The 56990-nt window shown below is 45.5% G+C and carries 53 protein-coding genes, 20 tRNA genes, 2 rRNA genes, 1 pseudogene, 1 riboswitch and 1 other annotated feature (1 of these 78 running past the window's edge); of the genes and pseudogenes, 62 read left to right on the forward strand and 14 right to left on the reverse strand.

Features of this window, described 5'->3' with window-relative positions; genetic code table 11:
• The 22 genes from F9802_RS12080 to F9802_RS12185 form a co-directional block, all read left to right on the forward strand.
• Positions 1-124 (forward strand): 23S ribosomal RNA (locus F9802_RS12080); the annotation flags it as partial.
• A 273-nt stretch (positions 125-397) separates the two neighbouring features.
• Positions 398-513 (forward strand): 5S ribosomal RNA (gene rrf, locus F9802_RS12085).
• 10 nt (positions 514-523) lie between these two features.
• A tRNA-Val gene (locus tag F9802_RS12090) sits at positions 524-599 on the forward strand.
• 21 nt (positions 600-620) lie between these two features.
• Positions 621-696 (forward strand) — tRNA-Thr (locus F9802_RS12095).
• Positions 697-734: 38 nt separating this feature from the next.
• Positions 735-810, forward strand: a tRNA-Lys gene (locus F9802_RS12100).
• A gap of 4 nt (positions 811-814) precedes the next feature.
• Positions 815-896: transfer RNA gene (locus tag F9802_RS12105), tRNA-Leu, on the forward strand.
• Between the two features lie 71 nt (positions 897-967).
• Positions 968-1042, forward strand: a tRNA-Gly gene (locus F9802_RS12110).
• A gap of 6 nt (positions 1043-1048) precedes the next feature.
• Positions 1049-1137: transfer RNA gene (locus tag F9802_RS12115), tRNA-Leu, on the forward strand.
• A gap of 6 nt (positions 1138-1143) precedes the next feature.
• Positions 1144-1220, forward strand: a tRNA-Arg gene (locus F9802_RS12120).
• Positions 1221-1239: 19 nt separating this feature from the next.
• Positions 1240-1313 (forward strand) — tRNA-Pro (locus F9802_RS12125).
• A gap of 81 nt (positions 1314-1394) precedes the next feature.
• A tRNA-Ala gene (locus F9802_RS12130) sits at positions 1395-1470 on the forward strand.
• Positions 1471-1491: 21 nt separating this feature from the next.
• Positions 1492-1565 (forward strand) — tRNA-Met (locus tag F9802_RS12135).
• A 7-nt stretch (positions 1566-1572) separates the two neighbouring features.
• A tRNA-Ile gene (locus F9802_RS12140) sits at positions 1573-1649 on the forward strand.
• 16 nt (positions 1650-1665) lie between these two features.
• A tRNA-Ser gene (locus tag F9802_RS12145) sits at positions 1666-1758 on the forward strand.
• Between the two features lie 29 nt (positions 1759-1787).
• Positions 1788-1861 (forward strand) — tRNA-Met (locus F9802_RS12150).
• Between the two features lie 5 nt (positions 1862-1866).
• Positions 1867-1943, forward strand: a tRNA-Asp gene (locus F9802_RS12155).
• 17 nt (positions 1944-1960) lie between these two features.
• Positions 1961-2033 (forward strand) — tRNA-Phe (locus F9802_RS12160).
• A 13-nt stretch (positions 2034-2046) separates the two neighbouring features.
• Positions 2047-2120: transfer RNA gene (locus F9802_RS12165), tRNA-Gly, on the forward strand.
• A gap of 16 nt (positions 2121-2136) precedes the next feature.
• Positions 2137-2210: transfer RNA gene (locus F9802_RS12170), tRNA-Ile, on the forward strand.
• A gap of 6 nt (positions 2211-2216) precedes the next feature.
• Positions 2217-2291 (forward strand) — tRNA-Asn (locus tag F9802_RS12175).
• A gap of 9 nt (positions 2292-2300) precedes the next feature.
• Positions 2301-2391, forward strand: a tRNA-Ser gene (locus F9802_RS12180).
• A 3-nt stretch (positions 2392-2394) separates the two neighbouring features.
• Positions 2395-2466: transfer RNA gene (locus tag F9802_RS12185), tRNA-Glu, on the forward strand.
• 43 nt (positions 2467-2509) lie between these two features.
• On the opposite strand, the gene F9802_RS12190 is transcribed toward F9802_RS12185, so the two are convergent.
• Positions 2510-3256, reverse strand: a complete 747-nt coding sequence (locus F9802_RS12190) for a TraR/DksA C4-type zinc finger protein (protein WP_152152303.1) — start codon at positions 3254-3256, stop codon at positions 2510-2512.
• Positions 3257-3525: 269 nt separating this feature from the next.
• Between F9802_RS12190 and F9802_RS12195 the strand changes: the two genes are divergently transcribed.
• The 5 genes from F9802_RS12195 (at position 3526) to F9802_RS12215 (ending at position 9870) form a co-directional block, all read left to right on the forward strand.
• Positions 3526-4941 (forward strand): isochorismate synthase, encoded by a 1416-nt coding sequence (locus tag F9802_RS12195; protein WP_225435337.1) that lies wholly within the window; start codon positions 3526-3528, stop codon positions 4939-4941.
• On the forward strand, positions 4934-6697 hold the full coding sequence (gene menD, locus F9802_RS12200) for a 2-succinyl-5-enolpyruvyl-6-hydroxy-3-cyclohexene-1-carboxylic-acid synthase (RefSeq protein ID WP_152152305.1): 1764 nt from the start codon (positions 4934-4936) through the stop codon (positions 6695-6697). The genes F9802_RS12195 and menD overlap by 8 nt, the downstream gene beginning before the upstream one ends.
• Positions 6697-7497, forward strand: a complete 801-nt coding sequence (gene menH / locus F9802_RS12205; RefSeq protein WP_152152667.1) for a 2-succinyl-6-hydroxy-2,4-cyclohexadiene-1-carboxylate synthase — start codon at positions 6697-6699, stop codon at positions 7495-7497. The genes menD and menH overlap by 1 nt, the downstream gene beginning before the upstream one ends.
• A gap of 15 nt (positions 7498-7512) precedes the next feature.
• Positions 7513-8331 (forward strand): 1,4-dihydroxy-2-naphthoyl-CoA synthase, encoded by an 819-nt coding sequence (menB, locus tag F9802_RS12210; RefSeq protein ID WP_152152308.1) that lies wholly within the window; start codon positions 7513-7515, stop codon positions 8329-8331.
• Positions 8332-8403: 72 nt separating this feature from the next.
• Complete coding sequence (locus tag F9802_RS12215; RefSeq protein WP_152152311.1) at positions 8404-9870, forward strand: o-succinylbenzoate--CoA ligase; 1467 nt, start codon at positions 8404-8406, stop codon at positions 9868-9870.
• 12 nt (positions 9871-9882) lie between these two features.
• On the opposite strand, the gene yidD is transcribed toward F9802_RS12215, so the two are convergent.
• On the reverse strand, positions 9883-10125 hold the full coding sequence (yidD, locus tag F9802_RS12220) for a membrane protein insertion efficiency factor YidD (RefSeq protein ID WP_152152313.1): 243 nt from the start codon (positions 10123-10125) through the stop codon (positions 9883-9885).
• 13 nt (positions 10126-10138) lie between these two features.
• Positions 10139-10303 (reverse strand): YtzI protein, encoded by a 165-nt coding sequence (gene ytzI / locus F9802_RS12225; RefSeq protein WP_152152315.1) that lies wholly within the window; start codon positions 10301-10303, stop codon positions 10139-10141.
• A gap of 128 nt (positions 10304-10431) precedes the next feature.
• Between ytzI and F9802_RS12230 the strand changes: the two genes are divergently transcribed.
• Positions 10432-10872 carry a Dps family protein gene (locus F9802_RS12230; protein ID WP_152152317.1) on the forward strand — a complete coding sequence of 147 codons (441 nt, stop codon included), beginning with the start codon at positions 10432-10434 and terminating at the stop codon, positions 10870-10872.
• A 44-nt stretch (positions 10873-10916) separates the two neighbouring features.
• On the opposite strand, the gene F9802_RS12235 is transcribed toward F9802_RS12230, so the two are convergent.
• Complete coding sequence (locus tag F9802_RS12235; protein ID WP_152152319.1) at positions 10917-11165, reverse strand: DUF6154 family protein; 249 nt, start codon at positions 11163-11165, stop codon at positions 10917-10919.
• A gap of 170 nt (positions 11166-11335) precedes the next feature.
• Between F9802_RS12235 and F9802_RS12240 the strand changes: the two genes are divergently transcribed.
• The 4 genes from F9802_RS12240 to F9802_RS12255 all read left to right on the forward strand — a co-directional run bounded on the left by F9802_RS12240 (position 11336) and on the right by F9802_RS12255 (position 13326).
• Positions 11336-11650: a hydrolase gene (locus F9802_RS12240; protein ID WP_152152321.1), complete on the forward strand. Its 315-nt coding sequence runs from the start codon at positions 11336-11338 to the stop codon at positions 11648-11650.
• 131 nt (positions 11651-11781) lie between these two features.
• A complete protein-coding gene (gene ytkD, locus F9802_RS12245) occupies positions 11782-12261 on the forward strand; it encodes an RNA deprotection pyrophosphohydrolase (RefSeq protein WP_152152323.1) in 480 nt (159 codons plus the stop codon).
• A gap of 16 nt (positions 12262-12277) precedes the next feature.
• Positions 12278-13057, forward strand: a complete 780-nt coding sequence (locus tag F9802_RS12250) for an alpha/beta hydrolase family protein (RefSeq protein ID WP_152152325.1) — start codon at positions 12278-12280, stop codon at positions 13055-13057.
• 26 nt (positions 13058-13083) lie between these two features.
• The gene (locus F9802_RS12255) at positions 13084-13326 is read left to right on the forward strand and encodes a DUF2584 domain-containing protein (protein ID WP_152152327.1); all 243 of its coding nucleotides are present in this window, start codon (positions 13084-13086) and stop codon (positions 13324-13326) included.
• A 56-nt stretch (positions 13327-13382) separates the two neighbouring features.
• On the opposite strand, the gene pckA is transcribed toward F9802_RS12255, so the two are convergent.
• Positions 13383-14969: a phosphoenolpyruvate carboxykinase (ATP) gene (pckA, locus tag F9802_RS12260; protein ID WP_152152329.1), complete on the reverse strand. Its 1587-nt coding sequence runs from the start codon at positions 14967-14969 to the stop codon at positions 13383-13385.
• Between the two features lie 232 nt (positions 14970-15201).
• Positions 15202-15358, forward strand: a riboswitch (SAM riboswitch).
• A 146-nt stretch (positions 15359-15504) separates the two neighbouring features.
• Here pckA and metK point away from each other — a divergent pair.
• Positions 15505-16704 (forward strand): methionine adenosyltransferase, encoded by a 1200-nt coding sequence (gene metK / locus F9802_RS12265; protein ID WP_152152331.1) that lies wholly within the window; start codon positions 15505-15507, stop codon positions 16702-16704.
• Positions 16705-17036: 332 nt separating this feature from the next.
• Here metK and F9802_RS12270 read toward each other — a convergent pair whose 3' ends face one another.
• Positions 17037-17567: a gamma carbonic anhydrase gene (locus tag F9802_RS12270; protein ID WP_152152333.1), complete on the reverse strand. Its 531-nt coding sequence runs from the start codon at positions 17565-17567 to the stop codon at positions 17037-17039.
• Positions 17568-17699: 132 nt separating this feature from the next.
• Here F9802_RS12270 and F9802_RS12275 point away from each other — a divergent pair, with 132 nt between their 5' ends.
• Together F9802_RS12275 and F9802_RS12280 are read left to right on the forward strand one after the other, a co-directional pair.
• A complete protein-coding gene (locus tag F9802_RS12275) occupies positions 17700-18509 on the forward strand; it encodes an alpha/beta fold hydrolase (RefSeq protein WP_152152669.1) in 810 nt (269 codons plus the stop codon).
• Positions 18510-18518: 9 nt separating this feature from the next.
• Positions 18519-19604 carry a tetraprenyl-beta-curcumene synthase family protein gene (locus F9802_RS12280; protein WP_152152335.1) on the forward strand — a complete coding sequence of 362 codons (1086 nt, stop codon included), beginning with the start codon at positions 18519-18521 and terminating at the stop codon, positions 19602-19604.
• A gap of 160 nt (positions 19605-19764) precedes the next feature.
• Here the strand turns inward: F9802_RS12280 and F9802_RS12285 are convergent, their stop codons facing one another.
• The gene (locus F9802_RS12285) at positions 19765-20337 is read right to left on the reverse strand and encodes a class I SAM-dependent methyltransferase (RefSeq protein WP_152152337.1); all 573 of its coding nucleotides are present in this window, start codon (positions 20335-20337) and stop codon (positions 19765-19767) included.
• 181 nt (positions 20338-20518) lie between these two features.
• On the opposite strand from F9802_RS12285, the gene F9802_RS12290 reads away from it, so the two are divergent.
• The 4 genes from F9802_RS12290 to F9802_RS12305 all read left to right on the forward strand — a co-directional run bounded on the left by F9802_RS12290 (position 20519) and on the right by F9802_RS12305 (position 27028).
• The gene (locus F9802_RS12290; RefSeq protein ID WP_152152339.1) at positions 20519-24469 is read left to right on the forward strand and encodes a tetratricopeptide repeat protein; all 3951 of its coding nucleotides are present in this window, start codon (positions 20519-20521) and stop codon (positions 24467-24469) included.
• Between the two features lie 274 nt (positions 24470-24743).
• Positions 24744-25562, forward strand: coding sequence for a basic amino acid ABC transporter substrate-binding protein (locus F9802_RS12295; protein ID WP_152152341.1), 819 nt, complete (start codon positions 24744-24746; stop codon positions 25560-25562).
• Positions 25563-25696: 134 nt separating this feature from the next.
• Positions 25697-26638: a homocysteine S-methyltransferase gene (mmuM, locus tag F9802_RS12300; RefSeq protein WP_152152343.1), complete on the forward strand. Its 942-nt coding sequence runs from the start codon at positions 25697-25699 to the stop codon at positions 26636-26638.
• Between the two features lie 204 nt (positions 26639-26842).
• The gene (locus F9802_RS12305) at positions 26843-27028 is read left to right on the forward strand and encodes an H-type small acid-soluble spore protein (protein ID WP_152152345.1); all 186 of its coding nucleotides are present in this window, start codon (positions 26843-26845) and stop codon (positions 27026-27028) included.
• A 55-nt stretch (positions 27029-27083) separates the two neighbouring features.
• On the opposite strand, the gene F9802_RS12310 is transcribed toward F9802_RS12305, so the two are convergent.
• On the reverse strand, positions 27084-28049 hold the full coding sequence (locus tag F9802_RS12310; RefSeq protein WP_152152671.1) for a TIGR01212 family radical SAM protein: 966 nt from the start codon (positions 28047-28049) through the stop codon (positions 27084-27086).
• 197 nt (positions 28050-28246) lie between these two features.
• Between F9802_RS12310 and F9802_RS12315 the strand changes: the two genes are divergently transcribed.
• The 4 genes from F9802_RS12315 (at position 28247) to F9802_RS12330 (ending at position 33010) form a co-directional block, all read left to right on the forward strand.
• On the forward strand, positions 28247-29443 hold the full coding sequence (locus tag F9802_RS12315; protein WP_152152347.1) for an MDR family MFS transporter: 1197 nt from the start codon (positions 28247-28249) through the stop codon (positions 29441-29443).
• Between the two features lie 50 nt (positions 29444-29493).
• Positions 29494-29712, forward strand: a binding site (T-box leader).
• 46 nt (positions 29713-29758) lie between these two features.
• Complete coding sequence (gene leuS, locus F9802_RS12320; RefSeq protein WP_152152349.1) at positions 29759-32170, forward strand: leucine--tRNA ligase; 2412 nt, start codon at positions 29759-29761, stop codon at positions 32168-32170.
• A gap of 21 nt (positions 32171-32191) precedes the next feature.
• A complete protein-coding gene (locus tag F9802_RS12325; protein ID WP_152152352.1) occupies positions 32192-32497 on the forward strand; it encodes a rhodanese-like domain-containing protein in 306 nt (101 codons plus the stop codon).
• 360 nt (positions 32498-32857) lie between these two features.
• On the forward strand, positions 32858-33010 hold the full coding sequence (locus F9802_RS12330) for a YpzG family protein (protein WP_152152353.1): 153 nt from the start codon (positions 32858-32860) through the stop codon (positions 33008-33010).
• A gap of 158 nt (positions 33011-33168) precedes the next feature.
• Here F9802_RS12330 and F9802_RS12335 read toward each other — a convergent pair whose 3' ends face one another.
• A complete protein-coding gene (locus tag F9802_RS12335) occupies positions 33169-34422 on the reverse strand; it encodes a BaiN/RdsA family NAD(P)/FAD-dependent oxidoreductase (protein ID WP_152152673.1) in 1254 nt (417 codons plus the stop codon).
• A gap of 204 nt (positions 34423-34626) precedes the next feature.
• On the opposite strand from F9802_RS12335, the gene F9802_RS12340 reads away from it, so the two are divergent.
• The 3 genes from F9802_RS12340 to F9802_RS12350 all read left to right on the forward strand — a co-directional run bounded on the left by F9802_RS12340 (position 34627) and on the right by F9802_RS12350 (position 37963).
• Positions 34627-36246, forward strand: a complete 1620-nt coding sequence (locus F9802_RS12340) for a putative polysaccharide biosynthesis protein (protein ID WP_152152355.1) — start codon at positions 34627-34629, stop codon at positions 36244-36246.
• Positions 36247-36318: 72 nt separating this feature from the next.
• A complete protein-coding gene (locus tag F9802_RS12345) occupies positions 36319-37224 on the forward strand; it encodes a DMT family transporter (RefSeq protein ID WP_152152357.1) in 906 nt (301 codons plus the stop codon).
• Positions 37225-37243: 19 nt separating this feature from the next.
• Positions 37244-37963, forward strand: a complete 720-nt coding sequence (locus tag F9802_RS12350) for a pseudouridine synthase (RefSeq protein WP_152152359.1) — start codon at positions 37244-37246, stop codon at positions 37961-37963.
• Between the two features lie 44 nt (positions 37964-38007).
• Here F9802_RS12350 and F9802_RS12355 read toward each other — a convergent pair whose 3' ends face one another.
• Positions 38008-38229, reverse strand: coding sequence for a DeoR family transcriptional regulator (locus tag F9802_RS12355; protein ID WP_152152361.1), 222 nt, complete (start codon positions 38227-38229; stop codon positions 38008-38010).
• Between the two features lie 364 nt (positions 38230-38593).
• On the opposite strand from F9802_RS12355, the gene pepV reads away from it, so the two are divergent.
• A complete protein-coding gene (pepV, locus tag F9802_RS12360; protein ID WP_152152363.1) occupies positions 38594-40018 on the forward strand; it encodes a dipeptidase PepV in 1425 nt (474 codons plus the stop codon).
• A gap of 175 nt (positions 40019-40193) precedes the next feature.
• Here pepV and cysK read toward each other — a convergent pair whose 3' ends face one another.
• Positions 40194-41123 (reverse strand): cysteine synthase A, encoded by a 930-nt coding sequence (gene cysK, locus F9802_RS12365; RefSeq protein WP_152152365.1) that lies wholly within the window; start codon positions 41121-41123, stop codon positions 40194-40196.
• 158 nt (positions 41124-41281) lie between these two features.
• On the opposite strand from cysK, the gene thpR reads away from it, so the two are divergent.
• From thpR to trmB, 4 genes are all read left to right on the forward strand, one after another.
• Complete coding sequence (gene thpR / locus F9802_RS12370; RefSeq protein WP_152152367.1) at positions 41282-41836, forward strand: RNA 2',3'-cyclic phosphodiesterase; 555 nt, start codon at positions 41282-41284, stop codon at positions 41834-41836.
• A 5-nt stretch (positions 41837-41841) separates the two neighbouring features.
• The gene (locus F9802_RS12375) at positions 41842-42831 is read left to right on the forward strand and encodes a nuclease-related domain-containing protein (RefSeq protein ID WP_152152369.1); all 990 of its coding nucleotides are present in this window, start codon (positions 41842-41844) and stop codon (positions 42829-42831) included.
• 424 nt (positions 42832-43255) lie between these two features.
• On the forward strand, positions 43256-44032 hold the full coding sequence (locus F9802_RS12380; protein WP_152152371.1) for a phosphotransferase family protein: 777 nt from the start codon (positions 43256-43258) through the stop codon (positions 44030-44032).
• A 137-nt stretch (positions 44033-44169) separates the two neighbouring features.
• A complete protein-coding gene (trmB, locus tag F9802_RS12385; protein ID WP_152152373.1) occupies positions 44170-44808 on the forward strand; it encodes a tRNA (guanosine(46)-N7)-methyltransferase TrmB in 639 nt (212 codons plus the stop codon).
• 98 nt (positions 44809-44906) lie between these two features.
• Here the strand turns inward: trmB and F9802_RS12390 are convergent, their stop codons facing one another.
• Positions 44907-45488 (reverse strand): YhcN/YlaJ family sporulation lipoprotein, encoded by a 582-nt coding sequence (locus tag F9802_RS12390; protein WP_404799167.1) that lies wholly within the window; start codon positions 45486-45488, stop codon positions 44907-44909.
• 166 nt (positions 45489-45654) lie between these two features.
• On the opposite strand from F9802_RS12390, the gene F9802_RS12395 reads away from it, so the two are divergent.
• Complete coding sequence (locus tag F9802_RS12395) at positions 45655-46515, forward strand: YtnP family quorum-quenching lactonase (RefSeq protein WP_152152375.1); 861 nt, start codon at positions 45655-45657, stop codon at positions 46513-46515.
• Positions 46516-46759: 244 nt separating this feature from the next.
• Here F9802_RS12395 and F9802_RS12400 read toward each other — a convergent pair whose 3' ends face one another.
• On the reverse strand, positions 46760-47080 hold the full coding sequence (locus F9802_RS12400) for a PepSY domain-containing protein (protein ID WP_318636112.1): 321 nt from the start codon (positions 47078-47080) through the stop codon (positions 46760-46762).
• Between the two features lie 189 nt (positions 47081-47269).
• On the opposite strand from F9802_RS12400, the gene F9802_RS12405 reads away from it, so the two are divergent.
• On the forward strand, positions 47270-48343 hold the full coding sequence (locus F9802_RS12405; RefSeq protein WP_152152377.1) for a M42 family metallopeptidase: 1074 nt from the start codon (positions 47270-47272) through the stop codon (positions 48341-48343).
• A gap of 72 nt (positions 48344-48415) precedes the next feature.
• Here the strand turns inward: F9802_RS12405 and F9802_RS19970 are convergent.
• Positions 48416-48499: pseudogene (locus F9802_RS19970) on the reverse strand (hypothetical protein); the annotation flags it as partial.
• Positions 48500-48562: 63 nt separating this feature from the next.
• Between F9802_RS19970 and F9802_RS12410 the strand changes: the two are divergent.
• From F9802_RS12410 to F9802_RS12445, 9 genes are all read left to right on the forward strand, one after another.
• Positions 48563-49075: a DUF84 family protein gene (locus tag F9802_RS12410; RefSeq protein ID WP_152152379.1), complete on the forward strand. Its 513-nt coding sequence runs from the start codon at positions 48563-48565 to the stop codon at positions 49073-49075.
• A gap of 80 nt (positions 49076-49155) precedes the next feature.
• Positions 49156-50172, forward strand: coding sequence for a PTS transporter subunit IIC (locus tag F9802_RS12415; RefSeq protein WP_152152382.1), 1017 nt, complete (start codon positions 49156-49158; stop codon positions 50170-50172).
• Positions 50173-50174: 2 nt separating this feature from the next.
• Positions 50175-50486 (forward strand): thioredoxin family protein, encoded by a 312-nt coding sequence (locus tag F9802_RS12420; protein WP_152152383.1) that lies wholly within the window; start codon positions 50175-50177, stop codon positions 50484-50486.
• Positions 50487-50594: 108 nt separating this feature from the next.
• Positions 50595-51404: a DUF1444 domain-containing protein gene (locus F9802_RS12425; RefSeq protein ID WP_152152385.1), complete on the forward strand. Its 810-nt coding sequence runs from the start codon at positions 50595-50597 to the stop codon at positions 51402-51404.
• A gap of 70 nt (positions 51405-51474) precedes the next feature.
• On the forward strand, positions 51475-51645 hold the full coding sequence (locus tag F9802_RS19695) for a hypothetical protein (protein ID WP_191991928.1): 171 nt from the start codon (positions 51475-51477) through the stop codon (positions 51643-51645).
• A gap of 38 nt (positions 51646-51683) precedes the next feature.
• Positions 51684-54284 (forward strand): DNA translocase FtsK, encoded by a 2601-nt coding sequence (locus tag F9802_RS12430; protein WP_152152387.1) that lies wholly within the window; start codon positions 51684-51686, stop codon positions 54282-54284.
• A 240-nt stretch (positions 54285-54524) separates the two neighbouring features.
• Positions 54525-55829 (forward strand): UDP-N-acetylmuramate--L-alanine ligase, encoded by a 1305-nt coding sequence (gene murC, locus F9802_RS12435; RefSeq protein ID WP_152152389.1) that lies wholly within the window; start codon positions 54525-54527, stop codon positions 55827-55829.
• Positions 55830-56078: 249 nt separating this feature from the next.
• Positions 56079-56570, forward strand: coding sequence for a DUF948 domain-containing protein (locus tag F9802_RS12440; RefSeq protein ID WP_152152391.1), 492 nt, complete (start codon positions 56079-56081; stop codon positions 56568-56570).
• Between the two features lie 18 nt (positions 56571-56588).
• Positions 56589-56990, forward strand: partial view of a YtxH domain-containing protein gene (locus tag F9802_RS12445; RefSeq protein ID WP_225435340.1) — the 5' portion only. It continues 324 nt past the right edge of the window; 402 of the gene's 726 nt are visible here — the first part of the coding sequence; the start codon lies at positions 56589-56591; the stop codon falls past the right edge of the window.

The raw sequence follows: 56990 nt of genomic DNA on the forward strand, positions 1-56990 counted from the left end.
AGATGAGATTTCCCTTAGCGCAAGCTAGTAAGATCCCTGAAAGATGATCAGGTAGATAGGTTCGGGGTGGAAGCGTGGCGACACGTGGAGCTGACGAATACTAATCGATCGAGGACTTATCCTATAGAAAAGCAGAGGCGACTGTTTAGACACGACAAGCAAATGTTCTGACGCTGAAAAGGCGCTAAGCCTTGTAAGCGGCAGGTTATTTGATCTAGAGTGTCTAGGAGCCGGAGCTGGACAAAACGAAAAGTAGAAGCGCCTAATCGCGTGAAAGCTAAATGAACAATGGCACGGTATTGCCGGTTACTTATACAACATATTATCCAGTTTTGAAAGAACAAAAAAGTCTTGCCAAATAAGAATTTTTTGTTATAATAAGAAATGTCTTCAATAGTCTGGTGGCGATAGCGAAGAGGCCACACCCGTTCCCATCCCGAACACGGAAGTTAAGCTCTTCAGCGCCGATGGTAGTTGGGGGATTCCCCCTGTGAGAGTAGGACGCTGCCAGGCAAATAGTTACGGAGGATTAGCTCAGCTGGGAGAGCATCTGCCTTACAAGCAGAGGGTCGGCGGTTCGATCCCGTCATCCTCCACCATTTCTTCTGTAATAATACGTTGCCGGTGTAGCTCAATTGGTAGAGCAACTGACTTGTAATCAGTAGGTTGGGGGTTCAAGTCCTCTTGCCGGCACCACTTTAATATTATTTATACGATTCGTTCATTTTTAGAACGAGCCATTAGCTCAGTTGGTAGAGCATCTGACTTTTAATCAGAGGGTCGAAGGTTCGAGTCCTTCATGGCTCACCATTTTGCGGGTGTGGCGGAATTGGCAGACGCACCAGACTTAGGATCTGGCGCCGCGAGGCGTGGGGGTTCGACTCCCTTCACCCGCATTTTAATTATCTTCTGTTAAGAACTATCACGACTTGTGATAAACACAGAAGTCAGAACATCTTCTTCAAATGCGGAAGTAGTTCAGTGGTAGAACACCACCTTGCCAAGGTGGGGGTCGCGGGTTCGAATCCCGTCTTCCGCTCCATATAGTGCCGGGGTGGCGGAACTGGCAGACGCACAGGACTTAAAATCCTGCGGTAGGTGACTACCGTACCGGTTCGATTCCGGTTCTCGGCACCATTTTTTGCGCCCGTAGCTCAATTGGATAGAGCGTTTGACTACGGATCAAAAGGTTAGGGGTTCGACTCCTCTCGGGCGCGCCACTACATATATAGGCTTGGCCGGGAAGTAGCTCAGCTTGGTAGAGCACTTGGTTTGGGACCAAGGGGTCGCAGGTTCGAATCCTGTCTTCCCGATTTCTAGAAAAGTATAAGTACCTCGATCAGCTGTTGTAAGCAAATGATTGCTGTTGAGGAGCCAGCCAATTTTCAAAACATGGGGCCTTAGCTCAGCTGGGAGAGCGCCTGCTTTGCACGCAGGAGGTCAGCGGTTCGATCCCGCTAGGCTCCACCAATTTTATTTACTACTATTTATGGCGGTGTAGCTCAGCTGGCTAGAGCGTACGGTTCATACCCGTGAGGTCGGGGGTTCGATCCCCTCCGCCGCTACTTTCATGGACCTTTAGCTCAGTTGGTTAGAGCAGACGGCTCATAACCGTCCGGTCGCAGGTTCGAGTCCTGCAAGGTCCACCATTTGAATAGTTAAACTGGAGGAATACCCAAGTCTGGCTGAAGGGATCGGTCTTGAAAACCGACAGGCGGGTTAAACCGCGCGGGGGTTCGAATCCCTCTTCCTCCGCCATTTTATTTATCTAGTTTATTTAATATCGTCGCGGGGTGGAGCAGTTCGGTAGCTCGTCGGGCTCATAACCCGAAGGTCGCAGGTTCAAATCCTGTCCCCGCAATCTATGGTCCGGTAGTTCAGTTGGTTAGAATGCCTGCCTGTCACGCAGGAGGTCGCGGGTTCGAGTCCCGTCCGGACCGCCATTTATACATACTTATTAGGCTCAGTAGCTCAGTCGGTAGAGCAATGGACTGAAAATCCATGTGTCGGCGGTTCGATTCCGTCCTGAGCCACCTTTTATATCATGCGGGTGTAGTTTAGTGGTAAAACCTCAGCCTTCCAAGCTGATGATGAGGGTTCGATTCCCTTCACCCGCTCCATTTAATTTATTTAAATGGGCCTGTAGCTCAGCTGGTTAGAGCGCACGCCTGATAAGCGTGAGGTCGATGGTTCGAGTCCATTCAGGCCCACTTTGTTCCGCAGTAGCTCAGTGGTAGAGCAATCGGCTGTTAACCGATCGGTCGCAAGTTCGAATCTTGCCTGCGGAGCCATATTTTTGTGGGGAAGTACTCAAGAGGCTGAAGAGGCGCCCCTGCTAAGGGTGTAGGTCGCGTAAGCGGCGCGAGGGTTCAAATCCCTCCTTCTCCGCCATACGGCCCGTTGGTCAAGCGGTTAAGACACCGCCCTTTCACGGCGGTAACACGGGTTCGAATCCCGTACGGGTCATACACATAAAAAATCTGCTTCCAAGTATGTGGAAGCAGATTTTTTATTTATCTTCCAGATAGCTGTCTTTCTTTCTATAAGGAATGTCTCCTAAAGGAGAATTCATCCCTTCTTCATCTAGTTCTTCCACATACAGCTGTTCTTTTGCTGAGCGATAAAACCCTTTGTTTTTTCCTTCTATATCTGTTGCCGTAAAGTTTTCGTAGTCTTCCGTAAATCCTTCCATTACATCCCTATCATCTTTATATAAGTCGTTGTAATCCCGGTGGTCTCCGGTGAAATCAGAAGGAGTTTCAGACGTGCCGTAGCTGGCTGCTTCCTGAAAGCTATCTTCATAATCTTTTATTTCGTTATCTTTATGACGGAAGTGATCGTTTCCGCCTGGCTGCAATACCTCTTCTTCTACAGGGCGGTCACCTGCAGTTGTTTTTTCAGGCGTATGTTCAACGCAATGGAGAGCCGTCGGCACAGCCTTCAACCGTTCGTACGGGATGTCTTCTCCACATTCTTTGCAAGTGCCATAGTTTTTGTTTTCAATGGCATTTAGTGCTTGCTCCACTTTTTCCAATTCGCTTTCATGATGCTCGCTTAGGGCAAGGTTTTTCTCCCGTTCATATAATTCCGTTGCTGCATCTGCAGGGTGATTATCATACATAGATAACTCGCCTGTTGTGTCCCGTTCGCTGCCTGCTTCCGGATCCGCTCCTTCCCTGTCCTTGTGGTGAATAAGTTGTTCTTTTTGTGCGAGTAAATCTTTCTTTAGCGTTTGTATTTGCTCATTCGATAGCATTCATTACACATCCTTATATCTTCTAGAGTGCGGAAGTAGTTTCTTACAGTTGTTATTTCCTTTCCCGCTCTATTTGAAACATAAAAAGTGTGCCCAGTGGGGAAACGTGTTGAACTCGGTGGAAAGGAAACAGCGTTTTATTTCATTTAATAAGGAGAAATAGCGGTAAACGAAGGGAGAACCATTGACAGCAGGAGTTGAGGAGGTGTATCTTTAAATAGGTTTGACAAGGAAAAATTACTGATATAAGTGCAATGGAGGAGAGTTCATTGTCTACTATAAAAATCCATTCGATGAAAGAAGCTTTTATACATTCGATTCAAGAAAAACAAAATAATAAGCAGTCTCTACTATTCAGCTATGTGGAAAAAGTTGATAGGATTGATTCCCTGTCATTTTATAAAAGCGGAAAGGCCCTTTATGCAGGGGAACGTTTTTTCTGGAAAGATCGTGATGGGGCAGTGGAAATTGTCGGATTGGGCAACATATATACAGTTCGCAGTGAAAAAATCGACCGGTCCCGTTATACAGAAACCGAAGAAAAATGGAATGGCATGATTGAATGTTCATCTATTCACAATCCTTATGATGCGTACGGAGTCGGCCCAGTTTTGTTTGGCGGTTTTTCTTTTGATTCCGAACAGGTGCAGGAAGAAGAGTGGGCTAAATTTTCATCTGCCTTTTTTTATTTGCCGGAATATATGCTGACAGTGTATGAAGGAGAATGCTATCTTACAACAAATTTAGTTTGCCCTTCTAATGAGCTGAATGAATTGATTGATAAGTTGGATTCTCAAAAAGACTGGCTGCTGACACAAACCGATTCAGGTGAAGTGAGTGAAAATGCCCAGTTAATTAAAATAGAAGAGAAAAATACAGAGCAGTGGAAGCAGGCGGTCGATAAAGCAGTAAGACACATCAAATCTGATGAAGAATTAAAAAAAGTCGTGCTCGCCAGAAAGATTATTGCCGGCTTTGATAAAGAGATTGCACAAGACCAAGTGTTACAGCGGCTTATTGAGCAGCAGCCTGATAGTTTTATTTTTTCAATGGAAGTAATGAAGTGCTGCTTTCTCGGAGCGTCTCCTGAAAGATTAGTACGCAAGCGAAACGAGGTTGCTTTGTCTACATGCCTGGCCGGCTCCATTAAGAGAGGCCAGACAGACGAAGAAGATAAAGAGCTGGGCAGCGAGCTGCTGAACGATGAAAAAAATCGAATTGAACACGAATATGTCGTTCAAATGATTAAAAAAGAAATGGAAAGTCTATGTAAAATAGTAGATATTCCGTCTGCTCCCGAACTGATGAAAGTGCGTGACATTCAACACTTACATACGCCAGTTACCGGGTTTACAGAAGAAGATCGCTCTATTTTGCAATTTGTTGAAAAACTCCATCCTACCCCTGCGCTAGGCGGACTGCCTAATAACAAGGCGCTGCCTGTTATCCGTCAGCTTGAAGAAATGGACAGAGGGTATTATGCCGCTCCTGTCGGCTGGATGGATTACCGAAAAAACGGTGAGTTCGCCGTTGCCATCCGATCAGGTTTATTAAGGAAGCAACAAGCTTTTTTATACGCCGGCTGCGGCATCGTGGCAGATTCGGAGGCGGAAAGCGAGTTGGCGGAAACATACATTAAATTCCGGCCGATGCTGCGAGCGATAGGGGGAGCCGCTGATGAGTAACAGCCAACGAGATTTAACGTTATATAACGCCCATTTTGTTGATGGGCTTGTGAAAGCAGGAGTAGAAAGCGCCGTGATTAGTCCGGGTTCGCGGTCTACTCCTATGGCGCTTTTATTAGCTGAACATCCAGATATAGACGTATATGTTCAAATCGATGAACGATCAGCGGCCTTTTTTGCCATCGGTCTGGCGAAGGCATCTGGAAAGCCGGCTGCATTGCTATGTACATCAGGTACCGCAGCAGCCAACTATTTGCCCGCTGTCGCTGAAGCGAAAAATGCGCGTATCCCCCTTATCGTTATAACGTCGGACCGTCCACATGAGTTGAGAGAAGTTGGGGCACCGCAATCGATTGACCAAAATCGCCTTTACGGGGCGCATGCAAAATGGTTTTCTGAAATGGCGCTGCCGGATGCAGACGACAGCATGCTGCAATACGTTCGGAAGACTGCGGCAAAAGCAGTCTATATAACTAAGCAGTCTCCAGCGGGACCTGTTCATTTGAATTTTCCTTTTCGTGAACCGCTTCTTCCGGATTATGATGGTGTGTTTGAGCGATTGGAGATGGAACGTTTTTCCTCTATTCATTTAAGCGAAGGCACACGCGTCCTTCCACAAAGCGAAATAGAAGCATTCGCTGCTATTGTGAAGGAAAAGGAAAAAGGTTTGATCGTTTGCGGTGAGCATCAGTCAGAAGGCTTTGGGGAAGCTGTGATTAAGCTGGCTGAAAAGCTTGGCTATCCGATTTTAGCTGATCCTTTGTCGGGTTTGCGGAGCGGTGGCATTCATTCCGATCTTGTTGTGGACAGTTATGATGCGTTTTTAAGAAACCAAAATATAAAACAAGCAGCAGCATTTGATGTTGTGCTTCGTTTCGGAGCGATGCCTGTGTCCAAAGCATTGTCACAGTTTATCCGGAACCATTCTTCAAACGTACATTGTGTGGTGGACGGCGGTGGAGGCTGGAGAGATCCAATCGGTGTTGCCACTCACATGTTTGCCGCTGATGAAAGTACTTTTTGCTGTGCTCTTTCAAGCTTCTTGAATGAGCGCAGAGAAACTTCGTCCTGGCTGAAAAATTGGCTCCAAGTAAATGAAACAGCGAAAATGAAAATGAAAAGCGTAGATGACTATGAAGAGCTGGATGAAGGAAAGTTGTTTTACGAAGTGTTAAAACGACTGCCTGATCGATCTGCTTTGTTTGTCGGAAATAGTATGCCAATTCGTGATCTCGACTCTTTCTTTTTTACGAATAACCGGCACATCCGCCTGTTTGCCAACAGGGGAGCGAACGGCATTGATGGACTAGTTTCGAGTGCTCTTGGGGCAGCGGCTGTTACTTCCCCGATGTATTTAGTAGTCGGAGACTTATCGTTTTTTCATGATTTAAATGGTCTGCTGGCCGCAAAGCAAAATGGCATAAAAATGACTGTGGTTGTGATTAATAACAATGGCGGCGGCATTTTTTCTTATTTGCCGCAGGCGGCTGAGCCGAAACACTTTGAACGGCTTTTTGGGACGCCGGCTGACCTTGACTTTGTCCATGCAGCGAAATTGTATGGAGCAGGCTATCAAAAAGTGATTGATTTAGCCTCCTTAGACCAAGGAATGGCCGAAGCAGAAAAAACAGATGGGTTGTTTATTTTGGAAGTGGTCACTGACAGGGCGAAAAACGTGGCTGCTCACCGGGAACTATGGGAGAAGGTTTCCCAGGAAATGAACAAATTGACGGCTGGTGATGATTTTTGGAATTGATGATTGGGCAATGTCGCTATCATGTGGAAGTGACTGGAAGCGGTGAGCCGATGTTGTTGCTTCACGGCTTTACGGGCAGCTCTAGTACTTGGAGTGAAACCGTTGCTTTTCTAAAAGAAGATTATCAATGTATTGCCGTGGATTTAATCGGTCATGGTAAAAGCAGCTGCCCGTCGGATAAAGAAAGATATAGCATTGAGCTTGCAGCCCGGGATATAAAAGAGTTAATGAGTAAGCTGGGCCATTCCTGCTTTCACATACTCGGCTATTCGATGGGTGGCAGGCTGGCATTGACGCTCGCTGTTCTTTTTCCAGAGGCCGTACAATCTTTAATACTGGAAAGTGCCTCTCCCGGTTTGAAAACGAAGCAAGAACGTTTGCAGCGTCAAGAAGCGGATACATTACTCGCAGCAAAAATAGAACAGGAAGGCATCAATGCTTTTGTCGAATATTGGGAGAAGATCCCGCTGTTCCATACGCAAAAAAAGCTGCCGTTGGAAAAAAGGGAAGCTCTTCGTAAGCAGCGCCTGCAAAATTCAGCTGTCGGCCTCAGCCGTTCATTAAGAGGAATGGGGACCGGCTTCCAGCCGTCCTGGTGGCAGAAGCTTTCAGAGCTTACCATGCCGGTGTTGCTTATTACTGGCACTGAAGATGTAAAATTTACAAATATCGCCTGTGAAATGTCCGGATTGCTTCAATCGTCCGTCTGGAAAAAAGTTAATGGGGCGGGACATGCAATTCACGTGGAAGATTGTGCGAAGTTTGGTACAATAATAAAGGAGTTTTTGTTACATACATAACGAGGAGGAAATCAAATGGCTATTAATTGGGTTCGTGAACGTGAATATGAAGACGTTTTATACGAAACATACAACGGGATTGCAAAAATTACGATCAACCGCCCGGAAGTGCACAATGCCTTTCGTCCAAAAACAGTAATGGAATTGATTGATGCATTTGCTTATGCCCGCGATGATGAAAAAGTGGGTGTGATCGTTTTAACAGGTGCTGGTGAAAAGGCATTTTGCTCGGGCGGCGACCAACGAGTACGCGGCCATGGCGGCTATGTAGGCGACGATCAAATTCCGCGCTTAAATGTACTTGATTTGCAGCGCTTAATCCGTGTGATTCCAAAACCGGTTGTGGCGATGGTAGCAGGGTATGCAATTGGCGGCGGGCACGTTCTGCACGTTGTTTGTGATTTAACAATCGCGGCAGATAACGCCGTATTCGGCCAAACAGGACCAAAAGTCGGCAGCTTTGATGCAGGATATGGTTCCGGCTACTTGGCCCGTATTATCGGCCACAAAAAAGCTCGTGAAATTTGGTTCCTTTGCCGCCAGTACAATGCACAGGAAGCACTTGACATGGGCCTTGTCAATACAGTCGTTCCACTCGACCAGCTGGAAGCAGAAACGGTCCAATGGTGCGAAGAAATGCTTGAAAAGAGCCCGACAGCTCTGCGCTTCATCAAAGCAGCAATGAATGCAGACACAGACGGCTTAGCAGGCCTCCAGCAATTCGCCGGAGACGCTACACTGCTCTACTACACAACGGACGAAGCAAAAGAAGGAAGAGACGCCTTCAAAGAAAAACGCAACCCAGACTTCGACCAATTCCCAAGATTTCCATAAGTGAATATGAAAGCTTGATGGGCAGCCATCAAGCTTTTTTTGACAGTCGGCGGCAAGACAGGAGGAATGAAAATGGTTGAAAGAGTACCGAATTGGTTAAAGCAACGGGCCTTTTTGACCCCCGAGCGGCCGGCTCTTTTTTTTGAGGGGAGCAAATGGACGTTTGCTGAACTTTATGAAAAAGCGCTGCGTCAGGCAGCTGCTCTGGAGAAAGCCGGGTTCAAGGAAGGGGGTCGGATCGGACTGCTCGTACAAAATACAGGGAAAGCGGTTTGGATGATTCATGCGCTGCAACAGCTGGGCGCTTCCGCTGTTCTCTTGAATCATCGACTGACAGAGAGCGAATTGCTGTGGCAGCTTGAAGATGCGGAAGTGGCAGGAGTGGTCTATGACCCCGCCTGCCGGCAGCTTGCTGAAGAAATGAGCGGCCGGTTTCTGTGTATAGATTTATCTAGTTTGCCGCTCTCGGAGCCTTTTCCGAGCCGTGAGGAATTTTCTCTGGATGACACTTGTTCTATTATGTATACGTCCGGCACAACTGGGAAACCGAAAGGAGTGCAGCAAACGTATGGAAACCATTGGTGGAGTGCGGCTGGCTCAGCTTTAAATTTAGGATTGCATGAAAAAGACTGCTGGCTTTGCGCCGTTCCGCTTTTTCATATAAGCGGCTATTCGATTTTAATGAGAAGTGTCATTTATGGCATGCCTGTCCGGTTGTATACGCAATTTGATGAAGTGGAAATCAATGATGCGCTTAAGAGAGGAGAAGGGACGATCATTTCCGTCGTATCAGCGATGCTGAGCCGTCTGCTTCATTCTCTGGAAGGAAGCTATCACCCGGACTTTCGCTGCATGCTTCTCGGCGGCGGGCCGGCTCCGAAACCGCTGCTTGAAGCATGTGCAGAAAAACAAATTCCCGTCTTCCAAACGTATGGAATGACTGAAACGTCTTCGCAGATTGTGACGCTGCCGCCTGAGTACAGTTTGACAAAGCTTGGCTCTGCCGGCAAACCGCTTTTTCCATGCCAGTTAAAGATTGATTCTAAAGGGAAAGGCTCCCCTTTTACAGAAGGCGAAATTCTTGTCAAAGGACCGAACGTGACATCAGGCTATATTAAGCGGGAAGAAGCGAACAGCATTTCTTTTACAGACGGCTGGTTTCATACAGGAGATATCGGTTATGTAGATGAAGAGGGCTTTTTATTCGTATTGGACCGCCGTTCTGATTTAATTATTTCAGGCGGAGAAAATGTGTACCCGGCAGAAATAGAGTCGGTCCTGCTTGATCACCCGGCGCTGATCGATGCCGGCGTAGTCGGCGTGCCCGATGAAAAGTGGGGACAGGTACCCGCTGCTTTCGTTGTGACAAAAGAGCCGGTAAATGAAATGGAATTGCTTGGTTTTTGTAAGAACCGGCTTGCGAAGTATAAATGTCCGGCTTACTTTATCACACTCAACGCATTGCCGCGAAATGCGTCTAGGAAATTGCTGCGGCGCGAATTAAAAGCTGAATTTGAAAAGAGGCAAAAAAAGACTTGAAACAGTGACGTTTCAAGTCTTTTTTTTGCGATCTGTCCAGTTTTCCGGAACAAAATCAAACCCTCCCGGATGAAAAGGGTGACATTTCAATAGGCGGACAACGGTTAAATAACCGCCTTTCCATGCGCCGAACCGCTTCACCGCTTCCAGGCCGTAATGAGAGCACGTCGGATGAAATCGGCAAGTAGGCGGCTTTAACGGAGAAATAATTTTTTGATAAAACCGAATCATGAAAATAAAAAATGGTTTCAGCATGAAAAGTCCGCCTTTACTTTGAGTTTGTTTCTTTTTGGCGGTCTTCCGGCGGCAAATGCGGGTTATTCTCTATCGGATCGATGGTATGCTTAAATTGGTAGCCTTTGTTCACAGTGAATACGGACAGCAAAATGACTACTGCAATAATAATAAAAGAAATCGTCATGATAATAGCCAATTAAATTCCCTCCTGTGTTTATTTTACCACTTTTTTCGCTCATTTGCAGAAAGGAAATCAAATGTTTTAAACGAAGGTGAAAGGGTAATAACTAAAAAGCAGGATAAGTGACAGGAGGAATACGGTTTATGTCTAAACAATTAATTAGCAGTGTCAATCAACAAATCGCCAACTGGACAGTGATGTATACGAAATTACATAATTATCACTGGTTTGTAAAAGGTCCGCAATTTTTTGCACTCCATGAAAAATTTGAAGAGTTTTACACAGAAGCAGGTGTCCATATTGATGAATTAGCTGAACGTCTGCTTGCACTTGAAGGAGAACCGGTTGCTACGCTGAAAGAGTCTTTGGAAATGGCGACGGTAAAAGAAGCAGAAGGAAAAGAAACAGCTGAACAAATGGTGCAATCGACAGTCGAGGACTTTACAACAATGATTAACGAATTGAAAGAAGCGATGGAACTCGCTGCGGAAGTAAATGACGAAACAACGGGCGACATGCTGCTCTCCATTCACCAAGGGCTTGAGAAGCACGTGTGGATGTTAAACTCATTCTTAGGCAAATAAATGAATAAAAAGGATGTTCCCGCGGGAACATCCTTTTTTATGTATTAATGATACATCCGTTTCTCACCGAGGGTGTGGTCTATATCGTGAGTATCGAATTTCTGCTTTAGTGCTTCGAATAAATAGAGGCGGAAAAAGTAAGCCAGTTCTTCCTCGTTTAACTCTTTAATCATTCCTAAAATCTCTTTCTGAGACAATTGCTCAAGGACAGTTAATGTAATCATGTCCAAATCTTCTTCTGTTCCCTGAAGCCTTCCGCGGTAAATTTGAAACAGTTCATCTACCAATTTCAAGTTGATCCTCTCCTTTGCTTTCAAAAGTGTGTGTTTTACCTCCCAGTCCCTTATATCATTTATACCCCAAATCAACTGAATAAACCAGAGAATATGTCAGAGAAGAAAATGCTTAATCGCATTCATTTTTACGATTAAGCAGGGAAAGATAAGGAGAGGAGGTGTCAAAATTGCAGGAAGAGAAAAAAACTTACTACATTTCACTTGCCAATGGAGAGATTATGCGGCAGTCGACGGTGTCTCCTTGGAATTTTAAGATTTATGCGACAGACGATGAAATTACGAACTTGAGGGAACTGTTCGATGCTAACTATTCAACGGAATGGGAAAACTTCTTTCGGGCTCACGTGCCGTACGTTCAATATCATTATGACCGTGAAAATGACCGTTATGACGGCAATATGAAGAAAATTTACGAAACGATTTATGAGCTTGGCGATGAAGAAGCAAAACAGCATGTGAAAGAGATGTGGAGTATAGAATGAATAAGACTTTGCTCGCCTCTGAAGAGAAAAATAAGGTATAATGAATTCAAGCTAGAGAAGATCTACGAGCTGCCGGCAGAAGAAATAGCCGGCTGTTTGTGCACGCTGGATATAGAGGCAGGGGAGAGGGCATGTTTGAATTTATTGATGAGAATGGCTGCCAGGTGACACTTGCCTATGAAAGAGAGGCCTTTTCACTGCCGGCCCGGCACGTCATTGTCTTTTGCCGTTTTGAACGAAAATGGCTGCTGACGCTTCACCCGAAGCGGGGGCTTGAATGCCCTGGCGGTAAAGTGGAGACTGGGGAAACAGTAGAAGAAGCAGCAAAGCGGGAAGTGTTGGAAGAAACGGGTGCGATTGTGACAAAGCTGCATTTCGTCGGTGAATATTTTGTCAGGCGTTCGAAAATGCCTTTTGTAAAGGCGATTTTTTTTGCGGAAATAGGGAAGATAGAAAAAAAGGAAGATTATTTGGAAACAGCAGGTCCGGTTTTGTTCGATCAAGATTTGCTCACTGAAAGAATGGACAGCCGCTTCAGCTTTTTAATGAAAGATGAAGTAGTGGAGAGGACACTGGACTTTTTAACGTATAAACAATGGCTAGAACAATAATGAACGTGGTGATGATATGGAAAGAATCATTGACTGTTTTCGCTTTCCTTCTCCCAACCCACATGTTTTGCTGTCAATGGTTACATATTGGGCGGGAGGATTGAAGGTGAAGGGAATGCTGGCGGAACCGGCAGCGGAGGGAAATTATGACGGCTTTCTTTACTTGCGCGGCGGCATCAAAAATGTCGGAATGGTGCGTCCAGCCCGAATTGCCCAATTTGCTGCAGAAGGTTTTATCGTATTCGCCCCTTTTTACCGCGGCAACCGTGGGGGAGAGGGGAATGAGGATTTTGCCGGGGAAGACAGAGAAGATGCTTTTTCAGGCTTTGAACTGCTGGAATCTCATCCAAGAGTGACCGATCGGGTGCATGTATTCGGATTTTCAAGAGGCGGTGTGATGGCGCTTCTCACTGCACTGGAAAAAGAAAACACGGCTTCCCTTGTCACATGGGGCGGCGTATCCGATATGATTTTAACATATGAAGAGAGAAAAGATCTGCGCCGGATGATGAAACGGGTGATCGGCAGCAGTCCATATAAGCAGGAGGAATTGTATACGTGGCGCACACCGCTCTATGAACTGGAAAGATTAAAGGCGCCTATATTGATTATTCATGGATTAAAAGATGAAAACGTTTCACCCGAGCACGCATACCGTCTGGAAAAACGGCTGAAACAAGTGGAACATCCGGCAGAAACGTGGTATTTTGGTCAATATGATCACTATTTTCCACCAGCTGTCAACAGAAAACTGGTAGCTGACTTGTGCGGCTGGATGAAAAAGCAACGGCTTTAAAAAGAACGATCAAAGGGGGGGATGGCATGGGCATGCCACTGGAGTTGAACACAATCATCGTAACAAAAGGGAAAGAGCAGCGGCAGAAAGAAAACTTGTTTTCGTTGAAAAAAGCAGGTTACCGTCTTTATCCGCTCGACATTCCTATTCACGTTTATAAAACAAAAGACGGAGATATCTGCGGCACAGCTGTGATCGAAAAAGTGGAATGGGAAAAAGATGAGACGAAGATTACATACAGACTAACTTCTTTAAATTCAATCAATTAAATAGATAACACGAAAAAAGAGTGCGCCGCATTGTGGCACACTCTTTTGTCTCTTTATTAGATTTGTGGTCCGCCCACTTCAATGATTTCTTTTGATACGTTAGAGAACTTTTTGAAGTTTTCACGGAATTTGCCGGCAAGTTCTGCGGCTTTTGTCATGAAAGCATCTTCATCCGCCCATGATTTACGCGGAATTAAGACATCATCCGGAACACCAGGAACGTGCAACGGGATTTGCAAGCCGAACGTTTTTGTTGTGTACGTTTCTACGTTGTTCAGTTCGCCTTCGAGAGCTGCCTGCACCATCGCGCGTGTGTACGCAAGCTTCATGCGGGAACCGACGCCGTATTCTCCGCCAGTCCAGCCTGTATTCACTAAGAATACTTGAACGTTATGCTCATCGATTTTCTTACCGAGCATTTCCGCATAGCGTGTCGCTTCAAGCGGAAGGAACGGTGAACCGAAGCAAGTGGAGAACGTCGCTTCCGGAGAAGTAACACCGCGCTCTGTGCCGGCAAGCTTTGATGTGTAGCCGCTCAGGAAGTGATACATTGCTTGTTCTTTTGATAGTTTGCTGATTGGAGGCAGAACGCCAAACGCATCAGCTGTTAAGAAAATAATTGTATTTGGATGGCCGGCCACGCTTGGATCAACGATGTTGTCGATTGCTTGCAGCGGGTAAGCGGCACGTGTGTTTTCTGTCAGGCTGTTATCATTATAATCTGGTACGCGGGACTCTTCGTCAAGAACGACATTTTCAAGCACGGAGCCGAAGCGGATAGCGTCGAAAATTTGCGGTTCTTTTTCACGGGAAAGCCCGATCGTTTTCGCGTAGCAGCCACCTTCAATGTTGAAGACGCCGTTAGATGACCAGCCATGCTCGTCATCGCCGATTAAGCGGCGGTTCGGGTCGGCGCTCAATGTTGTTTTGCCCGTGCCGGAAAGGCCGAAAAATAAAGCAACATCGCCTTCGTAGCCGACGTTCGCCGAGCAGTGCATAGATAAAATATCGTTTTCGGGAAGAAGGAAGTTCATGACAGAGAAAATGGATTTTTTCATTTCGCCTGCATATTCCGTTCCGCCAATTAGGACGATGCGGCGCTCAAAGGAAACGATAATGAACGTTTCTGACTTTGTGCCGTCAACAGCCGGATCTGCTTTAAAGTTTGGCGCAGATACGATCGTAAAGCCGGCTTGGTGATTTTCTAACTCTTCTTCTGTCGGACGGATGAAGAGCTGGTGGGCAAACAAGTTGTGCCATGCGTATTCGTTAATGACTTGAATGGGCAGGCGGTGTGTTTTATCGGCTCCTGCAAATCCTTTGAAAACGAAAAGTTCTTCTTTTTCCCTTAAGTAGTTGATCACTTTCGTGTATAATTGATCAAATACTTCAACGGAGATCGGTTCGTTGACTGGGCCCCAGTCGATTTTATTTTTTACTGATGGTTCCTCCACGATAAATTTATCTTTAGGGGAACGTCCAGTATATTTGCCTGTTTCAGCGCGCACGGCTCCTGTAGCTGTTAAAACGCCTTCTTGGCGATTAAGTACTTTTTCTACGAGCAGTGGCACAGACGGCTGCATTGTTATGTTAGAACCATTTAACAGTTCCACAATTTCGCTTGAAACACTTACAGTTTTCATAAGTTAATAACCATCCTTTATTTGAATTTAAATTATTTATCTTATCATTTCTCAAAAATAGTATAACACATTTGAATTAATAGTCTATACTATTCAATCACTTTTTTTTGGTTTTTTATTATAAAAAAAGTCTTTTTTTATAATAAGAAGAAAGGCGGAAAATTGCCGATTTTTGCGTTAGATCGGTTGACATTGACGGCTGAATTCCGTAAGATGGTATCTTGAACGGATACTCTTATCCTGAGCTGGCGGAGGGACAGGCCCGATGAAGCCCGGCAACCTGCTTGATCATGAACAGGCGGCAATAGAAGCTGTCTGATGCTTTTGTAAGCATTTTTCAAGACAAAGGTGCTAACCTGCAGCAAGGGCAAAACCTTGAACGATAAGAGTGAAAGGCCTATGTTGAAACGACCAACCTTTCCTCTCTTTATTTCAGGAGGGGTTTTTTTGTTTTTTAAAAGGATAAACTTAGGGAAACGAGTACCGTGCAACTAACGATCGGCGGTAAGTTGATCATTCTTAAGGAGGAAGTTTCATGACAAAAAATCGTCGTCTTTTCACTTCAGAGTCAGTCACTGAAGGACATCCGGACAAAATTTGCGATCAGATTTCTGATGCCATTCTGGATGAAATTTTATCAAAGGATCCAAATGCCCGCGTGGCAGCGGAAACATCTGTGACGACTGGCCTCGTACTAGTGGCTGGAGAAATCACAACATCATCCTATGTGGATATTAATAAAATTGTCCGGGAAACAGTAAGAGAAATTGGCTATACGCGCGCAAAATACGGATTTGACGCAGAAACGTGTGGTGTGCTGACGTCCATTGACGAACAGTCCCCAGATATTGCGGCTGGTGTTGATGTGGCACTGGAAGCACGTGAAGGGCAAATGAGCCATGAAGAAATTGAGGCGATCGGTGCAGGTGATCAGGGGCTGATGTTCGGTTTTGCCTGCAACGAAACGAAAGAGTTAATGCCGCTGCCAATTTCACTGGCCCATAAACTATCCCGCCGCTTAACGGAAGTAAGAAAAGAGGAAGTGCTTCCTTATTTGCGCCCGGACGGAAAAACACAAGTGACGGTTGAGTACGATGAAAATGATAAACCGGCAAGAATTGATACGATTGTTATTTCCACTCAGCATCATCCGGAAGTTTCACTGGAGCAAATTCAGCGAAATCTTCGCGAGCATGTGATTGATCCGGTTGTTCCGGCTGAATTAATTGATGAAGAAACAAAATTTTTCCTTAATCCGACAGGCCGTTTCGTCATCGGCGGTCCACAAGGGGATGCGGGCTTAACAGGACGCAAAATTATTGTGGATACGTACGGCGGCTACGCGCGCCATGGCGGGGGAGCATTTTCCGGCAAGGATCCGACAAAAGTGGATCGCTCTGCAGCTTATGCCGCTCGTTATGTGGCTAAAAATATTGTCGCGGCCGGTCTTGCGGACAAATGCGAAGTGCAGCTTGCTTATGCAATTGGTGTGGCACAGCCTGTCTCTATTGCGATCGACACGTTCGGCACTGGCACGGTGTCTGAAGAAGTGCTTGTCGAAGTGGTTCGCTCAAACTTTGACTTGCGTCCCGCGGGCATTATTAACATGCTTGGCCTGCGCCGTCCGATTTACAAGCAAACAGCTGCTTACGGACATTTTGGCCGTACAGACGTGGATCTGCCTTGGGAAAAAACAGATAAAGCAGCTATTTTAAAAGAAATGGCAACGAATTAATCAACTGGAAAAGCCTTCGAACTTATTTTGAGTTCGAAGGCTTTTTTTGTTGTTTAGGAAACGATAAAATTATCGCATTGAGGATAACTTTGCTAATGGAGCGGGTCTGCATCTAGCTCCAGCGCCTAGCCCCTCGAGGTCAAATAACCTTTCCTCAATGAAGTCAAAAAGCGGACTTCTTTATAGAAAAGCGGAGCCGACTGGTCTGGGGCGACAAGCATATGCCAGTCTGACGAAATGGCGTTTTTCAGCCATGCAGTCAGACTGGCATATGACCTCGAGCTCCAAGGAGGCGCAGCTAGACATTGAGGAAAGAACATTTTTGCCTAGGGCTAATCAAGGCGCTTGCGCTTTTGTGTAATGCTTTTATAATATTGTCCTTTTTCCACGTATTCTCTGACGATGCGCTCCATGTCTTTGCGATCAGCACCATTGACGGGACGAATCACTTTTGCCGGCCGGCCGAAAGCCATGGAATGAGGTGGAATCACTTTGCCCTGCGGCACGAGACTGCCTGCACCGATAAATGCGCCTTCGCCGATTTCCGCATTGTCGAGAATGATCGACCCCATGCCGATGAGTGCATTTTTCCTGATTTTACAGCTATGTAGAATGACCTGATGGCCGATCGTCACTCCATCTTCAATAATGAGCGGATTATTCGGACTTTGGTGCAAAACGGAGTTGTCTTGAATACTCACTTTTTTGCCAATTACGGTCGGCGCCACGTCTCCGCGGATGGATGTGTTAAACCAGATGTTTGTTTCTTCGCCGATTTTCACATCGCCGGTAATCGTTACGTAATCAGCTATGTAGGCGGAATCCGCAATTTCAGGTGTTTTATTGTTATAAGGATAGATCATTTTATTGGCTCCTTTCGATATTTCCCGCAAAGAAAAAGCATGGCGGACTTGCTTATCATTTTAACTAAAATGATAACATTTGTATAATAGAAGGTAACATACACTGTACAAAAAAGCCGGAGGGGATACGTGATGTGGAAATGGGAAACAGAAGAGCAGCCTAAAGGCGTCATTGTCATGGTTCATGGAGCAATGGAGCATCACGGCCGATATGGCTGGCTGATTGAAATGTGGCGCAAAAGCGGCTTTCATATTGTCATGGGAGACTTACCGGGCCAGGGAATGACTTCGAGAGCGAACAGAGGGCATATCTCATCCTTTAATGAATACATTGATGAAGTAAAAGATTGGGTCCAGGCAGCTTATCAATTTGATTTGCCTCTGTTTATACTCGGCCACAGCATGGGCGGGCTTATCGCCATCCGCCTGCTGCAGGAAATGGAAGTGGAAACAGCGGGAGTCATTTTGTCTTCTCCATGTCTTGGCATGGTTCATACGCCGCCGAAAATGGTAGATATGGTATCACACGGGCTAAATTCACTCGCCCCTTCGTTAAAGTTTGCATCCGGGCTGACGGTGGAAATGGCAACGAGAAATGAAGAAGTGAGAAGAGCTGATAAAGAAGATGTACTCTATATCAATAAAGTATCTGTCCGCTGGTATCGCGAGCTGCTTCAGGCGATTAAGACCGCCAATTTGAAGGCGGAAGACATGCCTGATGTGCCGCTTCTCGTCATGCAGGCGGGGGATGATTTAATTGTCGATAGAAAAAACGTCAGAAAATGGTTTCACCGGCTTGATTTATCCGAAATGCATTATAAAGAGTGGCCGGATTTGTATCATGAAGTATTCAATGAACCAGAGCGGGAAGAAGTGTTCCACTATGCCAAAGGGTTTGTGGAGAATAGGCTGCGTTTATTAGGATATGTAATTGAGAAGTGAGGTGAAGTGATGCCAGTCCCCGTTACACCGCTTCATTTAATGCATAGCATTTATAAAAAAGTATTCCCGGTTGTTCATGAACAGCTGCAATTTTGGAAAGAGCAGGCGCAGCTGATTCCGAACGGAGAACTGCGCCGCCAGGCTCTTGCGAGTATAGAACATAAAACGTTTCACTGTGAAGGCGGCTCTGTGATGGCCCTTTTGTCAGGAGAGAAACTAGAAGAGGCTGTTCGCTTTATTGTCGCGTATCAGACAATCAGCGATTACCTCGATAATCTTTGCGACCGCAGCACATCGCTCGATCCAGCTGATTTTGCGGCGCTCCATGAAGCAATGGAAGATTCTCTCACGCCTGAAGCTCCACTGCGCGATTATTACCGTTGCCGAGAAGACCGAGATGACGGCGGCTATTTGGCGAATCTCGTAGAAACGTGCCAGTCGGTGCTTGCCGGCATCGCGCAATATAAAACGATTGCCCTTCATTTGCACGAGCTGTGCCGGTATTACTGTGATTTGCAAATACATAAACATGTGAAAATAGACGAAAGGGAAGAGCGCTTGAGAAAGTGGTTTCATCAATACCGTAAAAACCTTCCCGATATGGAATGGTATGAATTTTCCGCCTGCGCCGGTTCCACACTCGGTATTTTCTGCATTATTTCCTACAGTTTACAAGATGATTCATTCAGTACCGAATTGGCGCAGCTCGTGCGGGAAAGTTATTTTCCTTATATTCAAGGGCTTCATATTTTGCTGGATTATTTAATTGATCAGGCGGAAGACCGCGAAGGCGGCGATTTAAATTTTTGTTTTTATTACCCGGATGAAAGTGTGCTGCTCAGCCGGCTCGCTCATTTTATCGACCAAGCTGACCAGCGCACAAAAAAGCTTCCTCATGCCAAATTCCATCAATTGATTAACCGGGGGCTGCTCGGTGTTTACTTATCAGACAATAAAGCGTTCGATCAAAAAGACATTCGCAAATTATCGAAAAAAATCATTCGCAAAGCCGGTACGGCAAGCTACTTTTTTTACTTAAACGGTCGGACATACAGGCGGGTGCAACAGGCTTTTCCGCAACTGTTTGGCAGATAGGTGCCTGGCGTTGTTATAAGAAGGAGATGATACTATTGGCTTTAAAGTTAAGTGTATTGGATCAATCACCGGCTGGCGGAAGCAGTTCAAACGTAAAAAACGAAGCCTCCCGGAAAAACACTTGTTGTTTGTCCGGGAGGCTTCTTATGATCCAAACGAGCTATCTTTTTTCAATTGCAACAATAAATGGCGGATTATTCGCTTGATTAATAAATTCATAGCGCAGGACGTGGGCTTTTTTCTGATCGAGCGTTTCGGCAAAAGAGAGAAGCTCAGTCTTTTCTGCGGCACCTTCTCCGTGGCCATGGTAAATGACAAGCACAATGATGCCTCCCGGTGTGAGCATCGATAAAATCTGTTCTACCGCGGCAATCGTTGTGTCTGGTTTAGTGACAATCGTTTTATCTCCTTTTGGTAAGTAGCCGAGGTTGAAAATAGCGCCCGTCAGCCGGCCGTGCCAGTCACCCGGAAGAGAGGATGCCGCTTGTTCATGGCCGTGGGCGAATAACGTCACACGTTCACTGAGGCCTTGTTCTTGCAGGCGGGCAGTGGTGTTGACCAAGGCTTGCTCCTGAATATCAAAGCCGAAGACATGGCCGCTTTCACCGACGAGCTTGGCGAGAAATACGGTATCATGGCCATTGCCAACAGTCGCATCAACGACAGCGCTTCCTTCTGTCACTACTTTTTCAAGCAGCGTTCTAGCAAATGGTAAAATTCCTTCTATATTCATGAGGTGTCCCCCTTTACATATATAAATCATTGAGGCATTCCTGCCGATTATACATTTCCTCCATTAAATTTTCTATATTTAAAAAGGTTGATATTCGTATTTTAGTATTCTTATTATGAAAACTCACTTATAATCATTGAGTAGTAACAGGCAAAAACATAAAAAGAAAGGTCGTTGCCGCTTGAATGCAGTAAAAACTCCATCTCAAATTGAAACCGTTTCACAATTAATAAATACGATTCACAATCTTTGGATGTTAAAGTCGATTAAAGCTTTGCGGACCTGGCTTGCACAAATCGATACGGAGGATGAATACTATCGCTTGATCCGTTTAGCCGATGCCGGTGCCATGTATGGATACAGCAACTTTTTGGCCGTCATGGCGAATAAGCGCTTTCAATCGGTTCGCACGTTTTCATGGTATTGCTTCAATTTACTGGAGCAAGGCAAAAGCTTGGATGCTGAAACGAAAATGAAGCAACGGTTATTTAATGAAGACATTGATGCACTGACGACAGAAGAACGAAGAGCGGCATATCTTTTGCTCGTGAAGGCGCTTTGCCAGCTGCATCGTTACAAGGAAGCAGCGGAATACATTCGGTTAATCAAAGAAGAGGGCAGCTTTCTTGCACCAGATCAAATCGCTGATTTTTATATAGAAACAAATGATTGGGCCCGCGCCGAACAAGAGGTCATGAAAGGGTTGGATTTGCCGTTCAATCAGCGCGGTGACGTCTCATGGCTCGTGTATGCTGATCTGTTATCAAGGCAGGGAAAACACGAAGAAGCGCTTCAAGTATTGAAAAAAGGAGCTGATATTTTCCCGGATCAGCCTGTTTTTCAGCTTGAACAATTGCGCCGATTCCGTCACACAGGCAACTTCCTGGCTATTCTGGAACATGTCGAGCGTCTGGATAAAGAAAATCCATTCCATGTGAATGTAGAGTATTTTATTTATTTAAAGGCCGAGGCGCTGTACTACCTTGAAAAATGGAAAGAGCTTCAAGGCTGGATTTCAAGACATGAGGCTCTTTTAAAAAATACTGAATTTAGCAAGCGGACGATTCAACCGGACGGGGCGTATCAAATATTGCCGATTCAGCCGATTCGGCAAAAGTTAAATTATTGTGTACCAGCGACATTATCGATGGTGCTGCAAACGGCCGGACGGACGGTATCGCAAGATGAAATTGCGAGGCATGTTTTTGATGTGACCGGCTCAAAATTGACGACAGCCATTGACTACATGGCTTCTATTGGCTTCTCGTCCACATTTTTTAAAGGAACAATCGAGTTGTATAAACACTTTATTGACGCGGGCTGTCCCATTATGCTCGATATGCTCATCGAAAACAATTCACACGTTCAGCTCGTTATTGGCTATGATGACCGGTTGGGTGTGTTGCTTGTACAAGATCCGAATGAACTTGAGACATTGATGATTTCTTATGAAGAAGTCACTAACGCATATCGGCTAAAAGATCAGCTATCGATCGTGTTTATTCGAGATAGACAAAAAGATCTGCTTGAATGCTTGAATGAACAGGACCATCAATTTTTTCAACAGATTTTTTTCTTTTTAGAAAAGATGGAACAGGATGCGGAAGTAGTGATTGATGAATTTCTTGCTTATTTGGCGGAAAACGATCGGGAAATTTTTGCATCTATTATTGGTTTGACGATGATTCAGCATGCTAAAGCCAAGCCGCTTCTGAACAAATGGATCGAGCATGTGAAAGAACGATTTGGAAAAGAGGATGAAGAAGTGCAGCTCCTCATTGCGCATGCTTATTATATGCATGATCAGACTGGTGAGGAATTTCAACGAGTAATGAATCATGTGAAGCAAAAAAACGCGTACGCTCATTTTCTCCTCGGTGTGGTGGACTATCAAAATGATCAAACAGAACGGGCGATCTTTCATTTAAAGCGCTCGCTTGAAAAAGATCCGTTTCAACCGTCTGCTTACGCCTATTTAGCGCGCTGTTACGCTGACTTTTCACAGTTTCAACTGGCGCGGCAGTGGGCACTCGTTGCTCTTGAACAGGCGGAAACGGATGAATTTACTCGTTCCACATACGCGGTTATTTTGCTTGAGGCAGGGGCGGTTCGAGAAGCGCTGGCTGAGTTTGAAAAGCTGTCTGAAGACTATCCAAATGATCATTATTATGTGTATGAAATCGGACGCTGCTATATGGAGACTGGTGACAAGCGAGCGATGAAATGGTTAAAACGCGCGATCGATATGAATCCAGCAGTGCCGTATCCGTATTTACACATAGCCGAAATCCGCATGAACGAGGAAAAATGGGAACGGGCGGAAGCGTATTTGCGGATCGGAGCGGAAGATTCCGTTCCTGAAGAAGAAACAGGTATTCTCTGGCTGTATATCGGCCATACACGAATGGGCCGCGAGATGTACGATCACGCGGAAGAAGCTTATCAGCGGGCCGTTCAGCTTGATGATGACGGAGAACTGCTGGCGGTTGTGTATGAAGCGCAGTCGATTATCAAGCAGGGAGACTGGCAGCGGGCGCAGCAAGTCATTCAACGCAGCGTGAATCTTTCTGAAAATCCGGATATGTATGTACGAGCCGGTGCGATGATGATCGAAGAGGCAAAAGGAGATAGAGAGCGGGAAGTTGGGCTTGATTTTATGGAAGCAGGGATGATGGAAGGCGGGGAACTGGCGGAGCACGTTTCGATGTATGTCGACTATGTGGAAGATACGCCATTCATTCACCGTGCGCTGTCGTTTTTGCAAAAGCTTCGTGTTCAATATCCGCTGAGTGACCTTTACTGTTATGAAGCGATTTTTCATGAACACCTAGGAAATGTTTCTCTTACTGAAACGCTTTTACTGGAAGCAGCTGCCCTCGATAGCCGGAGCACCTTTCCTCATTACCGCCTCGGCAAGCTGTATCGGATACTGGAAGAATACAAAGCCGCGGAACAGTATTTACTCGAGTGTCTCGTGCTGAATCCTGACTTTACAGCGGCTCATGATGAATTAGCTCATTTGTATGAGGAAATGGGTAATATCGACAAAGCGAAAAAACACCGGTTCCATGTATTTGAGACGATGCCGCAAACATGTGACGTCGGGCAGCTGGCAGGGTGGATGTCTTCTTCAGATGAGCGGCAAAAATTGAAAAACCATTTGGACAGTTTGCGGGGGACAATCGATGAAGAGTGGCGTCTTCTTGCGCTGAGTGAAGTGATTGAGACAGAAGAGGCAATCCGCTTGCTGGAAAAAGAGGAGTCCGTTGAATTGAAAGCAAAACTGGCAGCGCTGTATACTCGAAACGGACAGGCGAAAGAGGCGTTGACATTGATGGAAGCGCTCATTCAAGAAGAGCCGGACAATGAAGTTTTATACGAACCGTGGATCGAAGCTCTTTACAGCTCTAAAAAATTGTTGAAAATCGAAAAAATCATTAAAAAGATGGAGTTGTCTCCTGAAAGCGCGGCGGTTGTCTACCGGAACAGCGGCGCTGCTCTGATTCCCTATGTGGAGGCGGAAGCAGAAGATGAACAGAGAGGTATATGGCGGAAAATCAGCGGCGGCTTAAAAACAGTGGGATTGATCGGTGCAGTTGTTGCTTTGTATGAAAAAGCGATAGAGTTGGACCCGGATAACCCGGAGGCCTACGACCGGCTCGCACTCTTTTACGTCGAGCGGGATGTGGCAGATGACGCATTGAAGGTGCTGAAACGTTATTTGGCCCGTCATGAAGATGACAGTTTACGTTTTAAAGCAGCCGCTTCAGCGATGAGTTATGGGACAGAAACAGGGAAAGAAAAGTATATAAAAGAAGCGCAAGAATATCTTCTTTTATTGAAGGAGCGCCGCCCATCCGATGGAGGTGTTCGGGAACTGCTGGCCGATACGTTCCTTTTTCTCGGTCATCCAGCGGCTGCGATGGAAGAATATGAAATACTTATTGAAAAAGCTCCGTATAAAACAGAAGGCTACGTTGGACGGATACTTGTGCATCTCGAACTCGAGCAGGTACAGGAGGCGAAACAGTATCTGGAGCAGACACCGGAACAAATGCGGAAGCGTGTGTTTGAACAACTAAAAGAAATGGCGGAAGAACATTCAGTGGTTGAAGAATGGCTGGATGAGTGAATAGGAAAAGACCGGCTTTGGTGTGCCGGTCTTTTTTGTGATGATAGTTACAACTTCGAATATAAAAAAATTAAACTTTAAAAAGAGTTGGGACCATTGTATGATTAAGTTTGTGTAGTTTTTAGAATACTCACTGAATTATAAAATGTAAATTATTATAGTTAATGAGGAAGTCTGTATTTGCAATTGCTTAGCTTTCTTCCTATTTTTCTCTTACTTAGAAAGTAGAGTTTACATTTTAATTTTTTATTACACCATTTTAGGAGGAATATCTATGAGGAAGAGTATGGGGAAAGGGCTTTTAGCGTTAGGTATGGCAGGTTTGTTTGCTTTCGTATCGGCTTGCGGACAAGAAGAAACCAAGACCGATGGAGAGGATACGAAAAAGAAGATTATCGTAGGAACTGATGCGGCCTATGCACCGTTTACGTATATGGACAAAGGTGAGATTGTTGGTTTTGATATTGACGTTGTAGATGCTGTTATGGAAGAGGCTGGTTATGAATATGAAGTGAAAAATATGGGATGGGATGCTCTTTTCGAAGGGACTCGTCAGGGCAACCAACTTGATCTAGCTGTCTGTGCTATTACAGTTAGTGATGACCGTAAACAAACATTCGACTTCTCCTCTCCGTACTATGAATCTACTCATATGATTATGACGAATGAAGACACTGCTATTAAAAGTGCGAATGATTTAAAAGGTTTAACAGTAGGTGTGCTAAATGGATCAACTGGGCAAATAGCTGCAGAGAAAATTTTGGGACAAAACAGCCTTGATATTAAAAAGTACGAAAGCGATGCAGTATCAATCATGTCATTGAAAAACGGTGCTGTTGAAGCGGTTATTGCAGATAATACCGTAATAAATGAATATCTGAAAAATAATCCGAAAAACCCTTTCAAAACTTTTGAAGATCACAAAAATTTCGATGTAGAATTTTATGGATTGATGTTGCCAAAAGACAGTGAATTAACTGCTGAAATTGATGAGGCACTTAAAGAGGTTATTGCAAATGGCACATATAGTAAGATATATGAAAAATGGATGGGAACAGAGCCGAACGTAGAAGCATTACAAGCAGCAAAATAACTGTCAGAAGGTAGTGTAAGCAACACGTTACACTACTTTCTTTACTTATAGAGCAAAGAAGAGAGGCACTCGAGAGAACGCTAAATGAAGTAAAAATAGAACGATTGAAACTTACATTGACCGGAGGAAACACAATGAATCCTATAGAAAACATTTTGAAGGAATTCCCGCTAATCATACTAGATGGAGCGATGGCTACCGAGCTTGAGCGTCATGGCTGTGATTTGAACGACAGCCTTTGGTCAGCTAAAATACTTATGGAGAATCCAGAGATGATAAAACAAGTTCATACGGATTACTTTAACGCGGGTGCTGACTGCGCGATCACAGCGAGTTACCAAGCGACGATCGAAGGTTTTGCTCAACACGGTCTAGACGAAGAGAAAACGTTAAATCTTATTCAAGCATCTGTCCGAATAGCCGGAGAAGCACGAGATGAGTTCTGGAATAACCTCGAAAACCGAGATAACCGGCCAAAGCCAATTATAGCCGCTTCCATAGGCCCGTATGGTGCATTTCTCGCGGACGGATCAGAATATCGAGGAGATTATAAATTAACAGAAGAGGAACTAATGAATTTTCACAGATCACGTATGAAAGCTTTAATTGATGCAGGGGCGGAAGTTCTAGCGTGTGAAACGATACCAAGTATGGTGGAAGCTAAAGCTATCGTTAGATTATTAGAAGAAGAATTTCCAGGCACTTATGCATGGATGAGCTTCAGTGCAAAAGACGAACTTCATATCAGCAACGGAGTTCCTATTACTGAATGTGCAACATGGCTGGATAAACACGAACAAGTGGCTGCCATTGGGATAAACTGCACACCTCCTGAATACATTTCTTCGTTGGTCAAAAAAATAAGCAGTCATGCAGAAAAGCCAATCATTGTCTATCCTAATTTAGGTGAAGTATACGATGCTTCGACTAAAACTTGGTCGGGTGCTCCATCTAAAGAATCTTATGTAAGCAGTACTCAGGACTGGTACGAATGCGGTGCCCGATTGATCGGCGGATGCTGTCGAACAAAGCCGGAGAATATAAAAGACATCGCTAATTGGTCAAAGCGGGATTAGTGACAGGACAAAAGAAGCCAGTCACCCATCGCTTTAAAGTGATGAAAGACTGACCCTTTTTTTAATACACCTCTATCCTTCCACTAGATACATTCAAATCTAAATTATGTTTACCTGACCCGTGGGTCCCTTTCAGCCTTGAGATGTATAAAATTTTCTTGCTTTCACAAACTAAATCGATTAAAGATTTGGGAGGTAAGTATTATGGATGTGAAACGTGCGAAGCAAATCCTTTCATCTTCTGCGGATATTGACGTAACATTTGAAGGTACTTCTGTTTGGATTGATGAGCTGCATGAAGATGAAAAAATGGCTACTGTCCATTTAAGAGGTCCATTGGAGGAAAGAACACAAGTTGCGATTAAGGATTTGACTGAGGAAAAAGAATAACATGGAAAACCCACTCTTTGAAAAATAGAGTGGGTTTTTATTATTTATTTAAAGCTCAAGTTTTTTCGAAAAAACTCGGGTGGCGGCAGGCACCTTGAAAGCTGCCCCGCCGCTTCAGCTCCGCGTCAATGGCGTTTAGAACTCCCCATTTATTGACGCTCCACATCGGGCCGACCATTAAGTCGATTGGGCCGTCGCCGGTGATGCGGTGAATGATCATTTCCGGCGGCAAAATTTCTAATTGGTCACAGACGAGATTGACATAATCATCGAACGATAAAAATTCCAGCAGTCCTTTTTCATATTGCTTCACCATCGGCGTGCCTTTTAACAAATGCAGCAAGTGAATTTTAATTCCTTGCACGTCGAGCTTAGCGACGGCTTGGGCGGTTTCCATCATCATTTCCGGCGTTTCAAGCGGCAAGCCGTTAATAATGTGGGAACAGATGCGGATGCCATGTTTGCGCAGCTTGTTTACACCTTCCACATACGTCGGAAAATCATGGGCGCGGTTAATAATATGAGCCGTTTTTTCATGAACCGTCTGCAAGCCGAGTTCGACCCATAAATACGTCCGTTCATTTAATTCAGCTAAATACTCAACGACGTCATCCGGCAGGCAGTCCGGACGTGTCGCAATCGATAAGCCGACAACGCCTTCCTGATTCATGACGGCTTCGTATTTTTCACGAAGCACATCTACTGGGGCATGCGTATTTGTGTACGCCTGAAAATATGCCATGTATTTGCCGTCTTTCCATTTATGGTGCATTTTCGTTTTTATGTCGTTGAACTGCTTTTCAAGATCGTCAGCACGGTTGCCGGCAAAGTCTCCGGAGCCGGCCGCGCTGCAAAAAGTACAGCCGCCAAACGCCACAGTGCCGTCACGGTTCGGGCAGTCAAAGCCGCCGTCCAAAGCAACTTTAAACACTTTGTGGCCAAATTGATTTCGCAAATGGTAGTTCCATGTATGATACCGCTTATTATCACTTGCGTAAGGGAACGGATTCGTCGTCATCAGTTTCAACCTCTCTTTCACGCTGTGGAAAAGGCTACAGCATAAAGAAAATTTTATCATGAGCAACTGGAAGAATACCAATGTTATTCAAGGAAGGATTAGTCGGAATTTTAAGTTCATCAAATAGCTTGTAAAAACTGTCTGAAAGCCCTACACTAATCTTTTGGAACACGAAATAGTTTGGAGAATGGGGGAGCTTAATGCCAAAATCAGTCTGGCTATTAGCCATTGGAATGGTAATTAACGTAACGGGCTCGTCGTTTTTGTGGCCTCTCAACACGATTTACATACATGATCAGTTAGGAAAATCCTTGTCAGTTGCAGGGGTTGTTTTAATGTTGAATGCCGGTGCATCGGTTGTCGGCAATTTGCTCGGCGGGACGCTATTTGACCGCCTCGGCGGCTATCGCACGATTTTGCTCGGTGCTGCGATTAACTTGGCTGCTTTGGCCGGCATGACGCTGTGGCACGGCTGGCCGCATTACGTTGTTTTTTTAACGATGGTCGGTCTTGGCTCAGGGATTATTTTCCCGGCTGTATATGCATTAGTAGGGGCAGTTTGGCCGGGAGGAGGCCGCAGAGCGTTTAATGCGATCTACATTTCGCAAAATGCCGGTGTCGCCATCGGTTCGGCGCTTGGCGGCTTTGTCGCTTCTTTTTCCTTTAATTATATTTTTACGGCGAACCTATCCATGTTTGTGGCGTTCTTTTTGCTGGCCGCTGTCGGCTACCGCCATATGACGGGCGTGACAGGAGCACAGACAAATGTACTTGCGGAAAAAGGCAAAGTCAAAAGCCGCAGCAAGCTGACTGCGCTGTTGATTTTATGTGTTGCTTATATGCTGTGCTGGGTCGGATATGTGCAGTGGATGTCGACAATCGCCAGCTACACACAAGAAGTAAATATCAGTTTGAAACAATACAGCTTGCTGTGGACGATTAACGGAGCGTTGATTGTCTTTGGCCAGCCGCTCGTTAACTTCTTCGTTCGGGCATTCCAGGGTAATTTGAAAAAACAAATTGTTATCGGTATTTTGATTTTTATGGTTTCATTCGGCCTTACAGCATTTGCTGGCGGTTTCAAAGGCTTTTTAGCCGCCATGCTTATTTTAACGATTGGCGAAATGTTCGTCTGGCCGGCGGTTCCGACGATCGCTAATCAGCTTTCGCCAAAAGGAAGAGAAGGCTTCTATCAGGGAATCGTCAACAGTACCGCAACAGCCGGGCGGATGTTCGGGCCAGTTCTCGGCGGTGTATTAGTCGATTTGTACGGTATGCCGGTGCTATTTATGGTGTTAATTGTATTTCTTTTCATTAGTCTCGGGTTAACAATTGTATACGATCGCCCGTTGAAAAAAGGCAAAGATGTTCCACCTGCTTCCATGTCCTCTATTTAAGCTTGCAACCGCAAGAAATTTTGTCTAAAATAGGCGTAGACTGAATAATAAAAAAGATAATGATGAGGAGTAGTAGTGGCAATTTTCGGAATGAGAGAGCTGGCGGAAGGTGCAAGCCAGCCCGAAGATCCATGAACTCGCCTTTTGAATCGCAGGTGTGAACAAACTAGTAGTGCCTGCCGCCGATCAGCGTTACGGACGTAAAGCAGAGTGCCTAATTAAGGCACTAATCTGGGTGGTACCGCGGGAACTATACTCTCGTCCCAATTTTGGGGCGGGAGTTTTTTTAATATTTATCATGGAAGGGTGTTACAGATGAGTTTCGATCATCAGCAGATTGAAAAAAAGTGGCAGCAGCATTGGGAAGAAAATAAAACATTTAAAACAACGGATCGACAAGATAAACCGAAGTTTTACGCGCTCGATATGTTTCCTTATCCGTCAGGCGCCGGCTTGCACGTCGGTCATCCGGAAGGGTACACAGCGACGGATATTTTATCGCGCATGAAACGAATGCAAGGCTTTAACGTGCTTCATCCGATGGGCTGGGACGCCTTCGGTCTGCCGGCGGAGCAATATGCACTTGATACCGGCAATGATCCAGCAGAATTTACAGAAAAAAATATTAACAACTTCCGCCGCCAAATTAAGTCGCTCGGGTTTTCATATGACTGGGACCGGGAAATTAATACGACGGATCCGGAATATTATAAATGGACGCAATGGATTTTTCTTCAGCTGTATAAAAAAGGGCTGGCGTATGTCGATGAAGTAGCAGTAAACTGGTGCCCGGCGCTCGGCACAGTGCTCGCCAATGAAGAAGTGATTGACGGAAAAAGCGAACGCGGCGGCCATCCGGTTGAACGCCGCCCGATGAAGCAATGGATTTTGAAGATTACCGAATATGCTGACCGTCTGCTTGAAGATTTGGAAGAGCTTGACTGGCCGGAAAGCATTAAAGATATGCAGCGCAACTGGATCGGCCGTTCAGAGGGAGCCGAAGCGACATTTGCGATCGACGGCCACGAGGAAACATTCACTGTGTTCACAACGCGTCCAGACACATTGTTTGGTGCAACTTACGCGGTACTGGCGCCTGAGCATCCGTTCGTGGAAAAAATCACGACAGATGAACAGAAAGAAGCAGTCGCTCGTTATTTAGAGCAAATTAAATCAAAAAGCGACCTTGAGCGGACCGATCTCGCTAAAGAGAAAACGGGCGTATTTACCGGCGCGTATGCGATCAATCCGGCTGATGGTGAAAAAATGCCAATCTGGATTGCTGATTACGTGCTCGTGAGCTACGGAACTGGCGCCATTATGGCTGTACCGGCTCATGATGAACGCGACTATGAATTCGCAAAAACATTCGATTTGCCAATTAAAGCGGTTGTTGCCGGCGGAAACGTGGAAGAAGAAGCGTACACAGGAGACGGCGAGCATATTAATTCCGGCTTTTTGAACGGATTGGATAAAGAAGAGGCCATCACGAAAATGATTGACTGGCTTGAGGAAAAAGGCATCGGAACGAAAAAAGTAACGTACCGTCTGCGCGACTGGCTGTTCAGCCGCCAGCGCTACTGGGGCGAGCCGATTCCAATTATTCATTGGGAAGACGGCACAATGAGCGCGGTGCCAGAAGAAGAACTGCCGCTCGTGCTGCCAGTCACGACTGAAATTAAACCGAGCGGAACGGGTGAATCGCCGCTTGCCAACATCGATGAGTGGGTGAATGTAACAGACCCTGCAACAGGCAAAAAGGGCCGCCGTGAAACGAACACGATGCCGCAATGGGCGGGAAGCTGCTGGTATTACTTGCGCTTTATTGACCCAGATAACACGGAAGCACTCGCTGACCCTGAAAAACTGAAAGAGTGGATGCCTGTTGATATTTACATCGGTGGAGCGGAACACGCCGTTTTGCACTTGCTGTATGCGCGCTTCTGGCATAAAGTACTGTATGACATTGGCGTCGTACACACGAAAGAGCCGTTCCAAAAGCTGTTTAACCAAGGAATGATTCTCGGCGAAAACAATGAAAAAATGAGTAAATCCAAAGGCAATGTTGTCAATCCAGATGAAATTGTGGAAAGCCACGGAGCGGACACACTTCGCCTATATGAAATGTTCATGGGACCGCTTGACGCATCCATCGCCTGGTCTACGACGGGCCTTGACGGTGCACGCCGCTTCCTTGACCGCATTTGGCGCCTATTCATTCAGGAAAATGGTGAATTAAGCGCAAAAATCACTGAGTTCGGCAATGAGCTTGAGAAAGTATATAATCAAACGGTGAAGAAAGTGACAGAAGACTATGAGCATCTGCGCTTTAACACAGCGATTTCGCAAATGATGGTGTTCGTCAATGAAGCGTATAAAGCAGAAGTCATGCCGAAAGAATATGTAGAAGGATTCGTGAAAATGCTTGCGCCGATCGCGCCGCATTTAGCCGAAGAGCTGTGGGCGAGACTCGGTCATACGGAAACAATCAGCTATCAGGCCTGGCCAACATTTGATGAATCAAAACTCGTCGATGACGAAGTGGAGATTGTCGTTCAAGTAAACGGCAAAATGAAAGCGAAATTACTGGTTTCTAAAGAAGCTACGAAAGAAGAAATGGAACAAATTGCGATGAACGAAGAGAAGGTGCAAGAACAAATTGCCGACAAAACTGTGCGCAAAGTCATCGCTGTGCCAGGCAAGCTTGTTAATATTGTAGCTAACTAAACGGAAGAAAGGGTGCTAAACATGGAACCAATCGCAGAAATTACACCGGAAGAAGTAAAGCAAAAATTAGCTGACGGAGAAAAATTGGAACTCGTCGATGTTCGTGAAGACGAAGAAGTTGCCGGCGGAAAAATCCCTGAAGCGAAGCATATCGTCATGGGAACGATTCCGGAGCACCTCGATCAATTCGACAAAGACAAAGAATATATTTTTGTCTGCCGTTCGGGCAAGCGCAGCGAAAACGTCTGCCACTACATGCGCGACCAAGGGTTTAAAGTTCGCAATATGACAGGCGGCATGCTGGAATGGACCGGAGAAACGAAATAATATGATACGCTGTTCCCTGATTTCCCAGGGAACAGTTTTTTTATTTGCACCTAGCATGGGGGATTTATGGGTTGGCGGGCGGAATTCATGAATCATGGGTGCGGTATCCTAAGTTAGAGCGGAGAAATACTGAATTGTAAGCAATGTATCATGACTCAGAAGGACTTTATCCTGGATCAGCTGGTATACCCTGAATCAGTGGGCAGATTACCTGAGTCGCAGCCAGTATATCCTGACTCACTCTTTACATCCAAAAAATGGGCGGGCGAAAAAATCATATTTCGGCTCCTTTTAACGCATGATAAAAAGGGTATTCAGTGAATGAATATCTGTTTGAAAATTTTCCAGTGAGGTGAGCGTATGAGCAGAAAAGATCGGTTAGATCCGCACTCTGAGCTTTTTCACCACAATTGGACACGGGCTAAGCGTCAAAAAACACAAGTGAACGGCCACACGGAAGAGTCGCAGCAAACGCAGATTTTAAAAACAATGGCGAAAGCACGTCAGTTTTAGCAGCAATGAAAAAAGCGCAAGCATCCCGATCAGCCCCGACAAGCATAAGAGGAACTGGTGAAATGGTGTTTTCTCAGCCATGCAGCCAGTTTGACGGCTTGACGCTTGCGCTAGACAACGAAAAAGCAAGGAAAAGGTGATCCTTTTCCTTGCTTTTTTCATTTGGCGGCATTCGTGCCTGCAAGTCGTCCGGTGACGAGAGCGGAGGTGATGTTGTAGCCGCCTGTATAGCCGTGTATATCGAGCACTTCGCCGCAAAAGAACAAGCCGGGCATTTTTTTCGACGCCATCGTTTTCGGGTCGATTTCTTTAATGGAGATGCCGCCGCCTGTTACGAACGCTTTTTCGAGCGGAAGGGTGCCATCGACAGAAAACCGGAACTGTTTGCATAAATGAGCAAACTGGCGGATTTTTTCTGTGCTGATGCCATTGCACGGTGCGTCTTCGTCAATGCCTGCCTGTTCGAGTAAGAACAATAAATAACGCTCGGGCAAAATACCTTTCAAGCAGTTTTTCACCGCTTTTTTCGGATTGTCGGCAAGCAGCCGGCGAATCTCGCTGAAAAGCAGTTCTTCATTTTTCTCCGGCAAGCTGTCGATCGTCATGAACACTTCGCCTGTTTTGCTTTTTTTCAATGCTTTCACGACGAACTGGCTGCAGCGCAGAACAGCCGGGCCGGATACACCGAAATGAGTGAAAATCATATCCATCTCGTGGGTGATAATTGGTTTTGCTTTCGGATTCAGCACGCTGAGAGCCACGCTGCGTAAAGAGAGCCCTTGCAGCTTTTTCTCTTTAATAAACGGTTCGCTTGATGTTACCGGCACTTCTGTCGGATAAAGCTCAGTGACAGTGTGGCCGGCTTTTTCCGCCCATGGATAAGCATCACCGGTGGAGCCGGTATGGGGAACGGAACTTCCGCCGGCAGCAACAACTACAGCCCGGCTCCGAAGAGTTTGTCCATCGCGTAATTTTACCCCCGCTGTGCGGCCGTCTTTAAATAATAAATCTGCAACAGCGGTATTCACCCGAATGTCGACATTCAGTTCAGCAATTCTAGTGAGCAGTGCATCGACAACGGATTGTGCTTTGTCGCTCACCGGAAACATCCGGCCGTGGTCTTCTTCTTTCAGCTCGATGCCGAGATTTTCAAAAAACCGGATGATGTCTTCATTGTTAAAAATCGAAAACGCACTGTATAAAAATCGCCCATTGCCCGGGATGTGTTTAATAATTTCATCGATTGGCAGACGGTTCGTCACATTGCAGCGGCCGCCGCCGGAAATGGCAAGCTTACGCCCAAGCTTGTTGCCTTTATCGAGGAGCAGAACGCGCGCGCCTTGTTCGCCGGCTGCAATTGCTGCCATTAAGCCGGAAGGGCCGCCGCCGACGATGATCACATCATATTCCATCATTGACTCACTTCTTTCTTGAACAATTCAATTCATCGTAGTTGATTTCTTTCCTGCTTGTCAATTTTGTTCAGGCAAATTTAGTACCTTGTATTAGTAAAAAAATAAGAAACAATCCTATTATAAATTGTCAGAACGATAGGAAAGAGGTAAACTGATTTTTAGTGTTTGCATTTATTTTAGAAGAACTGGAAAGGGATTTTTATGTCTTCGAAGCTGATTAGAGGAACTTTCATTTTAACGTTGGGGACGTTTATCTCCAAATTTCTCGGGTTGTTTTACGTCATCCCGTTTTATTCGATTGTTGGAAAAGAAGCTACTTCACTTTATCAATACGGCTATGTGCCGTACACAATCTTCATCAGCATAGCTACTGCCGGCGTGCCGCTTGCTGTTTCTAAGTTTATTGCGAAATACAATGCGCTCGGCGAGTATGCGGTCGGCCGCCGGCTGTTTAAGTCAGGTTTGATGATTATGTCGCTGACAGGCATTCTGGCTTTCCTCGTGATGTATACGTTTGCTCCAGCATTCGCCAAAATGGTGGTGCTTGATAAAGAGCAGATTTATACAATAGAGGAAGTGGCATATGTCATTCGGGCGGTTAGCTTTGCGCTCATTATCGTGCCGTTTATGAGTTTAATGCGCGGCTTTTTTCAAGGACATCAGTCAATGGGGCCGTCCGCCGTCTCTCAAGTCATCGAGCAGATTGCCCGCATTATCTTTTTGCTCGCAGGTGCGTATATTGTTCTAAACGTGCTTAGTGGCAATGTTGTGGAAGCGATCGGCGCCGCCACGTTTGCCGCGTTTGTGGGAGCAGTGTTCGGCTTGCTTGTCTTGTTTTGGTATTGGAAGAAACGAAAAAAGCATTTGGATGAGCTGCTTGAAAAAGATGAGGGCAAAACCCATGTTTCACTTGTTGATATTTACAGTGAAATTGTCGTGTATGCGATTCCGTTTATTTTCGTCGGCATCGCTATCCCACTTTATCAGCTCGTTGATATGGCTACGTTTAACCGGGCGATGGCGGCAATCGGCCAAGCGAAAATATCAGATACAGTATTCGGGATTGTTAATTTCAGCACACAAAAAATTGTCATCATTCCTGTATCGCTGGCAACGGCGTTTGCAATGACGCTTGTGCCGCTCGTGACGAGTTCGTTCGTTTCCGGAGAAGCCGGCAAAGTGAAGAAACAGCTCGACCAGACGTTCCAAGTGCTGTTGTTTTTAACGGTGCCTGCTGTCGTTGGTATTATGCTCCTTGCTGAACCTTTTTATACGGTATTCTATGAGCAAAGCGGCATCGGTACCGACATTTTACGGACATATGCGCCGGTAGCGATTTTATTTGCTCTATTCACCGTGACAGCAGCAATCTTGCAAGGGATCAATGAGCAGCGATTTACGGTATTCAGCCTGCTATTCGGCATTTTGCTGAAATTTGCATTAAACATTCCGCTTATCAAAATGTTTCAGGCGGAAGGAGCGATTTATGCGACGGCGATCGGCTATAGTGCGTCAATCATCATTAACTTGCTCGTCATTAGACATTACGCCGGCTACTCCTTGCGCTCCGTAGCCGGGAAAATTGGGCAAATTGTTTTATTTAACGCCATTATGGCGGCTGTTGTATTTGCCGCTTATGCAGGGCTCAATCCATTATTTGACGCAGGCAGCAAAGTACAGGGCACAGTGCTGATTGCCATTTGTGCAGTGATCGGAGCGGCTGTTTACTTTTTCCTCAGTTTGCGGACAGGGCTTGCAGATGGACTGTTTGGAGCAAGACTAGATCGGCTGAAAAATAAATTCGGAAAAGCAAAGGCTTAATAAGTCATTTGAAAAGCAGGCTTCCTTTTTGAAGGAAACTGCTTTTTGATTAAAAAGAGAGGAGGAAGAAAGATGGAAAGCGGACTCGCTTATCAATCAAGATCAAAAGGAATGGTTATGGTGCTTGCTAGTGCCTTATTCTGGGGTGCCTCAGGAGTGGTTGCCCAATTTCTTTTTCAGCAGCAGGGAATCAGTGTAGAATGGCTCGTAACGGTCAGGCTGCTGTTTGCTGGTTTGCTCTTGCTCATCTTCGCTGCTGTAAAAGAAAAAAAGCCTGTATTTGACATATGGAGAGACCGGTTCAGCTGGCCGTCACTCATCCTCTTTAGTTTGTTCGGCATGCTTGGCGTGCAGTATACTTTTTTTGCTGCGATTAACAATGGAAATGCCGCGACAGCGACGGTGCTGCAATATTTAGCGCCTGTGCTGATTGTACTCTATCTCGCGATCCGTTCAAAAGCACGGCCGGCTTCAAAGGAAGTCATCGCTGTTGTTTTATCGGTGCTAGGGACATTTTTCCTGGTGACAGGCGGCAATCCGAATGAGCTGGCGATTTCGAGAGAAGCTTTATTCTGGGGGCTCAGTTCAGCGGTGGCGCTTGCTTTTTACACGTTGCATCCGCTGCAGCTGTTACAAAGATGGGGGTCTGTTCTCGTTGTTGGCTGGGGAATGACGGTGGCAGGCATTTCCTTCAGCTTCTTCCACCCGCCGTGGATATTTGAAGGAACACTTTCACTATCGACAATAGCCGCTGTCGCGTTCGTAATTATATTTGGCACGCTGCTTGCTTTTTATTTTTACTTGGAAAGCCTGAATTATTTGCGCGCGTCCGAAACAAGCCTGCTTGCTTGTGCAGAACCACTTTCAGCTGTCTTTTTATCCGTCATCTTACTTGGTGTTCAATTCGGTTTCGGTGAATGGTTTGGCACGGCCTGCATTATCACGACAGTGTTAATGCTGTCACGGGCAAAGAAGTAAACGAAAGCGAGGAGTAGACATGAGAATCGATAAACTTTTGGCTAATATCGGCCATGGCAGCCGGAAAGAAGTAAAGCAGCTGTTGAAAAACGGGGTTGTGACAGTCAACGGAGAGCTTGTGAAAGACGGGAAGCAGCACGTCGATCCCGAAGAAGATCAGATTGTTATTCACGGGGAGGAAGTGTATTACCGCGAATTCATTTATTTGATGATGAACAAGCCGCCAGGCGTTATTTCGGCAACAGAAGATGCCAGGGAAGAAACAGTGATTGACATACTGGAAGCGAATCACGCCGTGTTTAACCCGTTTCCGGTCGGGCGTCTCGATAAAGATACGGAAGGACTTTTGCTGCTGACAAATGATGGCGTGCTTGCTCATCAGCTATTGTCGCCAAAAAAACACGTACCGAAAACGTATTTTGCGGTCATTGATGGTGAAGTAACGGAAAAGGACATAGAAGCCTTTCATCAAGGAGTCACTCTTGATGACGGATATGTGACGAAACCGGGAGAATTAAAGATTTTAAAAAGCGGGCTGCGTTCGGACATTGAGCTCACGATCACAGAAGGGAAGTTTCACCAAGTAAAGCGAATGTTTGAAGCAGTAGGCAAAAGAGTTGTTTATTTGCAGCGAATTTCGATGGGGCCGCTCCAACTGGATGAGGAATTAGATCTTGGTGAATATCGAGAATTAACTGAAGAAGAAATGGCATTGCTGAAAAATAGCGGAAAAGAATAAAAAAGTCAAAAAAACCCCCTGTCAATGCCGACAGGGGGCTTCATTCATGAAGTCATTCGAACTTTCTTCTGTGTCGTTGTCCACTGGCCACGGCTTGGGCTGATGACCAAGTCGTTGTAAGCTAACACATTCAAATCTCTTTGAATGGTGCGAGGAGTGATGCCAAATTCTTCCACAATTTCTTGAGTCGAAACAGTCCCGTTTTCTTTAATAAACATATAGACTGATTTGATCCGATTTAGCATCCGATTTGTTGAAGGTTTCACAAAACCACTCCCTCATCTTTTTTCACAGAGGCAATACAACAGACGGCGGTTAGGGAGAAACTGTAGTTTCTCGTTGAATATGTAAATCGTTTGCCGCAGACAGCTCCTTTACTAAATAGTGTAAGATGTCTGACAATTGTATTTTACCTCATTTATATTTATATTTCTAGGAAAAATGCCTAAATTAACTTAACTTTACATTTCCTTTACCCTCTTTTTTCATAAAACTAACATGAATATCCGAATTTAATCAAGACGGATGCTTTTTTTTTAGCCATCCGCATTAAAAAAAGAGTTATTGATTCTTTTTCAAACGCAGTCAAGGTAAAATGAGGGAAAGAAGTGGATAAAGGGGGAATCATTGATGAACGAAATAAATTGGAAAGCAGAAGTGGAAAAGCGGCAGGATGAGCTGCTAAAGGATTTGCAGTCACTTATTGCCATCAAAAGTGTGCTGGATGAAGAACAGGCGACGCCTGATGCTCCCCTTGGCGAGAATGTAAAAGAAGCGCTTGATTTTATGTTGGGACTCGGAAAAAGAGACGGTTTTGCCGAGAAGAACGTAGACAATCTCGCCGGCCATCTTGAGTTTGGAGCGGGGGAAGAGCTGGTTGGCGTGCTGTGCCACGTTGATGTCGTGCCTGAAGGAGACGGCTGGACAACAGATCCATTCGGCGGCGAACTGAAAGAAGGAAAGATTTTTGGCCGCGGAGCGATTGATGATAAAGGGCCGACAATGGCGGCGTATTATGCAATGAAAATCATTAAAGAACTCGGTTTGCCATTATATAAGCGGGTGCGGATGATTATCGGAACCGATGAAGAAAGTGATTGGCGCTGTGTGGACCGCTATTTTGAAAAAGAGGAAATGCCGTCTGTCGGCTTTGCGCCCGATGCGGATTTTCCGATTATTTACGCGGAAAAAGGAATTGCTGATTTTGACTTGGTTCAGCAGTCAAATAAATCTGCGAATAGCTGTTCCGGAGATGTGATTGTCCATTTTTTTGAATCAGGCAGAAGGTATAACATGGTGCCGGATTACGCAAAAGCTATAGTGACAGTAAGCAGCGGACAGACAGAGATTGTGCAAAGCTATAGCGCGTTCGTCGATGATAACGGACTGGACGGGCGTTTTTACATTGATAATGGCCAGCTTGTTCTAGAGTTGAAAGGTGTCTCCGCTCATGGCATGGAACCGGATCACGGCAAAAATGCGGGGCTTTATTTAGCCGAGTTTTTAGCCGGGAGACAGCTTGATGAAAAAGCGGCCGGCTTCTTCCAATGGACGAGCCAGTTTTTATTTGAAGATTCGCGCGGAAAAAAGCTTGGGATAGATTACAGCGATGACATTACCGGCGACTTGACGATTAATGTCGGAAAAATATCTTTCGACGAAAACAGCGGCGGCCGGTTAGGGCTGAATATGCGCTATCCAGTCACGTTCCCGCTGGAAGAGAAACGAGCGGAACTGACAAAAAAGCTGGCAGAAGAAAAGTTACAAATCGAACATTTTTCCAACAGCGCTCCGCACCATGTCGCTAAAGACCATCCGTTTATTCAAACCTTGTCCAAGGTGTATGAAGAGCAGACGGGCGAAAAAGCAGAACTGTTATCGATCGGCGGCGGCACGTACGCCCGCAGCTTAAAAACAGGCGTCGCATTCGGTGCACTGTTCCCGGGACGGGCGGATGTGGCCCACCAAAAAGATGAATACATGTTTATTGAAGATTTGTTGAAAGCAACTGCGATTTATGCGCAGGCGATCTGGGAACTAGCAGGGAAAAAGTAACTAGCAAGACTTTGTACAGTATGACTGCCCGCGATTGCAAAGTTACTGACCGGAAACTGCGGTTGACTAGCTGCATTTTCAAACTTGCTGACTAGAAATGAAAATGTACTCTCCAGCCCCAAACATTACTCTATGCAAAAAAACGCCCTTTCCGCGAAACGGAAGGGCGTTTTCATTATTCTTGGAAAAGATCACTTGATAAGTAGCGTTCACCTGTGTCGCAAATAATGCAGACGACCATATCATCTTTTGTTAAGGTGTTGGCTGTTTGAATAGCAGCATAGCAGGCAGCGCCTGAAGACGGACCGACGAGGACGCCTTCTTCGCGGGCGAGGCGGCGCACTGTTTCATAGGCATCTTCATCTTCAATCTTGTAGATGTAATCATAGACTTCTTCATTGAGCGTGTTCGGAATGAAGCCGGGACTTGTGCCGACGAGCTTATGCTTGCCCGGTTTGCCGCCGGAAAGAACGGGAGAACCGGCAGGCTCTACGACATGAACCTTTAAGCCAGGCACATGCTCTTTCAACACTTCACCTGTCCCGGTAATTGTGCCGCCTGTTCCCGCAGTCGCAACGAAAGCACCAAGATTTTTGCCGATTTGTTTGACACCGTCCAAAATTTCAAGGGCAGTTGTTTTCCGGTGGGCGTCCGGGTTGGCTTGATTATCAAACTGCATCGGAATGAAGCTATCCGGGATTTCTTTCGCTAGTTCTTCCGCTTTGCGGATCGCGCCGGGCATTTTTTCATCGCCAGGTGTAAGAACGACTTCCGCCCCATACGCCTTCAATAAATTAATCCGCTCTTTCGTCATTGTATCAGGCATGACTAAAATGGCTTTATAGCCTCTTGCAGCAGCATTCATTGCCAGACCGATGCCTGTATTGCCGCTCGTTGGTTCAATGATCGTGGCACCGGGTTTCAGCTGCCCTGCTTTTTCCGCTTCGACAATCATATTGAAAGCGGCTCGGTCTTTTACGCTTTTGCTCGGATTAAAAAATTCCAGTTTTAAATAAACATCCGCCCCTTGCTCAGGATTCATGCGATTTAACTTTAACAGGGGAGTGTCCCCGATTAACTCAGCAATATTATTGACTGTTTTCACTGTCATTCATCCTTCCATCAAGTTTCTTTATTCTATTATTATCACATTAATCGGATTAATCCAATCTATACAAGGTGAATTTCATTTTTTTTTCGATTTGTAGATCTCCCCAGCCGTTTGATAAGATAAAAGAAATTGACGATAAAGGAGTCGCTTACATGACCCGGAACCACTATTTTTTTGCTCTTCCTCTGCCGCTTGAATTTAAGCAGCAGCTTCATCAAACGGTGAAAGCAAAACAACTTCCTTTCGCCCGCTTTGTACACGAAGAAGATATTCATTTGACACTGGCTTTTTTAGGGTCTGTTGAAGAAGAAAGGCTGCAGACAGCCATTGGGCTTGTAGAAAATGCTATACGGGCGATCGAAGCGTTTCCGCTCGTGGTCGATTCATTCGGTTCTTTCGGTAAAAAAACGGAACCGCGGATTTTTTGGGCAGGTGTGAAAGAAGAAGAGCGCTTGAATGAGCTGCAAAAAAAAGTAAGCGCAGCCTGTCGGGAAGCGGGTTTCGAGCTTGACAACAAACCTTTCCGCCCGCACCTCACTCTTGCTAGAAAATGGAAGGGAGCTGTCCCTTTTCAACTTCCTCAAATTGTCTTAAATAAAAAATTTCTAGCGGAATCTGTCGTTCTTTACGAAACTTATTTGGATCGCAGTCCGAAATATAAAGTGAAGCATCGTATCGATCTTCAGAGATGTGAAAGAAAGGAATAAAGAAAATGGCGCAGTTGATTAAACTACAGGACTACATTTCCAGGTACGAAACAGATATTTACCATTATCCAGCTCGTTTTGTCCGTTTAAAAAAACAGCAATGGGAAAGCACACGGCAATATTGGGAAAGCAATCGCTGGGGAGAAGTGATGGAAGCTCTTTCGCTGGAAGGTCGGGAAGAAGAACCAGGTGACCCGGGTGTTATGCAAAAGCTGAAATCTTTTTTTCAACGCGGAAAAAAAGAAGAAGGAATGCAAGAAGCAGCAGTTGCAAAAGAAAATGAACCATCTATGTTTGAGACAGTGGAGCTGGCGTCAGCCGCTAACTTAGAAGAATTAAAACAGGAATTTTTAAATCAGCTTTTTACGTTTCAAGTGAAGTGGGCAAGCTCCACTGTACGGGAAAAGTCATACATCGACCCGAAATACTTTCACGATGAGCGGCTGAGGTTTTTTCTGCAAGGGCTTCCGGACAGCTTTCTTTTGCTGTATGAACCGGTGCTCCGGTTAAAAAATGCGCCGATGGAGCTTGATGTCATTTTGCTGACACCGACGGAAGCGTGGTGCCTGACGTTTTTGGAAGAGGAAGAGCAATCCGTCTATATTGGCTCAACCGAACGCTTTTGGGTGAAGAGGAATGGAGGAAAGGAAAGCCGCGTGTTAAGCCCAGTACTCGCCGTCAGCCGAATGGAAGCCATATTGAAAAAGCTGTTTCAGCGGCAAGAAATTGACTTCCCTATTCGAAAAGCGATCATTTCCCGCAATGGATTTATTGATTATCCGAGCGCGCCTTTTTCTTTGGAGGTTATGGACAGCCGGACGTTCCCCGTCTGGTTTAATCGCATGAGAAGCATGTCTTCTCCGCTGAAAACAATCCAGCTTAAAGCCGCAAAAAGCGTGCTGGATGTTGGTCAGACGACGAGTGTCCGCCGGCCGGAATGGGATGCAGATAATGACTTTCTTTTTAAAAGTGAAACGGAAGATCAGGAAGGCTGATGGAAGGGTAACGGCAGGCTTGAGCGTTCAAAGTACGGCTCTTTGCAACAATCCGAGAAATACCATAGCCGAATGTGAGGTTTCATGGTAAAATACTAGGTAACTTTTAAAATAAATACGTAAACGGAAGATAAAGAGATGGAGACTGTATGACAAAGATAGCTATTGTGTCATTGATCGATAGCTGTCTTTTTTATTCCTTAGGAAATGATAAAATAATCGCATTGTGGATCACTTTGCTACTGGGGCAGGTCTACGTCCAGCTCCAGCGCCTAGCCCCTCGAGGTCAAATAACCTTTCCTCTACGAAGTCAAAAAGCGGACTTCTTTGAGGAAAGAACATTTTTGCCTAAGGCTGATCAAGGCGCTTGCGCATTTATTATTCTTGCATAAAACGAGTCAAACAAAAATGAAGGTGACTAACGGTGGAACACTTACTTGGACAAGATTGGGAAATCACTCCGGCCGGCGGAGCAACAGGAAAGGCATATGTAGCCAAGCACGACGGGCAGCAGTTATTTTTGAAAAGAAATTCTTCTCCTTTTTTGGCTGTTTTATCGGCTGAAGGCATTGTTCCGAAGCTGATCTGGACAAAGCGGATGGAAAACGGAGATGTAATTACAGCCCAGCACTGGCTCGAAGGCCGCGAACTCGCTCCGGTGGAAATGACGCAAAGCCGGGTGGCCAGGCTAATGAGCAAGATTCACTCTTCCCAGCCGCTGTTATCCATGCTTGAAAAGCTTGGGAAAAAGCGGGTGGACCCTGGAATGATCGTGGCGCATATCGAACAGCAGCTCGATGCGGAAACGATCGCCCACAAGGATGTCCAGTCAGCCGTTGCGTTTCTTTATAGCCGGCTTCAAGACGCTGAACATGGGGAATACATTGTTTGCCACGGAGACATTAACCATAATAATTGGCTTTTGTCAGATGAAGATGAGCTGTACTTAATCGATTGGGACGGAGCGATGATTGCAGATCCGGCTGTTGATCTCGGGATGCTGCTGTATAAATATATAGAAGTAAGTCAGTGGGAAAACTGGCTTGCTCAATATGGCCTGGCATTTACTCCGCACCTCGAACTGCGGATGAAGTGGCACGTTCTGGCCCAAACGCTTTTGTCTATCCAATGGGATAAGGAAAAAGGGCGTCTGCGGGAAATGAATGAAGGTCTCCGTGATCTTTCCAGGATTTTACCTTAATATCCGCAGCGGCTTTTCGCATATTGAATGAGAGAAAAAAGGGTCCTCAGGGCTCTTTTTTTCTTGAATTTTGTTGTTGCATGTCCGCAAGAGTCGTGGTATGGTTTGAACGAAAAAATTATGAATGAGGTGCCGCTATGCGATTAAGAAATAAACCATGGGCCCGGGAAAAAATAGAGGCTCATCCCCAATATATTGTTCCGAATCCAGAAGGCCACGCTGGAAATTGGCAAGAAGTATTTAACAATAACAATCCTTTATACATTGAAGTCGGAACAGGAAAAGGCCAGTTCGTTACAGAAATGGCAAAAGCTCACCCGGATATTAATTTTATCGGCGTTGAACTGTATGAAAGCGTGATTATTTCGGCGCTCGACCGGCTCATTGAAGCGGACCTTCCTAATGTGAAGCTGTTAAATGTCGATGCGAGAAATCTTGGCCAATATTTCGCCAAAGGAGATGTCAGCCGCGTTTATTTAAATTTTTCCGATCCATGGCCAAAAAACCGCCACGAAAAACGGAGACTGACATATCGGACATTTTTAAAGCTATATGAAGACATTATGCCGGATGGCAGCGAGATTCATTTTAAAACGGATAATCAGGGGCTGTTTGAATTTTCACTGCGAAGTTTTTCAGAATATGGCATGCTGCTCACATTTGTGAGTCTGGATCTCCATAGCAGTGATTTTAAAGGCAACATCATGACAGAATACGAAGAAAAATTTTCGGCGAAAGGCCAGCGGATTTACCGCGCTGAAGCGAAATATCGCTGACGAAAAATCCATAATGAAGCAAAAGAAGGATGAGGCATTACTGTTAAGTAGTGTCTCATCCTTTTTCAAAGATAAAAGATATAAGAAGAATCAACAACTTAACGAGGATTCGGAAAGACTCTTCGCACTGTTTCATTGAATTCTTCAAAGAAACCTTCTACCGGATCACCTGCATTAATTCTATCTCCGTAATCCGTCATTCGGTCAACAAAATCAGGGTTTGTTGATACATATACGTTTCGAATATCCGGATCAGCAGCCCTTACTTCACCAGCAATTTTCTCTTCAAGTCGATTAGTTACTTTGCCTGCTGCTCCGTCTTTTAAAACAACTGCGGCGTAGGCATTACGGTTTGTAACAATAACGTTTGCTGTGTTTACTTCTGCTAGGTCTGCTACTCGATCAGCCGCTTTATCAGCCACTTCCATTCGGTTTTCATTATCAACATTGCGATCTACGTCATTAACGCCATTGCGATCGGCGTTATTAACATCATTATGATCGAAATTATTGACATCCATTCGGTTATCTCTCATATCGTCATCATCCGGATTATATCGAACGTTTTGGATGTTATTGCGATCGGGCTCGTTTAGCGGTTGATTTCCTTGAAAAGCGTTACAGCCAAACAATAAAGGAATTGGCAAAAAAGCTATTGTTAAATGCTTCATTTTTATCACTATTATCACTCCTCCCATGGATGCTATATCTTTAAAGTGAGCAAGTTTATGAATAATATGTATGAATAAATTAAAGGGCTTTCCCATTGTCAAAATCCGGCTAAATAGTACAATTTTTCGAAAAGTGTTACAATTGATGGCGTATGAACAAAGGGGAGGTATGCTGATGGAAACTTTAAAAGCGGGGGACGTGACTTTAACGTGGTTAAACGGAGGCGTAACCCATATGGATGGAGGAGCGATGTTTGGCGTTGTGCCAAAACCGCTCTGGTCGCGCAAATATGCCCACAATGAAAAGAACCAGATTGAATTGCGTTCTGATCCAATTTTTTTTCAGTTGGAAGGAAAAAATATTTTAATTGAAGCTGGAATAGGAAACGGACGGTTGACGGACAAGCAAATCCGCAATTACGGGGTGGAAGAAGAATCGAAAGTAGAGGAAGGCTTGCAAGAGCTGGGCTTGACGTCTGCTGATATTGATATCGTACTCATGACGCATATGCATTTTGACCATGCGCTGGGCTTAACAAAACTGGAGGGCGGAAAGCTTGTGTCTGCTTTTCCGAACGCTGTTATTTATACATCGGAAACTGAGTGGGAAGAAATGAGGCATCCGAATATCCGTTCAAGAAATACGTACTGGAAAGAAAACTGGGAAGCGATCGAGCGCCAGGTGCAAACATATAAAAAAGAATTGGAACCAGTCAAAGGCGTGAAAATGATTTATACAGGCGGCCACAGTGACGGCCATTCTATTGTTACAATCGAAAGCGGCGGCGAATGGCTCATTCATATGGCGGACTTAATGGCGACTCATGCGCATCAAAATGTATTGTGGGTGATGGCGTATGATGATTATCCGATGGATTCCATTGCTGCGAAACAAAAGTGGCTGCCGGAAGGAATGAAAAAAGGAGCTTGGTTCTTCTTTTACCATGATGCGGTGTATCGGGCTGTGAAGTGGGATAAGGATGGGGAACTCATCGACTGCGTTAAGCGGGAAAAAGCTGCGGTGGGAAACGGATAAAAAGCGGAGCTGCCTCAAAGGCTTTTATGATTTATGAGCGTGCTCCCGCTCACAAACCAATAAGGGAAAGCACATTGATTAGAGAGTTGTTCATTGTTTCGGGTATTTTGTCCACGCTTTCTGATGTTTGTCGAAACTCTGAAACCCGGAACACATTACAGCGCCGTTCTATTTTATTAATTAAAAGTGAGGTTGTCCCCAAAAGCCGGTGAATAACCGGCTTTTGGGGACAACCTCTTGTTGATTAATATGTTCTATATACGTCCATAATCGCTCCGGTTTTGGAGTCGGCAACAAATTCAAATTGTTCTCTTTCCTGGCCGATCGTGCGGGACACGCCGCCTTTGTACACCATTTTATCTAAGCCAGTTTTCGTCAATGGCTCCGGCTTCATTTTAATCCAGGACCCGTCAATCGACCCCTCAGTTTTAAATGCTTCCTTTACTTCTTTCAACGCTTTCTCCGCTGACACATATGTAGTTTTCGCTAAGCCTTGTTGCACGAGCACAGCCCCTGCTGCTCCTGCTGCCGCTCCTAAAATAAATGTACCCCAATTGATATTCATCACAATCACCCCTGTTTAATAGATTGCTAATAGTATACCGCAAATATGAAGCGAATTGAAATGTCTGCCTTTCATAGATGGAAAGTCTTTCTCTGTTTTTCATTGACTGTTCCGGGTTCATTGCTGGCAAGCGGGCCCAATTTTCTGTAAAATGAAATCAATGCAGATTTTAAAAAGGGGATCATATAAATGAATAAAGAAACGATGGAACTGTTCAAAACGTTAACTGAACTTCCCGGAGCTTCCGGAAATGAACATGACGTACGCCGATTTATGCGCTCACAGCTGAAGCTTTATGCGGATGAGATCGTGCAAGACGGGCTTGGCAGTATGTTTGGTGTGAAAAAAGGAACGGAAAACGGCCCGGTCGTGATGGTCGCGGGCCATATGGACGAAGTCGGATTCATGGTGACACAGGTTACAGATAACGGTATGATCCGCTTTCAACCGCTTGGCGGCTGGTGGAGCCAGGTACTTCTCGCACAGCGCGTCCAAATTATGACAAACAAAGGTCCTATAACTGGTGTGATCGGTTCCATACCTCCTCATTTGTTAAGTGAAGAGCAGCGCAAAAAGCCGATGGAAATTAAAAATATGCTGATTGATATCGGCGCGGATGATAAAGAAGATGCGAAAAAAATTGGCATCAAGCCGGGGCAGCCGATTTTGCCAGTGTCCGCTTTTACGCCGATGGCTAATGAGAAAAAAATTCTCGCCAAAGCGTGGGACAACAGGTACGGCTGCGGGCTGGCGATTGAATTGCTGAAAGAGCTGAAAGGAGAAACGGTGCCGAATACGCTTTACTCCGGAGCGACTGTACAGGAAGAAGTCGGCTTGCGCGGCGCCCAGACAGCAGCGGAAATGATCAAGCCGGATATTTTCTTTGCACTTGATGCGAGCCCGGCCAATGATGCATCAGGTGATAAAAAAGAATTCGGCCAAATCGGCAAAGGCGCCCTGCTGCGCATTTTTGACGGGACAATGGTGACGCACCGCGGCATGCGCGAATTTGTGCTCGATACAGCTGAAAGCCACAACATTCCATATCAGTATTTTGTATCACCAGGCGGAACGGATGCCGGCCGCGTCCACACATCGAACGAAGGTGTACCGAGTGCGGTCATCGGCATTTGTTCACGCTATATCCATACGCATGCGTCCATCATTCACGTCGATGATTACGCGGCAGCAAAAGAGCTGATTACCCGCCTTGTAAAAGCGAGCGACAAAGCGACCGTTGATTCGCTGAAGGCAGGGAGCTGAGAAAAGAGCAGCGAATTTTAAAGGGCAGTGTTAATCAAAATAACAAGTAAAAACAGAGACCTGTTCGCAGTAGTTGAACAGGTCTCTGTTATATGCTTCCCGGTCTATTGGACGTAAAAATTCAAAATCAAAGTAAATATCTCTAAATCCATACTTCTCTGTAGCTCTAAAAGGGAAGAGTGCGGATTCGAGATACATGTATAGAAAGAAGGAAATACATTGAAAATAGCGATTGGTTCAACAAACGGGGCGAAGAAACTCGCCGTGGAAAAAGCGGCAAGAGCCGCGGGGCTGGAAGCAGAACTTGTGTCGATTTCTGTTCCGTCCGGTGTTAGCGAACAGCCGTTTTCCGATGAAGAAACGCGCCGGGGAGCGATTAACCGGGCTGAAAATGTGTTGTTCGAAGAGAAAGCCGATATCGGGATTGGTCTTGAAGGTGGAGTGATGGAAGCGGAGGAGGGGCTGTATTTGTGTAATTGGGGAGCGCTTGCGGCGAAGAATCATCCGGTTGTGACAGCGGGCGGTGCGAGAATTTTGCTGCCACAGGAAATAGCGGATCGCCTTCGCAGCGGGGAAGAGCTTGGTCCGGTCATGGATCATTTTACCGCGCGCAAAGGTATCCGTCAGCACGAAGGAGCCGTCGGCGTGTTTACAAATGGGCTTGTGACGAGGGATGAAATGTTTTTACATGTGGCAAAACTATTGTTGGGACAGTTTTTACTGAAAAAATAGCGGCAGCCTCTTCATCTAGTCTACAAACCAGTATATAATTGTCTTTACACCAGTCAATGAAGGTGTAAGGAGGAATCATTGTGAAAGCATATTTACAAAAGAAAGGTGTCTCGCTGTCACCAAAAGTATATTTAGTGGAAGCGCTCAGTTATATGGCACTTGGGCTGTTCAGCTCACTCATTATCGGGCTGATTATTAAAACAATCGGCGAACAGTTTGATGTTCCTTTTCTAATAGAAATGGGCAAGTTGGCCATGAGCTTAATGGGCCCTGCGATTGGAGTGGCTGTCGCTTTTGGCTTGAAGGCGCCGCCGCTTGTTTTGTTTGCAAGTGCCGTAACAGGAGCGGCAGGAGCGGCTCTCGGCGGACCTGCAGGAAGTTACGTAGCGGCACTTTTAGGCGCGGAAGTTGGTAAAGCACTCAGCGGCACGACAAAAGTGGATATTATTGTCGCTCCCTTTGTCACAATCGCAACCGGGTATACGGCAGCTGCTTTTTTAGGGCCAGGCATTGATACCTTTATGAAGCTTTTTGGAGGCTGGATTGAATGGGCGACGCTGCAACGGCCGATCACAATGGGCATTTTAGTCGCCGTGTTAATGGGACTGGCCCTTACCGCTCCGATTTCAAGTGCAGCGATCGCGTTAATGCTTGATTTAAACGGGTTGGCTGCGGGAGCCGCGACGATCGGCTGCAGTGCGCAAATGATCGGTTTTGCAGTAGCAAGCTGGCGTGAAAATAAGTTTGGCGGCTTTATCGCTCAAGGGCTCGGCACATCGATGCTGCAGGTGCCGAACATTATTCAGCACCCGCTCATCCTTATTCCGCCGACTGTTGCCGGAGCGATATTAGCGCCGATTGGCACAACGATATGGCCAATGATGAACAATGCCGCAGGTGCAGGCATGGGTACATCCGGTTTTGTTGGACAAATTATGACATTTTCCGTAATGGGCTTTGAGCCGAGCGTGTTTTTGCAAGTCTTTCTGCTTCATTTTGCCGGCCCGCTTGTGATAAGCTTAGCGATATCAGAAGCAATGAGGAAAAAAGGCTGGATTCAACCAGGCCAGATGACTATTTCAACTGGGGGCAAATAAACGTGAAAAAACTAACTTCAATGGACGAGTTTCAACAGCTGAAACAATCAGGAAAGCACATTTTTTTATTTTCCGCCGACTGGTGCCCGGACTGCCGGGTGATTGAACCGGTGCTGCCGGAAATTGAAGAGAAATTCAATGGCTATACATTTGTTTATGTCGACCGCGATGACTTTCTTGATTTATGCATCAGCATGGACATTTTCGGCATTCCGAGCTTTGTGGCATTTAATAATGGCACGGAACTCGGCCGTTTCGTCAGCAAAGACCGGAAAACGAAAGAAGAAATCGAGCAATTTATTGAAGGACTATAAAGATACAGCGTCTGGTTCGCCGGCAGTTCCCATCGCTTTCCGATTCCTAATGGAAAGCGGCGGATCGCCGGCAGCCAGGCGTCTTTGTTGAGAAAGGAGAGAGAAATTATGGATTCGAAAAAATTAAGAAGAATTCTCGAAGAGCGGCTGCAACAGGAAGATCGCTCATTTTCATTCGACCGCGAAAAAGATGAACTGCGGATTGAAAATAAAGACTCACGTAAAGGAATCACCGTTTCCTTGCCCGGCATTGTTGCCAAATGGCATACGAAAAAAGAACAAGCCATCGATGAAGTCGTTTATTACGTGGAAGAAGCATTGGCGGTTATGGGAGCGGACCATTCCCTGTCTGATCAGGAAAAAAACATTTTTCCGGTGATCCGCTCGGCTTCCTTTCCAAAGGAAACGTCAGATGGCGTGCCGTTTTTTATGGATGAACATACCGCGGAGACCCACATTTATTATGCGCTGGATCTCGGAAAGACGTACCGTTTGATTGACGAGCGGTTAATGAAAAAAGAAAATTGGACAGAAGAGCGCATTCGGGAAATGGCCCGCTTCAACCTTCGTTCCTTATCGACGAATATGAAAAAAGATGAGGTTTCCGGCAATTTATTTTATTTCCTCAATACGAATGACGGCTATGATGCCAGCCGAATTTTAAACGAAAAATTTTTAAAAGAAATGGCTGAAAAAACCGAAGGCGAAATGACAGTGTCTGTTCCTCATGGGGATGTGTTAATCATCGGTGACATCCGCAATGAAACAGGCTACGACGTTCTTGCCCAAATGACGATGAGCTTTTTTACGAACGGGCACGTACCGGTGACGGCTCTTTCCTTTATTTATGAAGATGGGAAACTCGATCCGATCTTTATTATGGCTAAAAACCGGGTGGCGCAGAAAAAGAATAAATAATGGTGACTGAAAAGTCTCGGAAGCGGGAAACTGCTCCCGAGACTTTTTTGGTGTTTAGGAAAGTATATTTTTGGAAGCTGTGGATCAGTTTGTGAATGATTTATCTGCGGCAAGCGTAAGCGCCTGGCGCCTCTATGGTCTAGTCAGGGCTGATCAAGGCACTTGCGCTTTTGTTCCATTTAACGGTTCAAAAGGCTCAATTGTTGTCTTTAACTATCGTAATGAAGAGAAAAACTGTTAAAATATGAATTGATTCTCTAAAAAGAAAGAGTGATTTTAATGAGCTTTTTTAAAAAAATGATGGGATTATTCCGTGAAGAAATAGAAATAGATGAAGAAACAGAGCAGCGTACAGATCTGCAGAAGAACGATGAGCCGCTGCCTGAAAATGTGGAAAAACAGACAAGACCTTATTCAATTCACGAACGGACGCCTGATGCACAGGAAATTCAAGCGAAAGTAGCTTATCAATATCCTTCAAGAGAGTTTCGCTTTCCAGCCAGCCAAGATTTATCACCGAGGCCGCGGCGGGAGAGGCGTTCCGTTGAACAAGCTTTGGATAAGAGTGTTGTAGGGCGTGCAGAGGATGAACATATGGAAGAACAGGAGCCGGTTCATGAAAACCCGATAAAAGCTGCACCTGTTTATAAGCCGCTTCCAGGTCCTTTTCGCCCGACAGAAATTCCGTCGCCGGTATACGGCTTTAAAAAGCGTCCGTTGAAAGAGGGAAATGATCTCCAAGAAATCGAACGTGAAGAAGAGATAGAAGTGGTTCCGTCTCCTGTTATTGAAAAGAACCAGGAACCGCCGCAAATAATAGTTGAGAAGGAAGAAGAGATAGAAGCGAACTACTCTCCTGTTACTGAAAAGGAATCAGAACCGCAGCAAATTAAAGTCGAAAAGGAAGAAGAAGTGGTTATTGCGCCTGTCGATATTTCAGAAAAAGAACAGACAGTGCAGAAACCGCAAAAAGAAGAACCGCTGCTTCTATTTAAACCGGAAGAAAAGAAAAAAGCATTTGATGTAGAAGCCGTTCCATCGTTTTTGGAGGAAGAAGAACAAGTGGAACCGGAGCCTGCAATAGAAACAAATCCGGCTGCAGTCCCTCCATTAAAAGAAGAAGCAGCTGTGCCGATTGAAGTGGAAGAAAAGCCGGCGCCGCCGACAAACCCGGATGGAAAGCTCCCGAAAGAAACAGGTGTGTCACGTGCCAAAGAAAGAAGCCGAAAAAGAAGGCAAACACCATTTAATGTCATTATGTCGAAACAGGATCGGGAAGTGTGGAAAAAGCGCAAAGAGGAGAAGCCTGCACTTGTACAGCAAGAATCACCTGCTGCCGTGCTTTCGGCAGTAGACGAACGTGCCAGCCATATTGCGCCGGAGCCGAAGAGTCTCCCGTTGCAGGCGGAAGAACCGGAGGCGCTTCAGCAAGGCACAGCTTTTGCGGCTGAGCTGGAACATTACGTCTTTCCGCGTGAATCTTACTTATCTCCGCCTGTTTTTAAAGAAACAAGCCGTGAATGGGTAGATGCCCAAAGTGAAGTGCTGAATGAAACATTTAAAAACTTTAACGTGAAAGCAACGGTCGTGAATGTGACTGTCGGCCCTTCCGTCACAAGGTTTGAAGTCGAACCGGAGCGGGGCGTGAAAGTAAGCAAGATTACGAACTTAACAGACGACATTAAGCGGAGCCTTGCTGCGCGCAATATCCGGATCGAAGCGCCGATTCCGGGCACGCAGGTGATTGGCATAGAAGTGCCGAATAAAGAAAGCCGCCCGGTGCAAATTAGCGAAATTATTTCCAGCCCGGCGTTTAAAGAAAATTCATCTCCGCTCACATCAGCACTCGGTCTTGATATTTCTGGCGAGCCGGCTGTGCTGGATTTGAAAAAAATGCCGCACGGCTTAATCGCTGGTGCGACAGGATCTGGAAAAAGTGTCTGCATCAACTCGATTCTTGTCAGCCTCTTGTATAAAGCGGCGCCTCATGAATTAAAGTTGCTGCTTATTGATCCGAAAATGGTGGAATTGGCGCCTTACAACGGAATTCCTCATTTAGTGAGCCCTGTAATCACTGATGTGAAAGCGGCAACGGCTGCCTTAAAGTGGGCGGTAGAGGAAATGGAGCGGCGCTATGAATTGTTTGTTCATTCCGGTGTCCGCGACATTACGAAATACAATGAAAAAGCAGAAACGCACGGACGCAAAAGCGAACATTTGCCTTACATCGTTATTATTATCGACGAGTTGGCTGATTTGATGATGATGTCCCCGGCTGATGTGGAAGAAGCGATTTGCCGGATTGCGCAAAAAGCGCGGGCGTGTGGTATTCATTTAATTGTGGCCACACAGCGCCCGTCTGTCGATGTCATTACAGGGTTAATTAAAGCGAACATTCCGACGAGGATTGCTTTTTCCGTGTCATCACAAGTAGATTCACGCACGATCATTGACACAGGCGGAGCTGAAAAACTGCTTGGCCGCGGCGATATGCTGCTCTTAAATAACGGGGCGTCTGAAACGGTCCGTTTGCAGGGGACGTTCGTTTCAGACGACGAAATTGATACGGTCGTGGAGCACGCCAGAAAAGAGCAGGAGCCGAATTATTTATTTCAGCAGGAAGAACTTTTGCAAAAAGCACAACTGCTGGAAACAGAAGACGAGCTTTTTCCGGAAGCGTGTGAATTTGTTGTCCGTCAGGGCGGGGCTTCCACTTCGCTTTTGCAGCGCCATTTTAAAATTGGGTATAACCGAGCGGCCCGGTTAATTGAAATGATGGAAACGCAAGGGCTTGTGTCCGGACAGCGGGCAGGAAAACCGCGGGAAGTGTTGATGACAGAGGAAGACTTGCACGCTCTAAATGAGACTAGTACGATTTAATATTTCATGGTATTCTTTTAGCCTGTGCAATAGATGATCATAGGGCGGGCCATGCCGTAACTTGGCTCCGCCTATTTTTAGGCGTAAAATAAAGCGGTTTTGCCCTGTACATAGTCAGCCGCCGAAAAAAATGCTATAATGTTTCAATGTGAAATGCTAACTGTCCGTCGTCTACAAAAGGGCAAAATGGCTTAAGATACATATAATGCTTACGGATAGACGAATGCTGGAGGTTCTATTATGACAACATACCACTTTGTTGGAATTAAAGGCTCGGGAATGAGCGCCCTTGCGCAAGTACTTCACGATCAAGGTGAAAATGTGCAAGGCTCTGATGTTGATAAATCTTTTTTTACACAAAAAGCACTGGAGGAAGCGGGCATACCGATTCTTCCGTTTCGGGCTGATAACATTCAGCCTGGCATGACCGTCATCGCGGGCAACGCGTTCCCGGATGATCATGAAGAAATTCAAAGGGCGAATGAATTGCAAGTACCTGTCATCCGCTATCATCGTTTTCTCGGAGACTTTATGCAAAGCTTTACGAGCATTGCTGTGACGGGTGCCCATGGAAAGACGTCGACAACCGGTTTGCTGGCCCATGTGATCAGCGGGGCAAAACCGACCTCGTTTTTAATTGGGGACGGCACTGGTAAAGGTGAAAAAGCAGCGGAATACTTCGGCTTTGAGGCGTGTGAATACCGCCGTCACTTTTTATCGTACGATCCTGATTACGCAATTATGACGAACATCGACTTTGACCACCCCGATTATTTCGCGGATGTGGAAGACGTGTTTTCCGCGTTTCAGGAAATGGCGTTAAAAGTAAAAAAAGGAATTTTTGCATGCGGCGACGATGAGTATTTGCAAGGCATTCAGGCAAAAGTTCCTGTCGTCTTTTACGGTTTTGCGGAAGAAAATGATTTTCAGGCGCGCCATGTCCAGCATGATTCGACCGGTACGACGTTTGATGTATTCGTCCGCCATACATTTTATGCTACATTTAAAATTCCGACGTATGGCGACCATAATATTTTAAATGCGCTTGCTGTGATTGCACTTTGTCATTATGAAGAAATTGATACAGATATTGTAAAGGAAAGGCTTCTTACATTCGAAGGAGTGAAGCGCCGCTTCTCAGAAAAAGTAATTGGCACCCAGACGCTGATTGATGATTATGCCCATCATCCAACGGAAATAAAGGCGACCATCAATGCGGCGCGCCAGAAATATCCGGACAGGGAAATTGTCGCGATTTTTCAACCACATACATTTTCGAGAACGCAGACATTTTTAGACGACTTTGCGGAGAGTCTCGGTGGAGCGGATGCTGTTTATTTATGTGATATTTTCGGATCGGCCCGGGAGAATCACGGCAAATTGACGATTGAAGATTTGCAGGGGAAAATCCCCGGGGCTATTTTGATAAAAGAAGAAGACACTTCACTTTTATCTAAACATAAAGACGGTGTGCTGATCTTTATGGGAGCCGGCGATATTCAAAAGTTTCAAGCCGCGTATGAAAAACATTTAAATGAAGAATAATGAGAAAATGACGGCCGTCGTTTTCTCACCGGCTGTCGGGGGAATTCTCCGGCAGTTTTTTTGTTTAGGAAACTATAAAATAATCGCATGGTGGATAACTTTGCTAATGGAGCTGCTAAAAAATGAACAATTTATTCTTTTTTAGCAAATAAGAAGGAAAAACGGGTGTTTAGGAGAAGTTAAGAGTGTTTAATGTTTTATTTGTGGGGTAACTTTAGTTATATAACAACTTGTAGGAGGTGTCACGGAATGGTAATTATTTTGTATTTGAGTGCTGCGGTTGCAGCGATTGCTTTTTTAATTCTCGTGTTAAATTTGTCCAAAACATTGAAATCAGTAGACAGAACATTGGACAGCCTTTCCCGTACGGTAGACAGACTGGAAGGACAAATGCAGGGGATCACAGCGGAAACCACAGAATTACTACATAAGACGAACGTGCTCGCTGAAGACATCCAGCAAAAAACGGAACAGATGAATACAGTAGTGAATGCTGTGAAAGATGTTGGTTCGACTGTCCAGAATCTGAACCAGTCTATCAATAAAGTAACAACGACTGTTGCCTCACAAATGGAAAAAAACCAGTACAAAATTTCCCAGGCAGTGCAATGGGGAAATGTAGTTAAACAGCTCGTTGAGAAATTCAAAGATGGAAAAGAAGGTCGTACGCAAACGGTAAGAGCGGGGGCGTTGCCTCCTTCAGAACGGGTGTCACCGGTTACTCGCCAGACAGATTATTAATTTAAAGGAGAGATGGATATGGGACAAGTGAAAAAACCAAACGTAAAGTATGACAATTTAGACGTGAACACGAATTATGATGACGGCAGCATGAACACGAAAGATTTCATGATCGGAGCTTTAGTCGGCGGTTTAGTTGGAGCAGCAACAGCTTTATTTATGGCGCCGAAATCTGGCAAAGAACTGCGTGAAGATTTTAATTCACAAGCAGGTACATTAAAAGACCGCGCAAGCGAATGGACCGATATGGCAAGAGAAAAAGGAAATGGCATTGCGGCTGTTGCTAAAGATAAGTCTTCCACGCTTACTCAGACTGTTCAAGAGCAGTCCGGCGTCTTAATGGATAAAGTGAAAACGATGGTGCCATCCGGCAGCGGCTCAAACTCCAGCAGCACGATGGACAAAGCGGGAGCAACAGCT

Origin of the sequence: Bacillus aerolatus, assembly GCF_009183655.1 — a bacterium.
Taxonomy (GTDB): Bacteria; Bacillota; Bacilli; order Bacillales; family Domibacillaceae; genus Pseudobacillus; species Pseudobacillus aerolatus.

Bases quoted from the DNA above. Each gene is read 5' to 3' on its own strand.
- F9802_RS12405 (WP_152152377.1), top strand. From the start codon at position 47,270: ATGAATAAAGAAACGATGGAACTGTTCAAAACGTTAACTGAACTTCCC.
- thpR (WP_152152367.1), top strand. From the start codon at position 41,282: ATGACCCGGAACCACTATTTTTTTGCTCTTCCTCTGCCGCTTGAATTT.
- F9802_RS12230 (WP_152152317.1), top strand. From the start codon at position 10,432: ATGTCTAAACAATTAATTAGCAGTGTCAATCAACAAATCGCCAACTGG.
- F9802_RS12400 (WP_318636112.1), bottom strand. From the start codon at position 47,080: ATGAATATCAATTGGGGTACATTTATTTTAGGAGCGGCAGCAGGAGCA.
- F9802_RS12330 (WP_152152353.1), top strand. From the start codon at position 32,858: ATGAGCAGAAAAGATCGGTTAGATCCGCACTCTGAGCTTTTTCACCAC.
- F9802_RS12270 (WP_152152333.1), bottom strand. From the start codon at position 17,567: ATGATCTATCCTTATAACAATAAAACACCTGAAATTGCGGATTCCGCC.
- F9802_RS12340 (WP_152152355.1), top strand. From the start codon at position 34,627: ATGTCTTCGAAGCTGATTAGAGGAACTTTCATTTTAACGTTGGGGACG.
- ytkD (WP_152152323.1), top strand. From the start codon at position 11,782: ATGTTTGAATTTATTGATGAGAATGGCTGCCAGGTGACACTTGCCTAT.
- F9802_RS12425 (WP_152152385.1), top strand. From the start codon at position 50,595: ATGGATTCGAAAAAATTAAGAAGAATTCTCGAAGAGCGGCTGCAACAG.
- F9802_RS12305 (WP_152152345.1), top strand. From the start codon at position 26,843: ATGGATGTGAAACGTGCGAAGCAAATCCTTTCATCTTCTGCGGATATT.
- F9802_RS12215 (WP_152152311.1), top strand. From the start codon at position 8,404: ATGGTTGAAAGAGTACCGAATTGGTTAAAGCAACGGGCCTTTTTGACC.
- F9802_RS12250 (WP_152152325.1), top strand. From the start codon at position 12,278: ATGGAAAGAATCATTGACTGTTTTCGCTTTCCTTCTCCCAACCCACAT.
- pepV (WP_152152363.1), top strand. From the start codon at position 38,594: ATGAACGAAATAAATTGGAAAGCAGAAGTGGAAAAGCGGCAGGATGAG.
- pckA (WP_152152329.1), bottom strand. From the start codon at position 14,969: ATGAAAACTGTAAGTGTTTCAAGCGAAATTGTGGAACTGTTAAATGGT.
- trmB (WP_152152373.1), top strand. From the start codon at position 44,170: ATGCGATTAAGAAATAAACCATGGGCCCGGGAAAAAATAGAGGCTCAT.
- F9802_RS12440 (WP_152152391.1), top strand. From the start codon at position 56,079: ATGGTAATTATTTTGTATTTGAGTGCTGCGGTTGCAGCGATTGCTTTT.
- metK (WP_152152331.1), top strand. From the start codon at position 15,505: ATGACAAAAAATCGTCGTCTTTTCACTTCAGAGTCAGTCACTGAAGGA.
- F9802_RS12255 (WP_152152327.1), top strand. From the start codon at position 13,084: ATGGGCATGCCACTGGAGTTGAACACAATCATCGTAACAAAAGGGAAA.
- F9802_RS12280 (WP_152152335.1), top strand. From the start codon at position 18,519: ATGCCAGTCCCCGTTACACCGCTTCATTTAATGCATAGCATTTATAAA.
- F9802_RS12295 (WP_152152341.1), top strand. From the start codon at position 24,744: ATGAGGAAGAGTATGGGGAAAGGGCTTTTAGCGTTAGGTATGGCAGGT.
- F9802_RS12190 (WP_152152303.1), bottom strand. From the start codon at position 3,256: ATGCTATCGAATGAGCAAATACAAACGCTAAAGAAAGATTTACTCGCA.
- F9802_RS12375 (WP_152152369.1), top strand. From the start codon at position 41,842: ATGGCGCAGTTGATTAAACTACAGGACTACATTTCCAGGTACGAAACA.
- F9802_RS12345 (WP_152152357.1), top strand. From the start codon at position 36,319: ATGGAAAGCGGACTCGCTTATCAATCAAGATCAAAAGGAATGGTTATG.
- F9802_RS12285 (WP_152152337.1), bottom strand. From the start codon at position 20,337: ATGAATATAGAAGGAATTTTACCATTTGCTAGAACGCTGCTTGAAAAA.
- F9802_RS12335 (WP_152152673.1), bottom strand. From the start codon at position 34,422: ATGGAATATGATGTGATCATCGTCGGCGGCGGCCCTTCCGGCTTAATG.
- F9802_RS12315 (WP_152152347.1), top strand. From the start codon at position 28,247: ATGCCAAAATCAGTCTGGCTATTAGCCATTGGAATGGTAATTAACGTA.
- leuS (WP_152152349.1), top strand. From the start codon at position 29,759: ATGAGTTTCGATCATCAGCAGATTGAAAAAAAGTGGCAGCAGCATTGG.
- F9802_RS12395 (WP_152152375.1), top strand. From the start codon at position 45,655: ATGGAAACTTTAAAAGCGGGGGACGTGACTTTAACGTGGTTAAACGGA.
- F9802_RS12325 (WP_152152352.1), top strand. From the start codon at position 32,192: ATGGAACCAATCGCAGAAATTACACCGGAAGAAGTAAAGCAAAAATTA.
- F9802_RS12430 (WP_152152387.1), top strand. From the start codon at position 51,684: ATGAGCTTTTTTAAAAAAATGATGGGATTATTCCGTGAAGAAATAGAA.
- menD (WP_152152305.1), top strand. From the start codon at position 4,934: ATGAGTAACAGCCAACGAGATTTAACGTTATATAACGCCCATTTTGTT.
- F9802_RS12275 (WP_152152669.1), top strand. From the start codon at position 17,700: ATGTGGAAATGGGAAACAGAAGAGCAGCCTAAAGGCGTCATTGTCATG.
- yidD (WP_152152313.1), bottom strand. From the start codon at position 10,125: ATGCTGAAACCATTTTTTATTTTCATGATTCGGTTTTATCAAAAAATT.
- menB (WP_152152308.1), top strand. From the start codon at position 7,513: ATGGCTATTAATTGGGTTCGTGAACGTGAATATGAAGACGTTTTATAC.
- murC (WP_152152389.1), top strand. From the start codon at position 54,525: ATGACAACATACCACTTTGTTGGAATTAAAGGCTCGGGAATGAGCGCC.
- menH (WP_152152667.1), top strand. From the start codon at position 6,697: ATGATTGGGCAATGTCGCTATCATGTGGAAGTGACTGGAAGCGGTGAG.
- F9802_RS12350 (WP_152152359.1), top strand. From the start codon at position 37,244: ATGAGAATCGATAAACTTTTGGCTAATATCGGCCATGGCAGCCGGAAA.
- mmuM (WP_152152343.1), top strand. From the start codon at position 25,697: ATGAATCCTATAGAAAACATTTTGAAGGAATTCCCGCTAATCATACTA.